Here is a 57,671-nt window from a genome sequence, read left to right as displayed (position 1 = left end):
TTATCAGGTGTTTTTATAATTTGGACATCATATTATTTAATGTGCAACCAGTACCATTGTGTGATATTTATTACTGAATTTTCTCGTATGCCTAGCCCTCAAAATGGAGGGCTTTTTTATTAGAATTATTGAATAGTTACTACATGTTTATTCGATTTGACTCACTAGTCGAGAACTACTTAATTATATAGTAGTCTTGGATACTACGGAATCAGCGGATCCACATAAGCCCATATACGCCCAATATGCAATTTCCCCTTTTTATAACTTATTGATTTTATAATAAGGTAAAGGGTTTTCCAAATCCGCGTGTTGGGGGTTCGAATCCCTCCACCCCTGCCATTACAAATTGCATATTTATGCAAAACGAAACCCGCTCAATGAGCGGGTTTTTTGTGTCTTAAATAGCACTAATCGACACAAACAATGTGTCACGAAGAATTCTGTTACTCCAGAATAGCCTCATACAATACGCCTATCTTATCGATAATTTATATGAGTTAAGAGCAGTGTCGGGCTATGTCAATAATATGATTACATGTTATAAGCAGGAGGGAATCCTGAATAAAAAAGGAGGCTACCAAATTAAACTGGATCATTTAGATGCTTTTTATCTGCTTCCACATAAGGCTTAAACTCATCATGAGTAAGAACAGTTTTATCTAGCTCTTTCTTTGCTCTCCACTGAGTATTTTCTCTTAAATAATTTCTATTTTCTTTTGACTTTGATTTATTAACCAATTCTAGATGATAATTCATCTCATGCTCTTCACTGAAATTAACATGATTGTGATCTTTCATATAAATAATACCTATATCAATTAATATGCTATGCAATATTGTATTACTAGATATAGAGCTATCGTGGAATTTTTCAAGGTGTCTTTTTATCTCAGGTGCAGACTGTTGGGGAATTATGTGAAAAGAAACCCATAATTTTTATTATATATTGAGTTGCTACATGCTTAATCATTGAGTGGCCAACTGAATCTCTCGCTCAATCGTTGTACCGATATAATCATTGAAAGCGTTCGGTCATTGCTTCAATTCATCTCTCAGTCGCTCCGATACACCATCTAAGCAGGGAAATCATGTTCATTTGGGAGAGCACTGACAGTTAAATATCCCTCATGCTCTCAACAGCTTTGGGGAAAAATGATATCATCTCCTGAAAAAGAGGAAGTCAGTATGCCCCATTTTCGATTTCGTGCGGTGGAACCGCAAACCGTTCAACACCTTTCTAAAACATTGGTGGATGAGCTACAGTCCCCGATGAATGCTCCCCGTGAAGATTTTACATTCGAATACATCTACACCACTTTTTTCCAAGAGGGTGAGGTTGCTCCAGCTTATCCGTTTGTTGAAGTCTTGTGGTTTGATCGAGGCCAAGAGACTCAAGATCGGGTCGCGCAAATTATTACGCGACAGGTTCGAGGGGTGATAGGAGAAGAAGTGGATGTCGCTGTGATTTTTACTGCACTCTCCCAGAAAGATTATTATGATAATGCTCAACATTATTGATTGATACAATGGAGACAAGTTTAAAATGAATCCAGTTATTGAAACGATTCGGGGACATCGCTCGATTCGTTCCTTTGAAGAGAGACCGCTGACAACAGAGCAGATGGATACCATTATTGCTTCTGGGATTGCTGCGTCGTCTTCAAGTTTGTTACAAACCGTCTCTATCATTCGAGTTACGGATCAGGAGAAGCGGCGAGTCTTAGCTGAACTTGCGGGTAACCAACCTTATGTGGCAAGTGCGGCAGAATTTTTAGTGTTTTGCATCGATTATCAACGTCATGCTTCGCTGAATCCAGATGTTCAGTTAGAACATACTGAGCTCACCTTGATTGGTGCGATTGATGCCGGGATTATGGCGCAGAACTGCTTACTGGCAGCAGAATCGATGGGCTTGGGTGGTGTTTATATTGGTGGATTGCGCAATGCACCGAAAGAAGTCGATGAATTGCTGGGGTTACCACAATATACCGCAATTTTGTTTGGTATGTGTTTGGGATATCCGGCTCAGGATCCGGAACTGAAACCACGTTTGAGTCCCGAAGTGATTGTGCATGAGAACAGCTATCAGCCACTAGATCTGGCGATGATTACTGAATATGACCAGCAGATGGAAAAGTATTATCAGCAGCGTTCATCCAATACGAAGCAGCAAGCATGGTCCGATCAAGTCACAACCAAACTCAGTAAAGAGCAACGACCTTATATTCGGGATTACCTGAACAGTAAGGGATTAGCAAAAAAATAGCGGTCAACCTATCTTAGGACAGGACAAACAATAAAAAAGCCCAATTTTAAAATTGGGCTTTTTCGTGAACAAGCTGATATGGCTGTCATTTCACACCAAGATAGTGGACTGGATTATCAGGTCAGCCCTTGAATAATGACAAATTTTTCCAGCAGTTCATCTTCTGTTTCAATATGATTCGGATCGGTGATGATGCAATTGCTGATCGGACAAACCGACTGACAAGTCGGCTGATCATAATGGCCCTTACACTCGGTACACAGATCCGGATTGATTTCATAAAGATGTTCACCAAATGAAATTGCATGATTCGGACACTCAGGTTCGCACATATCGCAATTGGTACATTTACTGGTGATCAAAAGTGCCATATTACTTGCCTGTCGGGTTACGGGTATCCTGACCAACGTTCAGATTGCGCATCAGTAATGCATAATCGAGTTTGACGTCTTCAGGTACAGGAATATAGACGAAATGACCATTTCCTTTCGCGTCATCAATGGTTTCACCTTTACGGTTTTCCATCGCTTCGAGCGTGAACACAACATTCCCTTGTGGTGTCATCAGTTCCAGACTATCACCCAGACAGAACTTGTTTTTCACCTCAACCTCGACCAAATCGCCACGACGTTTATCGGTAAACTCACCAACAAACTGCTGACTATCCGATACTGAATATCCATAGTCATAATTCTGGTAAGCATCATGCGTATGGCGACGCAAGAAACCTTCGGTATAGCCCCGGTGTGCCAGACTTTCCAGTGTCCCCATGAGTGTCTCATCAAAAGGCTTGCCTGCGACAGCGTCATCGATCGCTTTACGATACACCTGCGCGGTCCGGGCACAATAATAGAATGACTTTGTCCGGCCCTCGATCTTCAGGGAATGAACGCCCATTTTGGTGAGGCGCTCAACATGCTGGACGGCCCGCAGATCTTTTGAGTTCATGATATAGGTGCCGTGCTCATCTTCAAAAGCCGCCATTTTCTCATCCGGGCGGTGGCTCTCAGACAGTAACACCACATCGTCAGTCGGTTTGCCCGCACCGATGGTGGTCTCAGGGCGTTCACTATGCACTTCTATTGCTTGCGGTGCATTGGGATCAAATTGCTCGACGATCTGACCGGCTTCGTTTTCTGTGCCTTTTTCGACTTTGTATTCCCAACGGCAAGCATTGGTACATGTTCCCTGATTCGGATCGCGTTTGTTGATGTATCCGGACAGGAGGCAACGGCCGGAATAGGCCATACAAAGTGCGCCGTGAACAAAGATCTCGATCTCAGTATCCGGACATTTTTCCCGGATTTCTTCGATCTCTTCCAGAGAAAGTTCGCGGGAGAGAATCACCCGGGTGACACCGTGCATTGACCAGAACTTAACGGTTGCCCAGTTGACGGCATTTGCCTGAACCGATAAGTGGATTGGCATTTCAGGAAAGGCTTCCCGAACCATCATGATCAGGCCCGGGTCAGACATAATCAGCGCGTCCGGCCCCATATCGATGACGGGTTTCAAGTCGCGGATAAATGTCTTCAGCTTTGAGTTATGCGGCTGAATATTACACACCACATAAAACTGCTTGCCCTGAGCATGGGCTTCATCGATGCCGATTTTCAGGTTTTCATGATTAAATTCATTGTTACGAACCCGCAGACTGTATCGTGGTTGCCCTGCATAGACCGCATCGGCACCATATGCAAACGCGTAGCGCATATTCTTGAGGCTGCCAGCCGGGGAAAGGAGTTCTGGTACGAATGTTTTTTCTGTTGTCATTGCTTCTATTCCAAATCTGATCACAAGTCAGGCCGATACCACCTGATGGTATCGGAGGGGGCGAATTTTACGTCAAAACAGGTTGTGATCCTAGCTTTGTTTCAGGGATTTCGCGGTAAATTCCGAGGAACGCGAGGTGATTGAAAATGGTGAAATGGCCGTGTGGATTGTGTCGGAAAAATCAAAGCCAGAAGTTGGTTCCCTCGACTTCTGGCTTTTCAATCATGAAGTGTGAATCGAATCAGCGTTACTCGGCTTCAGGCAAGCCACCTAATGCTTCAAACAGATTCGGCAGAAAAGCACTGAGTTCACCGCACATCAATGAGAAATCCGCATCGAAGCGAGCGGCACGATCTTCGCGGGGAATATCTTCGTTATGATCTTTCAAGTCATCGCTGTATTGGACTCTTTTCAGGCTTGCATCGTCGGCCAGTACGAACGTGATTCGTTCTTGCCAGCTGAGTGCCAGCTTGGTCACCACTTTGTTGGCAGTGATGTGACTCATAATTTCGTCACTGGTCAGGTCCTGTTTCTTACAGCGTACGACGGCACCATCTTCCAGCAAGGATTTTAGCTCGGCTTCATCTTGCAGTTGAAAACCGGCCGGTAATTGTCCGCTCTGAACCCATTCGGTGAGCGTGGTTTCGACAGCATTTTGTGGAATTGCCGGAATCACAGGCAGGCTGCCCATGGTTTTACGCAGTAAGGCGATCACCTCTTCTGCTTTTTTATAACTTCCCGCATCGACCACTATTAACCCCAGTGAAGGCATGATAAGCAAATAGGTATATTGGCTTTTGCTAAACGCACGTGGGAGGAGATCAATGATAATATCTTCTTTGAGCGTATCTTTTTCTTTCTTTTTGATGGGGCGGCCTTCTTCCGCTTCAAGCGTTTCTACTTTACTCGCAAGAGAATCTTGAATCACAGATGCCGGCAAGAGCTTTTCTTCTTTTCTGGCACACACAAGGATGCGGTCTTCAGAAACGTGGGTCAGCATATCACCATCTTTTCCCATCACACTCGTCCAGCCGAATTTCTGTTTATCCTGACTGCCGCATGGTGTAAAGCGGAATTCATGAAGTTGTTTTTCCAGTTGTTCGGCATTGAAGCGGATATCGCGGTTTACACGATAAACCATACAGTTTTTAAACCACATAAAGTCTCTCTTGTCCCATAATCAAGGGCGAATATCATAGGCTAAAAGCCGATAAATGTCTCAGCCGATTTGCAATCTCTGGAGCCGGTTAACTTCCTGAATGTTGTTGAAGCCCGACCTGAAAATGCAGAGCGATCCGGTAAATATTTATGATTGCAGGATGTTGTGGCAAAGCACTTATCTGTGAATTTGCGACGAAGGTTATGTGAAAATTTGTTTTCAAAGGTCACAAAAGTGTCATAATTATTTTTAATAATGCAGAGCGTTGATAGAAAAACAAACAAAGGCTAATCGGATATGTCCAGAAGGATTCTTGTGGTTGAGGACGAAGCACCCATTCGCGAAATGTTGTGCTTTGTGCTTGAACAAAAAGGTTATCAGGCGGTTGAAGCTGAAGATTATGAGACCGCAATTAACAAACTCGCAGAACCTTTTCCTGATCTTGTTTTACTTGATTGGATGCTTCCCGGAGGAAGTGGCATTAATTTTATCAAGCACATGAAACGAGAAGAGTTGACCCGAAATATTCCGGTCGTGATGTTGACGGCTCGCGGTGAAGAAGAAGATAAAGTTCGGGGACTTGAAGTCGGTGCTGATGATTACATTACCAAACCGTTTTCTCCGAAAGAGTTGGTTGCCCGGCTTAAAGCGGTGATTCGCCGCGTCACCCCGACAGCATTGGAAGATGTGATTGATGTGCAGGGGCTCAAACTTGATCCGGTTTCTCATCGGGTGACGGCTAATGATAAAGCGTTGGACATGGGGCCGACAGAATTTAAGTTACTGCATTTCTTTATGACACATCAAGAGCGGGTCTATAGCCGTGAACAGTTACTGAATAATGTCTGGGGAACGAATGTTTATGTCGAAGACCGGACTGTAGATGTTCATATTCGTCGCTTGAGAAAAGCACTGGAAGATGCTGAGCACGACAAATTGGTTCAGACGGTCCGTGGTGCCGGATATCGTTTTTCAACGAAAGCATAACTGATGTTAGTTATTTGGTTGAAAAATCGTAGAGGAGTGAGATGGTCGAACGTCTAACTTGGAAAAGGCTGGCTTGGGGGCTGGCTTTTTTTTACTGTCCTTGGTTGCTTGTCGGTTGGATCTTTGGCTACATGCCTTGGTTGCTGCTGATCGCAACAGCCATTCAATTACTCTGGCATCTGGGAAATCAAGTCCGTCTTTCTGCCTGGCTGTGGGATGAGCGCCGTTTAGGGCCGCCATCCGGCAAAGGACAGTGGGAGTATCTGTTTAATGGCATCTACCACCTGCAACAACATCAGCGTAAAAAACGCAAAGAGCTGACCAATCTGATCCGCCGTTTCCGCAACGGCGCTGAATCGTTGCCTGATGGTGTGGTGGTATTTCGTGATGAAGGGAATATTGTCTGGTGTAACCGTCTGGCTCAGAATCTGCTGGGATTTCGATGGCCGGAAGATGAAGGTCAGCCGATATCCAATCTTTTGCGGGCTCCCGATTTTATTAAATATCTCGAAAAGAATGATTTTACCGAACCGCTGGAAATTCACTCACCGCTGAATGTTGATCGCATGCTGGAGTTGCGTATTGTTCCTTACACCAAAGGTGAACACTTGTTGGTGGTTCGTGATGTGACCCAGTTAAAGCAGTTGGAAGGAATGCGGCGCAACTTCTTTGCCAATGTCTCTCATGAATTACGGACGCCAATGACCGTTTTACAGGGCTATCTAGAGATGACAGAAGATCCGGATATGCTGGGAGGGCCGATGTGGGAGAAGGCGCATCAGGTCATGACCGAGCAGCTGAGTCGGATGAATAGTCTGGTCAATCAGTTACTGACTCTATCGAAGATTGAAGCCGCACCGATGCACGAGTTGGATGAGATTGTCGATATTCCCGCGATGCTCAAGGTGTTAGAGAAAGAAGCAATAAGCCTCAGTGGCGACAATCAACATCAATTGCATTTTGACGTTGACGCCACCCTGAAAGTGTTGGGCGATGAAGATCAGCTCAGAAGTGCGGTCTCTAATCTTGTTTATAATGCGGTGAAATATACGCCGCCCAAGGCAGAGATTCATGTGCGTTGGTATGCCAGTTATCAGGGCGCATGTCTGGAAGTTGAAGATTCAGGAGAAGGGATTGCACCGCAGCACTTACACCGTCTGACGGAAAGGTTTTATCGGGTCGATAAAGCGCGTTCCCGCGATACCGGTGGCAGTGGCCTTGGGCTGGCAATTGTGAAACATGCACTCTCTCACCATGACTCACATCTTGATATTCACAGTGAAGTTGGTGTCGGCAGTCGGTTTTCTTTTGTATTACCCAAACGTCTGGTTGTGCAGCCATGAGTCGGTTCAAGCGCTGGCTATGGGGTATTATGGTCTGTTGGTGGAGTGGTTGGTCGCTTCAAGCCGCTACATTACCTGACACTACATCACCTGAATCGTTACCTGCATATCACAAACAGATTGGTGTCTCCGGCAGTCTCTTGTCGGTGGGATCCGATACTCTGGCTGGTGTCATGTCTTTGTGGGTGGAATCTTTTCAGGCTTATTATCCGAATATCAATATTCAAGTTCAGGCTTCCGGCTCTTCGACGGCACCGCCGGCATTGATACAAGGGACGGCACAACTGGGGCCGATGAGCCGTGTGATGAGACACCGTGAGGTCGGAGCGTTTGAACAAACATATGGTTATAAACCAACAGCCTTACGAGTGGCAATTGATGCCATCGGTATTTTCGTTCAGCAGGACAATCCGATTCAGGGGCTCAGTTTCCAGCAGATCGATGCCATGTTTTCAACGACACTGCGATGTGGTGAGACTCAGCGTCTGACAAGTTGGTCGCAGCTGGGCATACAGGCACGTTGGGCGCTGCGGGCGATCCAGCTATTTGGTCGTAATTCTGTATCAGGGACTTACGGCTACTTTAAAAATCACGCATTGTGTGGTGGTGATTTCAGCCCCAAAGTCAATGAACAGCCCGGTTCGGCTTCTGTGGTTCAGTCAGTTGCATCGTCGATGAATGCTATTGGCTATTCTGGCATTGGCTATTCGGTTTCCGGGGTTCGGTTGGTGCCGATATCCCGTCAGGGAAGCGATTATATTTTTCCGAGCCGGGATAATATTTTATCCGGAGACTATCCGTTATCACGCTATCTCTATATTTATATCAATAAGAGTCCGGAACGGTCACTGTCACCTGTGGAGGAAGCCTTTATTCGCTTTATTTTTTCCCGGGAAGGGCAGGCGCTGGTTGCCAAAGACGGGTATGTCCCGGTTTCGCCAAAAATTGCCAAACAAGAGTTGGCGAAAGTCGGGTTAAATTGAGGTTCAAAAGGCGATGACGCTGCAACATGCATGGTTACCGTCTTTCACACCCCGAAGTCTTTTAAAAGTTCAATGTCCAACCGATATTTTCCCAGTATTGCTGTTCGTTGAGTAAATCGGCATGAAGCAGTTTGTTGTTTTCTAACCATTCGGCGTCATGGCTGGAGAGCGTCCAGACGTTGTTCTCTGCCGTCAGAAATATCTCCGGGAGTAACTCATCACTTCTTTGTCCGTTGAGCACAATCGCCAGCCGGAGAATGCGGATCAGCCGGATGATCTGTTTTTTCTTGTAGAGTGTGAAGTCCGGCATTTCGTTGAGCTTTAAAGCCTTTCTCTGGAAGCGGACTAATGTTGAGAGCACCAGTTGTTGCTCGCTGTTAAACCCCGGCATATTGGTATAGCGAAGGATATACTCTGAATGACGGTGGTATCCTTGCAGGCTAATACTCAAACCAACTTCGTGTAACAGTGCGCTCCATTCCAGCAAATCGACCAGTTCATCATCCTGAGCCGAAATATTGGCTCCGTGATTGATTTGCTCAAAAAACTGCCGTGCTAATCCTTTGATTTTGGCTGCGTGTTCTAAGTCTACCCGATGTTTCTGGGCGAGGCTCTCGGTTGTTCTCAGACGAATATCCGAGCATTTAAAGCGCTCTTCCATCTCATACAACAGACCCTCTCTGAGGGCACCTTGTGAAAAATGCATCTCTTTGATATTCAGATCTTTTAAAATGGCGTAAAGAATGGCAACGCCTGCGGCAAATACCGGTTTCCTTTCGTCACTGAGTCCCTTGATATCCAATTCTTCAATCTGTGTTTTTTCACAGAGTTTGTCGATGAGCGTCTCTAACCGCTCGGTGGTCATAATGCCATCGTCATAGCCAATGCCGATCAACACTTCCCGAACTGCTTTGATTGTGCCTGATGAGCCAAATGCACTTTGCCAGCCTTTCTTGCGATACTGCCGGGCGACAGATTCTAGCTTTTGCTGTGCGGCCACAAAGGCTTGGGCAAAGCTCTTTTTAGAGAGCTTGCCTTGTGGGAAGAAACGCTGATTATAACTGACACATCCCATTTGGAGGCTGTTGACAAGCTGTGCTTCGAATCCCTGACCAATCACCATTTCCGTACTTCCCCCGCCAATATCAACGACAAGCATTGAGTCCGATTGCGGCTGAGTATGGGCAACGCCCAGGTAAATGAGTCGACCTTCTTCCATGCCCGGAATGATCTCTATCGGGTAGGGCAGAATTGCCCGGGCATGTTCAATGAATTTCTGAGCATTCACTGCTTGCCGTAAGGTATGGGTTGCCGCAATACGGACATTTTCAGGCGCGAACCCCTGAATGCGTTCAGCAAACATCGCAAGGCAATCCAGCCCGCGGGTCATCGCTTCGGCATTGAGTTTTTTATTGTCATCTAATCCTGATGCCAGCCGGACACGCTGTTTATGGCGGCTGACCAGTTGAAGATCCTGATCGATGACTTGTGCGACAACCATGTGGAAACTGTTTGAACCTAAATCAATTGCTGCGATATGCCGGGGTTCACTGGGTGTTTTCATGAGATTTTACTTCTATTGCTTTTTGCTTGCGTGTTTGTTTTTCGACATTTTTCAGATAATCGTAAATCGCTATCTGAGAACGTATTTTCTTTCGGTTACCACGGTTAACATATCGGTTACTCATCTCTTTGTCTATCCAACGCGCTTTAACCGTATCGGTAAAGTGAATGTTGATGAGGTCAATGATGCGTTTTTTCAGTCGCTCGTCACGAATTGGTGTGGCAACTTCAATCCGGTGATCGATATTGCGTGTCATCCAGTCCGCAGAAGAAATATAAACCAGCGGATCCCCGTCATTGTGGGTAATGATGACGCGAGGATGCTCCAAAAACCGATCAACGATACTAATGATCTGGATATTGTCACTGACGCCTTCTATTCCCGGTACCAGCGAACACATGCCTCGAATGATCATTTTGATCTGAACACCGGCAGAACTGGCTTCATAAAGTTTGTTACTCAGCTCTCGATCAACCAGATTATTCACTTTCAAGGTAATAGCGGCTTTCTTATTGGCTCTGGCATTGGCAATTTCATTATCCAACAATTCATTGAGACGGACGCGGGAGTTTCGGGGCGATACAATCAGGTGACGGAATTTGACCGGGCGGTATGGATTCTCAATGTAGCCAAACACGCTGCGTACTTCATTGGTAATTTCCGGATCTGCGGTTAACAGTGAAAAATCGGTATAAATTCTGGCGGTTCTTTCATGAAAGTTACCGGTTCCGATATGTGCATAGCGGATGATTTCTTCTTCCTCTTTACGACTGATCAAGAGCAGTTTTGAGTGGATTTTGAGTCCCGGGGCCCCAAAAATGACATGCACACCTGCTTCAGTCAGGATTCTGGACCATTCGATATTCGCCTCTTCATCGAAGCGGGCTTGTAGTTCGACCACAACCGTCACCTGTTTACCATTCATGACGGCATGGATCAGGGAATGCATCAATTTCGAATCTTTAGCGACGCGATAAATATTAATTTTGATACTGAGAACTTTGGGATCAAATGACGCTTGTCTGACCAGCTCGGTAATATGTTCGAAAGTGTGGTAGGGGTAATAAAGCAGAATATCTTGCTCTCTGATCGCATCAAAACTGTTGGCGAAACCGAAAAAATCAGCACACTTGATCGGTGGCATCGGTTTGTTTTCCAAGTAGTCCCGCCCGACATTTGGAAATGAGATAAAGTCTTTGAAATTATGATACCGGCCACCGGGGAGCAGGCTATCATAATTGGAAATTTTGAGTTTATCGCACAGAAACTGCAACATCTCTTTCGGCATGCTATTTTCGTAGACAAAGCGTACCGGCATGGCCGTTAAACGTTGACTGAGGCCTTCCGACATCTGTTCCAGCAAACTGTGTTCCACTTCATGGCTGAGATCATATTCGGCATCCCGGGTCATCTTAATCGCGTAACCATTGAGTTGATCATACTCGAAGAATCCTCTGAAAATATCGTCCAGACAATAGCGGATAATATTATCCAGTAACATGATCGTTTTGCGTTGCTTACCTTTTTGCTCCGGTACCATGATAAACCGAGGCAGGTGATTGGTCGGAATCTCAATCAGTGCATAGTGAGAACGTTCGTTGGTGTTCAGTTCTACGGCAATGTAAGCATATTCATCTTTGAGAAATTGCAGCATGTCGGCTTCTTCATTGAGTAGCCACGGTGTGATGTGCTGAATCACTTCATTTTTGAAATATTTTCTGACCCATCTCCCTTGAAATTCGTCCAACTGAGTTTCATTGACTAAAAAGATTCTCCGGCGAGCCATTTCCTTAATGAGATCGTTATACAGTTCTTCGAATTCCAGATTGAGCTTGAGCGCTTTACTTTGCATTTTGGAGAGCAGGTGTTTGTATGTACTGTTGCCGCCATGCTCCCGGTCAATCAGGATTCGCCGTTTTACATCGGCAAAACGGACTTTGTAAAACTCATCTAAGTTGTTAGAAAAAATTCCCAGAAAACGTATCCGTTCAATGAGTGGTACTGACTTATCCGCTGCTTCTTGGAGAACCCGTTCATTAAAAGACAACCAGCTTAATTCTTTTTCGATATATAACTTCTCAACACTCATACAATCAGACCTTTCATGCAACTCGGGGCGATACATTCAGCGACAGTTCGTCAGCCATGGCGACCAATTCTCTGTGAAATAATAATCAGTGAGAAATTGCCAGTGAGTCATGGCGTTTGTATTTGTAGCCCACATGATACAAAGCAAATATAACTATCAGTAATAAAAAAGAAAGTTAGGTGTTTTGTGTTACATTTTTATTTCAAAGTATATAAGACATTAGAAGATTCGTGGTGTTATCAAGGGATATTTGTTTATTCGGACGAGAAGAACGAACAGAAAAAATGCCGATGAATCAATCATAAAATCAGACTCGTGTGTTACTTGTTATTTCAGGTGGTTAGCGCTTGTTGTAATATAAATGTCACGTCATTGACATATGCTTATGGGCCGGAGATGTTGAAGCTTGGAGTCTCGTGAGTCTGTTGCAGGCCGGGGGACGGGTGTTATTCTCTGTCTGTGTTATTGGTATATCGGTCAGATTCGTTAGGACAAACATGTCATACCCTCAGTTTTCTCTCAAAGCAGCGGATAAAAAGCGTCTTGTTAAAGATCGGCTGATTCGTTTTACCGTTCGTGCTGGTGGTGTCAGTGTACTTGGGGCTCTGATCTTAATTTTTGTATATCTGATTTGGGTGGCGTTACCGCTGTTTTCCAGTGCTGAAATCAAGATGTCTCCCGTACATCTCAGTGTCTCAACCTCTGAACAGATCCCAATCCAACTCGCTGTTGATGAATATGGTCAGTATGTCTTTATGCTTGACCGGCTTGGGGAAATGACTTTCTGGTCTACTCAAAAAACAGCGCAGTCGCCCCTCTGGCAGCAGCAACTTGATTTCGTACCCAGGCAGAGTACGGTCGTTGGACATTGGTTTGCAGCATTAGGTGCCGACAAACAGCTGGTTATCGGCCGACCTCAATTCACTCATCGGCTCCGCGCAGGAGAGACAATCTTTGTTCCGGATTTTGAACGATTACCATTACCTTCATCACTCAGTGCCGATATCCCGGATCATGTACAGCGCTTGACGTTTGCTGTGTCTGCACAGGCCGTAACGCTCGCATTTGCCACGCAAGATGGCATGCTGACGGTTTTGTCTTTTGCCCCGCATTCAGAGCAAGTGAGCGTCTTTCGTTTTCCTGAAACGGTTGTTGCGGATGCGTTATTATTTGCACCGGATGGTCATACGCTGTATATCCGCGAAGGCGGTCATCTTGTGATTGCTATTCGCAACGGTCATACATATCGAGTCAGAGAAGTGGTCGATCTGACCCGAGGTGATACCCACCGAACAATCGTCCAGATGGCGTTACTACCGGGTGGCGACTCACTGTTAGTGCGTGACCAACAAGGCGTTGTCACCCAATGGTTTGACGTCATTCGGGATCAAAAAAGACAATTTATGCCAATCCGTGCATTCAACACCGGTGAGCAAACCAGTCTGATCGTGACGGATGCTTATCATCAGGGATTTTTCTCATTACATCACGACGGTCAAGTCCGCAATTATCAGGCAACGAATCATAAGCTTGTTCTGAGCCAAAAGGTGTTTAAACAATCGCCAGACCGGGTGGCGTTGTCTGACAATGAAAAATATCTGGTGGCTTATCATCAGGGGCGTCTGAATCTGGCTCGCATCGATCTCGGATATCCCGAGATATCATTTTCTGCTCTTTGGCAAAAGTTATGGTATGAAAATTACCCGGAGCCGGACTATGTCTGGCAAACGACCTCGGCTTCAGATAGCTTCGAACCCAAGTTTAGTTTGGTTCCGATCGCTTTTGGCACCATCAAAGCTGCTTTGTATGGGATGATTTTTGCTGTACCGATGGCAATTTTAGCCGCGATTTATACCGCTTATTTTATGTCTGCCCGGATGAGACGTAAGGTAAAACCGACAATCGAACTGATGGAAGCATTACCAACCGTCATTATCGGTTTTCTGGCCGGGTTGTGGCTGGCACCGATTTTAGAGCGACATCTGGTCGCTGCGGTGGTCATGATCATCTTGTTACCGTTATCGACAATTGTGTTTGGTCTGATTTGGCATTTTTCACCGGATCGATGGCGCAGAACGGTGCAGCGTGGTTGGCATGCTGCGCTTTTAGTTCCGGTCTTGGCTGGTGTGATGGTCCTGATGTTGCCTGTTGGCTTTCACCTTGAAACTTGGTTATTTGATGGTGATATCCGGGTGTTTCTGGCGCAATACGGGATCGACTTCAATCAGCGCAATGCCTTGGTGGTTGGAATTGCGATGGGATTTGCGGTGATTCCGACTATTTTTACCATCGCTGAAGATGCGATTTTCTCTGTGCCGAAACATCTTTCTGATGGGTCACTGGCATTGGGAGCGACGACTTGGCAGACCTTGACTCATGTTGTATTGCTGACGGCAAGCCCGGGCATATTTTCGGCGATCATGATGGGGCTTGGACGTGCGGTCGGTGAAACCATGATTGTATTGATGGCCACCGGCAATACGCCGATTATGGACTGGAATATTTTTGAAGGAATGCGAACGCTGGCGGCAACCATTGCGGTGGAACTACCGGAAGCAGAAGTGGGAAGTAGTCAGTATCGATTATTGTTTTTGGGCGCATTGCTTCTGTTTGTCTTCACGTTTTTAGTGAATGCATTGGCGGAATGGATTCGATTGCGCCTGCGAGAAAAGTATCGGGCATTGTAATGTTAGGACGAATTAAATGGTGAATTGGATAAAGTCCGGCTCTCCGTGGATATGGTTGACAGGCGGTGCGGTGAGTTTCAGTTTACTTGCCGTATTAGGGCTATTGCTATTGATTGGCTGGAAAGGATTGACCTATTTCTGGCCGACACCGCTGTTATCATGGCAGACGTCGTCAGGTGAGCGTTTGATTGGTCAGTTGTATGACCAAGATAAAGTGCTGGCCTCTCATTTGTCCTCGCCAGAAAACGCCAAAACAGAACAACAAGGGGATTCGATTACTCGTTTGCATATTAAAATTGCAAATCGGGATATTTATCCGTCAGATTTTATATCGGTCCTTAAAAGTCAGCTCTCTGAACCCTCGATGCCACAAGGGTGGGCTGTAATTGAGCGGGTTCGGGACGGGCAGTTTTTTGGCAAACCAATCGGCTATCGGCTGGCTGACGGTGGGATGGCGGATAACACTGACGCAGCCCTACAAGCCGGATTACGTGAGTCTGAGCAGCTTCATCAACAGATTCAAACCCTCACGTATGACAAAGTGCAGGCTTGGAGCCAACAGATTGAAAAACTCCGTTTGGACAAACGCAAGCGGGAACTGAACCACCAGATCGACGCGGCTTATCTGGCACAATATGAACGGCAGAAATCAGCATTGGAACAAAAGTTAACCGCGGTTTCTCAGACCTTGGATGCGTTGCGGGAGCAACTCAGGATGCAAGCGCTGGTGGCGGTGGATATGCGAGGGGATACCATTCACATTCCGGTGAGTCAGATCTTGAATATATGGTATCCCAACGATATGTCCTTGCCGGAAAAAGTGGTTCACTGGGGAAAACAGGTATGGCATTTTGTTTCGGACAATCCAAGAGAGTCCAATTCGGAAGGTGGGGTTTTCCCTGCAATCTTCGGCACCATCTTGTTGGTGATTATTATGTCTGTCATTGTCATGCCGCTGGGTGTGGTTGCTGCGATTTATTTACATGAATATGCCGGTGAAAATACCTTAACCCATCTGATCCGCGTCGCGGTGATGAATTTGGCTGGTGTGCCTTCAATTGTTTATGGTGTTTTCGGACTCGGTTTTTTTGTTTATACCATCGGTGGGACGATCGATTCGCTCTTTTATGCCGAGCGTTTACCAGCCCCGACTTTCGGTACTCCCGGTCTGTTATGGTCGGCGTTGACGCTGGCTGTGCTCACCTTACCGGTTGTGATTGTTGCGACAGAGGAAGGGCTAAGTCGAATTCCACTTGCTGTACGCCATGGCTCGTTGGCACTGGGAGCCACCCAGTTTGAAACTATTTGGCGGGTGGTTTTGCCGATGGCAACACCTGCTATGATTACAGGGTTGATTCTGGCTGTTGCCAGAGCTGCCGGTGAAGTGGCACCCTTGATGCTGGTTGGTGTGGTCAAAATGGCATCTCGCCTGCCGGTCGATAATGAGTTTCCATTTATTCATTTAGAACGAAAATTTATGCATTTGGGATTTCATATTTATGATGTCGGTTTTCAGACCAGCAATATTGAAGCTGCACGTCCGCTGGTATTCGCGACATCATTCTTACTAGTGGCCGTGATTGTTGCGCTGAATCTGACAGCAATTAGTATCCGGAATAATCTGCGGGAGAAATACAGAACAATGGGACAGGATTAATCATGTTGCCGCTGAATCATACGCAGCCATCAATTGATGTAAATCATCTCAGTGATAAACAGACAGCGATCGAGATTGATGATCTCAGCCTGTTTTATCAGGGAACCGTCGCGCTCAGCCATATTTCAATGCGGATACCCAAAGGGCAAGTCACTGCGTTTATCGGGCCTTCCGGCTGTGGTAAGTCAACGTTATTGCGTTGTATGAACCGGATGAATGATTTGGTTGAAGGGTGTCGGGTTGAAGGAAAAGTTACATTGCATGGTCAGGATATTTATGCGCCATCCGTAGATGTAGCAACGCTACGCCGGCGAGTGGGGATGGTGTTTCAGCGTCCGAACCCGTTTCCGAAGTCAATCTATGAAAATGTGATTTATGGGCTTCGCTTGCAAGGTGTGCGGAATGCCCGGATATTGGATGATGCTGTAGAGCGTTCGTTGCGGGCGGCTGCGCTGTGGGAAGAAGTGAAACATCGCTTACATGAGAACGCATTCGGCTTGTCCGGTGGGCAGCAACAGCGTTTGGTGATAGCCCGGGCCATTGCGATCGAACCGGAAATTATCTTATTGGATGAGCCGACGTCAGCGCTTGACCCGATTTCAACCCTGACGATAGAAGAGCTGATCAATGATCTGAAAACCAAATATACGGTGGTGATTGTCACGCATAACATGCAACAGGCAGCGCGAGTCAGTGATCATACGGCCTTCATTCATATGGGAAAGTTGGTTGAATATGCTGATACGGATACCATTTTTACATCGCCAGTGAAAAAACAGACCGAAGATTATATTACCGGGCGTTACGGATAAACGTTTGTCGTTACGACGATACAATTTAAGAGAGGCATTATGCAGTTTGGTCGCCACATATCCGGACAGTTCAACGCTGAGCTTGAAGCGATCCGGACTCATGTCCTGACAATGGGCGGATTGGTCGAGCAGCAGTTATCCTATGCAATGCAGGCATTACATAAACAAGATTTGGAACTGGCTCGTCAGGTGATCCGCGATGATCACAAAGTCAATGCAATGGAAGTATCTATTGATGATGCCTGTACCCGGATTATTGCCAAGAGACAGCCGACCGCGAAAGATTTACGCTTGATTATTGCCATTATCAAGACCATCACTGATCTGGAGCGAATTGGCGATGTTGCGACCAAAATGGCTCACGTTGCTATCGAGAGTCCTGCTTCGAAAGAGCGTCGGTTTCAAGTGTCTCTGGAACCGTTGTGTCGCCAAGCCATTGCAATGCTGCATCAAGTGCTGGATGCATTTGCTCGTATGGATGTGGAGGCTGCGGCTCAGGTTCACAAACTCGATGATCGGCTCGATTCAGAATACGAAGCGGTGATTCGCCAGTTGATGACCTATATGATGGAAGATACCAAAAATATTCCACATATCCTGCAAGTGATGTGGTCTGCTCGAGCCATTGAACGCGTCGGTGACCGTTGTCAGAATATCTGTGAATACATTATCTATTTTGTGAAAGGCAAAGATGTCCGCCATCTGGGCGATCAATCGTTGGATGATGTGTTAAAAACTGATTCCGACACATAAAAAAACCGGAGCTCTGCTCCGGTTTGGTATATCGACTTTACTTTTCATGATTGGGGTAAGTGATTGTTTATTTATTATCCAACCATTGACCAGTGTTGAGAACTGGCAAGCCTATGTTATTTTTTATCTAAATCTGAAGTGTGCTCAGATAAGTAAGCGGCAACACCGTCAGGTGATTCTTTCATGCCTGCTTTACCTTCTTCCCACTGTGCCGGACAAACTTCACCGTGTTTTTGGTGGAAGTTTAGTGCATCAACCATACGCAGCATTTCATCAATGTTACGGCCCAGAGGCAGATCATTGACGACTTGATGACGAACAACACCTTCTTCGTCAATCAGGAAAGAACCACGGAAAGCAACACCAGCGTCTGGGTGCTCAACATCGTATGCTTTAACGATTTCATGTTTTACATCAGCAACGAGTGGATATTTTACTTCACCGATACCGCCTTTATCTACCGGTGTATTACGCCATGCGTTGTGTGAGAATTGAGAGTCGATTGACACGCCGATAACTTCAACGCCTTTCGCTTGGAAGTCTTCGAAGCGTTTGTCAAATGCGATTAACTCAGATGGGCAAACGAATGTAAAGTCTAGTGGATAGAAGAAAACAACCGCTTTTTTACCCTTGGTAAACTCTGCAAAGTTAAATGCATCAACAATTTCACCGTTACCCAAAACAGCAGCAGCAGTAAAATCAGGGGCTTTACGACCAACTAGTACCATTTTTTTTGCTCCTAATAATATGAAAATTCCAGACTGTTGAAAACGGCCCGGTCCATGTTTGTTTCCGATCAACTATAGACAAATCCTAGTATAGGAAAAAGCGAAATAAATAGATTAAGTTTATCGAAAAAAACGATGAACTAGGATATGCTAGCCTTTATACAGATTTAACCCGTATATTAATGATTTTATGAATAAATGGCCGAGTTTAAAGCAAATTCATTACTTGGTAACCCTGTATGAAACACGCCATTTCAGCGAAGCGGCTGAACGCTGTTTTGTCAGTCAGTCAACACTGAGTAAAGGCATTCAGACGCTGGAAGCGCTCATCGGTTGTCCTTTATATGAGAAAAAAGACAAGAAGAGCCCGTTAGTCTTTACGCACGCCGGAGAACAGGTCGTTCTTCAGGGCAGAGAGTTACTCGCGAAAGGACAAGACTTGATTGAAATGGGAAAACTCTGTCAGGGCGATCTCATGGAAGGCCAGCTCAGAGTCGGTTGTATCCCGACGATTGCTCCGTTCCTATTGGGGGATCTGGTTCAAGAAGTCAATATGCGCTTCCCTAAGCTTCATTTATTGTTACGAGAAGATACCACGACCAATTTGCTGCAAGGTTTGCGTCACGGTGAACTGGATGTGCTGGTTTTAGCTTTACCGGTTGATATCGGTAATATGGAAAGTCGAATTGTCGGTAAAGATCCCTTCCGAATGATTATCAGTAAAAGTCAGGCTGATCGTATTCCTGTGCCGATTCGTTATGATGACTTGCCCGATGAATCTGTATTTCTGTTAGAGAATGAGCATTGTTTGACCGAGCATGCGGTGTCAGCCTGTCAGTTAACGGAAAAAGAAAAAATTAATCCCTTCATGGCAACAAGCTTGCACACGCTGGTGCAAATGGTGGCGAATGGGTTGGGTACGACGTTTATTCCGCAGATGGCGATTAAACACGGTTTGCTGGATAACCAAAATCTGGTGGTGGTTGAACCGCCGGGTCAAAGTGCATTTCGTCTGATTGGTTTAGTCTGGCGGCCGAGTTCCTCTCGCAGTCAGGTCTTTCACCAGTTATCTGAGGTCGTTTCAGAACTCCTTTAGCAGTTGGTCTTAACCAGATGTTCATACGGCATTAATGTGCTTTCTTAGTTTTTTATATTGATAGGTTGCAGTTTTTTGTAAAATTTTACAGCACTTATCGATTGAAGCTTTCATAAAATCAAAAATATTCACAATGTCAATTTTACACAACTCGGTGAGCCAGTTGTTGCTGACGTGTTGGATGAATTTGAATGAAATCAATCACTCACTAATCTCCCCTGAAAAGATAGTCTTTTATTACACAGTTTCGTTGTGAATTATTTGGTAATTTAATTACGAAATTAAATTACTTTTTGCGCTTATCTCTCCCACAGTATGAAACTTCAAATTTTGTTTTTTGCTGCTTAACGGTCTTTTCATTTATCTGTTTATTTCCTAGAGTTTATCTAGCTTAAATAAGACTTATGTCTAGTATGAGAACGGTTGAAAAATTGATCATTCTGGAACATGGTAGATAACATCAAAGTAAAAATATTGGGTTTGAGTTGTATTTAAATGTTGTTTTAAATTTACAAATGAAATTGATGTGTGATTGGATGATTTTGACGAAAAAAGAGGGAAGCAATGATGGAACCACTCGCTGATGAACAAACGCTCTCTTGTGAGCAACAAAAAGTGCTTGAACGACTCAACATTCACGGCAGCGTGCCTGAAGCGCAGTCTTATATTATCTCATCGGCAGCACAGCTCTTTTTGGCTGAACTTTGTGCTCGTTTTGCGCCTCATGTCGAAACCTTATTGCAGCGTCGTATTGACCGTCAGGAAAGCATTGATCAGGGGACATTACCTCACTTCTTGCCGGAAACTCAGTCGATTCGCAACGGGCAGTGGAAAATTTTAGGCATTCCACAAGATTTGCAGGATCGACGGGTTGAAATTACCGGGCCGACCGAACGGAAGATGGTGATTAATGCGCTGAATGCGAATGTAAAAGTGTTTATGGCTGACTTTGAAGACTCAATGTCTCCGGTGTGGTCAAAGATGCTGGAAGGACAGATTAACCTTCAGGATGCGGTGAATGGCACCATCAGTTATGTACAACCGGAAACCGGTAAGTCTTATCAGTTGTGTGATGATCCTGCGGTGCTGATATGCCGGGTGCGTGGTCTGCATCTGCGGGAAAAACATGTCACGTTTGAACAACAGCCGATTCCCGGTGCATTATTCGATTTTGCACTCTATTTTTTCAACAATTATCAGGCGTTACTGAAAAAAGGCAGCGGTCCTTATTTCTATATCCCTAAACTGCAAAGCCATCAAGAAGCGAAGTGGTGGAGCGATGTCTTTCATTTCACCGAAGATTATTTCGGGCTCAATACCGGTACGATCAAAGCGACCGTCTTGATTGAAACACTACCGGCAGTGTTTGAAATGGATGAAATCCTGTTTGCCATGAAAGAGCATATTGTCGGCCTGAACTGTGGCCGTTGGGATTATATTTTCAGCTACATCAAAACGTTGAAAAACTATCCGGATCGCGTGCTGCCTGATCGTCAGGTCGTGACAATGGATAAATCCTTCCTCAGTGCTTATTCCCGCCTGCTGATTCGCACTTGTCACCGACGCGGTGCTTTTGCGATGGGTGGAATGGCTGCTTTCATTCCTGCCAAAGATGCGGCACAGAATCGTCAGGTTCAGGAAAAAATTCACCAAGACAAGCGACTGGAAGCAACCAACGGACATGATGGAACCTGGGTTGCCCACCCAGGCCTCGCGGATACCGCCATGGCTGTGTTTGATGAGGTGCTTGGCAGCAAACCCAATCAATTGGACGTCACGCGTGAGCATGACGCGCCGATCTCCGCCGAAGAATTACTCCAACCTTGTGAGGGGGAGCGAACCGAACAGGGAATGCGGCATAACATTCGGGTCGCACTGCAATACATCGAGGCCTGGATTTCCGGCAATGGTTGTGTACCGATTTACGGGTTGATGGAAGATGCCGCAACGGCAGAGATTTCCAGAACCTCTATCTGGCAATGGATTCGACATCATAAGACGTTGGATAACGGGGAGGTTGTCACAAAAGCTTTATTCGAGCGGTATCTCGCTGAAGAAGTTGACGTGGTACGCACAGAAATCGGAGCAGAACGGTTTGAGCAAGGGCGTTTCAGTGAAGCCGCACAACTGATGAAACGTCTGACGACCAGTGATGCGTTAACGGCATTTTTAACGGTGCCGGGATATGACTATCTGGCGTGACCCGTGAGGAGCGCGTTCAGTGTGGGGAGCATCTCGACTCAGGCTCGGTGGTAGTAAACGAAGCCGTGACGGGAATAACAATAAAATGGATCAAAATGTGAAACAAGCTTTTCAGTATCAACTGTTTAAAACGGTCTGGTAAAGGAAAGGGAGAAGGATTACCGATATCATTCGGGATAACATGAGGGATAAAACTATGACTCTGACTCGTCGTCAACAAATTGAAGCGCTGGAAAAAGACTGGGCAACCAATCCTCGCTGGCAGCATGTGAAACGGACTTATACCGCTGAAGAAGTCGTCGCACTCCGGGGATCGGTCATACCGGAATATACCCTGTCACAGCGCGGTGCCGACAAACTTTGGTCTTTGGTTAATGGACAGGCGAAAAAAGGCTACGTGAACTGTCTGGGCGCACTGACCGGCGGACAGGCGGTTCAACAAGCCAAAGCTGGTATTGAGGCCATTTATTTGTCGGGCTGGCAAGTCGCCGCAGATAATAATACGGCTTCAGCGATGTATCCGGATCAATCCCTCTACCCGGTCGATTCTGTGCCGGCAGTGGTCAAAAGAATCAACAGTGCATTCCGCCGTGCCGATCAAATCCAGTGGTCGAATGGCATTACCCCGGAAGATGAAGGGGGAATCGACTATTTTCTGCCGATTGTTGCCGATGCAGAGGCTGGTTTTGGCGGGGTGCTCAACGCCTATGAACTGATGAAACATATGATCGAAGCCGGTGCGGCTGGTGTCCATTTTGAAGATCAACTGGCATCGGTGAAAAAATGTGGTCACATGGGCGGTAAAGTATTAGTCCCCACTCAAGAAGCAGTGCAAAAACTGATTGCAGCCCGTCTTGCTGCTGATGTTGCGGGGACAACGACATTAGTGATTGCGCGGACCGATGCCAACGCAGCCGATTTGTTGACCTCCGATTGCGATCCTTATGATCAGGATTTCATTATCGGAGAGCGGACGGCTGAAGGGTTCTATCGGGTAAAAGCGGGGATTGAACAGGCGATCTCGCGCGGTCTGGCCTATGCACCTTATGCTGATTTGGTCTGGTGCGAAACTGCCAAACCTGATTTGGAGGAAGCACGGCGTTTCGCCGAGGCGATTCATGAGCAGTATCCGGATCAGCTACTGGCATATAACTGTTCTCCTTCTTTTAACTGGGAGAAAAATCTCGACGCAGAAACCATTCGGCACTTCCAACAGTCACTCGCTGACATGGGATATCGCTATCAATTCATCACGTTAGCGGGGATTCATAACATGTGGTACAACATGTTCGATTTAGCCCATGCTTACGCGCAGGGAGAAGGGATGCGTCACTACGTTGAAAAAGTTCAGCGGCCTGAGTTTGAAGCAGCAGAGCGAGGATATACCTTCGTTGCACACCAACAGGAAGTCGGAACCGGTTATTTTGACCGCGTGACCAATACGATTCAGGGCGGGCAATCTTCTGTGACAGCACTGACGGGGTCAACCGAAGAAGATCAGTTCTGAATCTCGCGAAGGTTTTTTACAATTCATCTTGCCACTTTACTTTGCAATTCATCTTGTGAGATTGCAAAGAGAGCAGCTTAGGCTGCTCTTCTTTTTTGTAATCATTCATCGATTGGAGTTCACCCATCAAGTTTGGCTATCGCCATTCTCGTTAAAGGGAATCAAGATCTTCATCTTCGCCCCCGAACTCATCCGGTTCGGCTTCTTCTTGTAGTTCAAGCAGGTTAATCGCAATCGCAACAAAGTCGTTGTCGGTGATGATTCCGACCAGACGTTCGTGTTCGATCACCGGGAGGCAACCGACCTTGTGTTTTTGCATAAATAAGGCACTCTCTTTCAGTCCCGCATCGGGAGAAACCGTGATCATATGTGTATGCATGATTTCTGAGAGCGGGTGGGAGAGTAAGATTGTCGAAGGCGAAATATCACGATTCAGACAGGAGTGCTGGGCCTGTAAGATGTCTCTTTGGGAAACGATACCCAAGATTTTCTGGTGTTGATCGACAATCGGAATATGGTGAATTTCGTATTTTTCCATAAATGCCCGGGCATCTTCTATGGTATGTGTGGGGGTGAGCGTATGTGGATGGCGAGTCATCATGTCTTCAATTTTGATCATAGCGAACTCCTTACTGAAGCGGCAATCATCGAGTGTTGTGAATCCAAGAAGGTGGATACCCTGACTATAGTTTTTTCTGCTGAACCGAGATGAGAGATCGCGACCGATTTCTGGCTTTTGTTAAAAAAATTATTCCAGATTTAGCCTGAATCAATGGAATACGCTGCCGTCCTCGCTGATTTCCGTATATACTACCGCGCTGCGAATGACTAGACAGAAAAGAGTTATGCAAGTTTCCGATTTTCATTTTGACTTACCTGATGAGCTGATAGCCCGATACCCCAAAGCTGAACGGACATCAAGTCGTCTGTTGCAGCTCGATGGTGAGACAGGTGCCGTTGTTGACGGAACCTTTACCGATGTGCTGGACCTGGTGCGGCCGGGTGATTTACTGGTGTTTAACAACACGCGAGTTATCCCGGCTAGAATGTTTGGTCGCAAAGCCTCCGGTGGTAAGATTGAAGTGTTGGTTGAGCGAGTTCTGAATGAGCACAGTATATTGGCTCACGTCCGCTCTTCAAAAGCCCCGCGTGCCGGCAGTGCATTATTGCTGGGAGAAAATGACGATTATCCAGCCACGATGGTTGCTCGTCATGATGCCTTGTTTGAGATTCGTCTGGAAACTGAAGTCGCAGTCCTGGATGTCTTGAACGCAATCGGGCATATGCCTTTACCGCCTTATATTGACCGGCCAGACGAAGACGCTGATAAAGAGCGTTATCAGACCGTCTATAACGAAAAACCGGGTGCGGTTGCCGCACCGACCGCAGGGTTACATTTTGATACTGATTTGCTTGAACAAATTGCGGCAAAAGGTGTCGAAATGGCTTATGTTACGCTTCATGTCGGTGCCGGCACATTTCAGCCTGTACGGGTTGAAAATATCAATGATCATCATATGCACGCGGAATACGTTGAAGTGCCTGCCGCTGTTGTTGATGCCATTGCCGCGACTCGTCAACGTGGTGGCCGGGTTATTGCTGTCGGAACCACTTCGGTTCGTTCATTAGAGAGTGCTGCACATCAGGCGTTGAAAAATGGCCAAGCGTTGGCCCCTTTCTTTGGCGATACCGATATTTTCATTTATCCGGGGTATGAGTATCAGGTTGTCGATTGTCTGATTACCAATTTTCACCTGCCGGAGTCAACCTTGATCATGTTGGTGAGTGCTTTTGCCGGCTATGACAATGTGATGGCAGCGTATCGTCATGCCGTCGAACAAAAATATCGCTTCTTCAGTTATGGGGATGCGATGTTTATTGCAAAGCGTCAGCATGAAAGAACATGCGCTTAGCGCACGCAAGCGCTAAGCGAGGGATGTTTGCGAAACATCCGAGAGAAAATTTCTCGTAGACCGTCAGATTGTTTCTCTGGCACTTTGGAGGCATTGTGAAGTTAAAATTTGAACTGAAAAAGAAGCAAGGAAATGCCCGGCGTGGGCAGATTACTTTTGAACGTGGGACTGTACAGACTCCTGTATTTATGCCGGTCGGTACTTACGGTACGGTAAAAGGTATGACCCCTGAAGAGGTCAAAGAAACCGGTGCTGAAATCTTACTGGGTAATACCTTCCACCTCTGGCTGCGTCCCGGGCAGGAAGTGATGAAAATGCACGGTGATTTACATGATTTCATGAATTGGCAAGGGCCGATTCTGACGGACTCCGGTGGTTTTCAGGTCTTCAGTCTGGGAGATATTCGTAAAATCACTGAAGAAGGTGTTCATTTCCGTAATCCGGTTAATGGTGAGAAAATCTTTATGGATGCGGAAAAGTCGATGGAAATCCAGAAGGATCTCGGCTCTGACATCGTGATGATCTTCGACGAGTGTACACCGTATCCGGCGACGCATACGGAAGCCAAACAGTCGATGGAAATGTCATTACGTTGGGCAAAGCGTTCGCGAAACCATTTTGACCAGCTGGAAAATCCCAACTCACTGTTCGGTATCGTGCAGGGTGGGGTGTATGAAGACTTACGCGATGTGTCGGTTGCCGGTCTGACTGAGATTGGTTTTGACGGCTATGCTGTCGGCGGTCTGGCTGTCGGTGAACCGAAAGAAGACATGCATCGTATTCTGGAGCATACGTGTCCACAATTACCTGAAGATAAACCTCGTTATCTGATGGGCGTCGGAAAACCGGAAGATCTGGTCGAAGGGGTTCGTCGCGGGATCGATATGTTTGATTGTGTGATGCCGACGCGTAATGCCAGAAATGGTCATTTGTTTGTGACTGGTGGTGTGATAAAAATTCGCAATGCAAAACACAAAACGGATACGACACCGTTAGATCCACATTGTGATTGCTATACATGTAAACATTATTCTAAGTCTTACTTACACCATCTGGATCGTTGTAATGAGATTTTGGGTGCTCGTTTGAATACTATCCATAATCTTCGCTATTATCAGAGACTGATGGCAAGTATCCGTGAAGCGATTGAAGCTGATCGATTTGACGCGTTTGTCGAGGAGTTTTACGCACGTAGAGAGCGTGCTGTTCCGCCACTGGCAAAAGCCTGAATGGATTGCACCGGAAGATAATCACCAAGTGGTTGAAATTCCAATGGCGCAACCCAACATAAGATAAATATGATTTAACAACAATAACCCGAGAGGACGTTTCTCAATGAGTTTAATTTCTGTTGCCCATGCGGCGGGCGAAGGCGCACCCCAAGGTGGTGGTTTTGAAATGCTGATCATGCTGGCTGTGTTTGCTGTCATCTTCTATTTCATGATCTATCGACCACAAGCCAAACGTGCCAAAGAGCATAAAAACCTGATGTCTTCGATGACAAAAGGTGATGAAGTATTAACCAGTGGTGGTTTGATTGGTAAAATTACCAAAATTGCTGATGACAATGATTTCATCACGATCGAACTGAACCCGAATAATCCAGTTGTGATTAAAAAAGACTTCGTTACTGCAGTGTTGCCAAAAGGTACGCTTAAATCTCTATAACAGCTAGAGGATCCTCGCTGTGCTGAACCGTTACCCATTATGGAAGTATCTGATGGTGGCATTGATTATCGCCATCTCTGCATTGTATGCACTTCCGAACATTTACGGTGAAGACCCAGCTGTTCAAATAACAGGGGCGCGTGGCGCCTCTGTTGATATGGCAACGCTGGATACTGTCACCCAGTCGCTTGACAAAGCGCACCTTTCATACAAATCAGCCGCTTTAGAAAACGGCTCAATTCTTGTCCGGTTCAATAATACCGATACTCAACTGAGTGCCCGAGATACGATTCGGGAAGCGCTTGATCGTAATATGATCGTGGCATTGAACCTTGCACCATTGACACCGCATTGGCTGGAGTCTATTGGTGCGACACCGATGAAGCTGGGGCTTGATTTACGCGGTGGTGTGCATTTCCTGATGGAAGTGGATATGGATGCCGCCATGGACAAATTACTGACTCAGGAAGAAGATGCCTTCCGAACCGAGCTTCGGGAAGCTAAGATTCGTTATCGTGCCGTTCATACTGCTGACAACAAGCGTTTGGAAGTCGTACTGCGTAACGAAGAACAGGCTAATGAGGCAGTAAACATTCTTCAGCCAAAACACCGGGATATGACTATCTCAGCGGCAGAAACACAAGGCCGCTATGTTGTGACGGCGGTGTATAACGAAACGCGTCTGCAAGAAATCCGCAATTATGCTGTTGAACAAAACATCACGATCTTAAGAAACCGGGTCAATGAACTTGGGGTTGCGGAGCCATTGGTACAGCGTCAGGGAGCCAACCGTATTGTGGTTGAACTACCCGGTGTCCAAGACACTGCGCGTGCCAAAGAGATTCTGGGTGCGACGGCAACACTGGAATTCCGTGAAGTTGATACCAGTGTCGATTTGGCAGCCGCTGCTGCCGGACGTGTTCCACCGGGAACGGAGGTCAAACTTGACCGTCAAGGTCGTCCGGTCGTGCTGAAAAAACGCGTTATCCTCAGTGGTGCCAGTATCACCGATGCGAGTTCGAGCGCCGATGAATATGGCCGGCCTCAGGTCAATATTTCTCTCGATAGTGAAGGCGGTAATAAAATGTCCGCATTCTCCGAGAAAAATATCGGTAAGTTGATGGCAACTGTTTTTGCTGAGTATAAAGACAGTGGTCGTAAAACACCGCAGGGGAAAATCATCCTGACGAAGCACGAAGAAGTGATTAACCAAGCGACCATTCAGTCGGCTTTGGGACGTAGTTTCCGGATTACGGGGATCGATTCTTCCGCAGAAGCTCATAATCTGGCATTGCTGCTCCGTGCCGGTGCTTTGATCGCTCCGATTTCTATTGTTGAAGAGCGGACAATCGGTCCGTCTATGGGACAACAGAATATCGATATGGGGGTTCAGGCATGTGTCTGGGGGATGCTCGCAGTGATGCTGTTTACCGCACTTTACTATCGTAAGTTCGGTTTGATTGCGAATTTGGCACTGGTGGCAAACTTGATATTGATTGTCGGGGTGATGTCTATGATCCCCGGGGCAACGATGACATTACCGGGAATTGCAGGGATTGTATTGACTGTCGGTATGGCGGTGGATGCCAACGTGTTGATCTTTGAGCGGATCCGGGAAGAACTTGTTGAAGGGCGTAATCCGCAACAGGCGATTCATCAGGGATATGCCAATGCATTTAGCACCATTGCTGATGCAAATATTACAACGTTAATCACTGCGATTATCTTGTTTGCGGTCGGAACGGGTGCAATCAAAGGATTTGCTGTGACGTTGTCCATTGGTATTCTGACTTCAATGTTTACTGCCATTATTGGGACACGTTGTGTGGTGAACTTGCTTTATGGCGGCAAGCGGATTAAGAAATTGTCGATCTAATCGTCGTCATGATTAAAAGCTGGGAATAGATATGTTTCAAATTCTAAAAGCAAAGCAAGCGATCAACTTTATGGGTTGGTCGAAGTTTGCCTTCCTCCTTTCAGCGTTAGTGATTGTGGCGTCTATCGTGACAATCTCTACGAAGGGGTTTAACTGGGGGCTTGATTTTACCGGTGGCACACTGATTGAAGTGAGTTTTGAGCAACCTGCTGATCTTGAACAGGTCAGGAGTGCGCTTGAAGCGAAAGGTTTTGGCGATGCGACTGTGCAAAACTTTGGTTCGGCCAAAGATGTGCTGGTTCGTCTTCGCCCGCGTGATAATGTTGCCGGTGAAGCGCTGGGTAACCAAATCATCAGCGCAATCAATGCTGGTACAGGACAGCATGTTGAAATGCGTCGTATCGAGTTTGTCGGCCCCAACGTCGGTGATGAATTAACTGAAGCGGGCGGGATGGCAATCCTGATATCGCTCCTTTGTATCCTGATGTATGTGTCGATGCGTTTTGAATGGCGTTTATCTGCCGGGGCTGTTTTGTCTCTGGCGCATGACGTGACCATTACGCTCGGTGTGTTTTCGTTCTTACAGATCGAAGTTGATCTGACTATCGTAGCTGCATTGCTGACGGTGGTGGGGTACTCACTGAACGATACTATCGTTGTCTTTGACCGGATTCGTGAGAATTTCCGTAAAATGCGGAAAGGAGAATCTGCCGAAGTCATGAATAATTCAATTACACAGACGCTGAGCCGGACTTTAATTACCTCAGGTACGACGTTATTTGTGGTGATAGCTTTGTTCGTTGAAGGCGGGGCGATGATTCACGGATTTGCCCTGGCATTGTTACTCGGTATTACCGTCGGGACATACTCTTCAATCTACGTTGCTTCTGCTCTGGCCTTAAAACTAGGGATCAAACGTGAGCACTTACTTCAACCGCAAGTCGAGAAGGAAGGTGCGGAGTTTGATGAACTCCCTTAATCATTCGCACTGAGCTTAATAATAAAAAAAACCGCTGATATCAGCGGTTTTTTTATGTTCAGACCATTCAAGCAATGATTATTTTAGAATCGCATCATTACCTTGTTCGCGGATATGCTTCAGGATTGCTTTGGTTCCTTTGGCGCTTGATGCCACGATATTACCTGACTTGATGTAATCTGTCCCACCTGCGAAATCCGTGACGATAGCACCGGCTTCACGGGCGATGAGATCACCTGCTGCCATATCCCATGGTTTCAATCCCAGTTCAAAGAAACCATCGACACGATTAGCAGCAACGTAGCATAAATCCAGTGCCGCAGAGCCTGTTCTGCGGAAATCAGCACATTCAGTAAAGAGAGCTGATACGATTTTTAGGTAAGACTCAGCGTGCTGTTTTTGTTTAAAAGGAAAGCCAGTTGCCAGCACGGTACCCTGTAAATCTTTGAGCGCATTGACGCGAATGCGGGAACTGTTCAATTGTGCTCCCGATCCACGTTGTGCGGTAAACAGTTCATTCATCATTGGGTCGTAAACACAGGCGACTTCAGTTTTGCCTTTGATGCGTACCGCGATAGATACGGAGAAGTGAGGTATTCCTCTGAGGAAATTGGTGGTGCCATCCAGTGGGTCGATGATCCATTGTACGTCTTGATCTTTTCCTTCAATCACGCCATTTTCTTCAGCAATAATGACATGTTCCGGATAAGCGTTTTTGATAACGTCAACAATAATAGACTCTGCTTCTTTATCTACATTAGTAACGAAATCGTTCGTACCTTTTTGAGTTGACTGAATTTTTTCAGAATTTTCTAGTGATTTAGCAATATGGTTGCCAGCTTTTCGTGCGGCACGAATAGCAATATTAAGCATTGGATGCATACGGGTTTCCCAACGGATGTTAAAGAACGAAAAAAGCGGGCTAAAGTATACCAGAGATCCTCAGAAAAGGAAGTGGTTAAATTATGTTCTATAGGGGGATTATTTCACTCAGAACCTGACCATTTTTATCTGCTTTATGGTAACATCGGCAGCTATTCAATGATGTCGTCATCCCATAATCAATAAAGTAGAATCACCCATGCTCAGTCAAGTGAAAATCGTGCTGGTCGGCACTTCTCATTCAGGTAATATCGGTTCAGCGGCTCGGGCAATGAAAGTGATGGGATTCAGCCAGATGGTTTTGGTTACTCCTCAATGTGAGATTGATGCACAGGCCATTGCAATGGCAGCCGGTGCCAGCGAAATTGCGTTAAATGCAACGATTGTTGATTCCCTTGAAGCCGCGGTTGAAGATTGTCAGTTAGTGGTTGGCAGTAGTGCTCGTTCGAGAACACTGTCTTGGCCTATGTTGACCCCGAGAGCGTGTGGCGAGCGCTTTGTTCAGGAAGGAGAGCAATCCCCGGTTGCATTAGTGTTTGGCCGGGAGAGAACGGGGCTGACGAATGAAGAGCTACAGAAGTGCCATTATCATGTCGCGATTCCGGCTAATCCTGAATACAGTTCTTTGAATTTGGCGATGGCGGTACAGACGCTTTGCTATGAGATTCGTGTCGCCTATCTGGAGCGGCAAGCGCAGGCTTTTCCTCAAGACCTGCAACCAGAGTATCCGCGTCATGATGAGTTAGAACGATTCTATCAGCATTTGGAGAAAGTGCTGTTTCAGACCCAGTTTATTACCGAAGAACAACCGAATCTGGTGATGAATAAATTACGACGTTTATTTAGTCGTGCTCGTCCGGAATCTCAGGAAATCAATATATTAAGAGGTATTTTGACGTCGATCGAACGACGCGGAAAATAACCGCTTTTATTGAAGGGATAAATACCTGACTAAATAGGTCAATTAAATACTTGACCTATTTAGTCAGGTATGACAAACTGTGATCCACATAAACGGTGTGGATAAAAGTGATTATGAGATTAACATCAAAAGGAAGATATGCAGTGACCGCCATGCTTGATGTGGCTCTGCATTCGCAACAAAATCCAGTGCCGCTGGCTGATATCTCCGAGCGCCAGGGTATTTCTTTGTCCTATCTGGAGCAGTTATTTGCAAAACTGCGTAAAGCCGGATTGGTTGCAAGTGTTCGGGGTCCGGGTGGCGGCTACCGTTTGGGAGCTGAAGCTTATGCGATTTCTGTCGGACATGTCATCGGTGCCGTTGATGAATCCGTCGATGCAACCAAATGTTCAGGGAAAGGTGACTGTCAGAGCGGAACCCGTTGTCTGACACATACACTTTGGTGCGATTTAAGTTCTCGTATTAGTGATTTTCTCAATAATATTACACTGGGCGATCTGATGAATGATAACGAAGTAATAGAAATTTCAGATCGACAGAATGTAGACCTTGCAATCAATCAGGGACGCACGCAGCAGAAACCGCTTTCGGTGTCAGCCGAACCTGTGTCTCTTAGAGCGAATGCTCGGTCATAATTGCTAGTTTTACATTGGAGTAGAAAATGAAACTGCCTATTTATTTTGATTATTCAGCAACATGTCCGGTTGATCATCGTGTTGCTGAAAAAATGGTTCAGTACATGACGGTTGATGGTATTTACGGTAATCCGGCGTCTCGTTCTCACCGTTATGGCTGGCAGGCAGAAGAAGCTGTAGATACGGCCCGTGAGCAGATTGCAGCATTGCTGAATGCCGATTCAAGAGAAATTGTGTTCACCTCGGGTGCGACCGAATCTGATAATCTTGCGATTAAAGGTGCTGCTCATTTTTACGGTAAAAAAGGCAAGCATGTCATTACCTGTAAGACTGAGCATAAAGCGGTGCTGGATACCTGTCGTCAGCTGGAACGTGAAGGTTTTGAAGTCACATATATTGAGCCAGAGTCAAATGGCTTAATTGATCTCAATAAGCTGAAAGCAGCAATGCGTGATGAAACGGTGCTTGTCTCGATCATGCATGTCAACAATGAAATTGGTGTGATTCAGGATATCGAAGCCATCGGTGAGTTGTGCCGTGAGCATAAGATTGTATTCCATGTGGATGCGGCTCAATCGGCCGGAAAACTGCCGATTGACGTTCAACAAATAAAAGTCGATCTGATTTCTTTATCCGGACATAAGATTTACGGCCCGAAAGGGATTGGTGCTTTATATATTCGTCGTAAGCCGCGTATTCGTCTTGAAGCACAAATGCATGGTGGCGGACATGAGCGCGGATTCCGTTCAGGAACGCTGCCCACGCATCAAATCGTTGGTATGGGAGAAGCTTGCCGAATTGCCAGAGAAGAGATGCAGCAAGACTATGATCATGCGAAAAAGTTACGTGATCGGATGTTGGCCGGCCTAGAAGGAATGGAAGCAGTCACGGTTAACGGTGATCTTGAACAGCGTTTGCCGAACAACCTGAACATTAGTTTTGCTTATGTTGAAGGTGAATCGTTACTGATGTCTTTAAAAGACCTTGCAGTCTCGTCTGGTAGTGCATGTACTTCTGCCAGCTTGGAGCCATCTTATGTATTGCGCGCTCTGGGGATGGACGATGAACTGGCTCATAGCTCAATTCGTTTTTCATTTGGTCGTTTTACGACGGAAGAAGAGGTAGACTACGCGGTCGAGCAAATCCGTGTAGCTGTAGATAAATTACGCGACATGTCTCCTCTATGGGATATGTACAAGGAAGGCGTTGATTTGAGTTCCGTTGAGTGGGCTCATCATTAATTTCTTCCCAGCGATAGAGGATATGAGGTAATCATCATGGCATATAGTGATAAAGTAATCGACCACTATGAGAATCCACGAAATGTTGGTTCTTTTGACAAAGAAGACCCGAGTGTCGGAAGTGGTATGGTAGGTGCGCCTGCGTGCGGTGACGTTATGAAACTGCAAATCAAAGTCTCACCGGAAGGCATCATTGAAGATGCGAAATTTAAAACTTATGGGTGTGGTAGTGCGATTGCTTCCAGCTCACTAGTCACCGAGTGGGTGAAAGGCAAGTCGATTGATGAAGCGGCAGCGATAAAAAATGCTGAAATCGCTGAAGAGCTTGAACTGCCACCAGTGAAAATTCATTGTTCGATTCTTGCAGAAGATGCGATTAAAGCAGCTGTTGCGGATTATAAGAAAAAACACGAGTATTGATAATTGATCGAGGGAGTCTGACAGTCTGACGGACTCCCTCTGAAACCCACTAGATTTAAGGTTAGAGTTGTATGTCCATCACCTTAACTGAAACAGCAGCAGATCGAGTTCGTTCTTTTTTAGACAATCGCGGGAAAGGAATCGGCTTGCGTTTAGGTGTTAAAACAACAGGTTGTTCCGGCATGGCTTACGTGCTGGAGTTTGTTGATGATCTCAATGAAGAAGACCAAGTTTTTGAAAATCATGGTGTTAAAATTATTATTGACGCCAAGAGTCTCGTTTATCTTGACGGTACTCAGTTAGATTATGTCAAGCAAGGATTAAACGAAGGCTTTGAGTTCAACAACCCGAATGTCAAAAGTGAATGTGGTTGTGGTGAAAGCTTTAACGTTTAAGACGACAGCTGTTGTGAATCCGACCACATCGATTCATATCGCTGTCTATTATCAAGAACATTCACATCAAGATGCGTACCACAATAGCGAAAATGACGACATCGAGAGTCAGGATTGATGAATGTTGAATTGGATAGCCGATGAATCAGGACTGATATTAACATGAATTATTTTGAATTATTTGGGCTACCAACTCAGTTTGATCTGGATGGTAGCCTTCTTTCTTCTCAGTTCCGAGAGTTGCAAAAGAATTTTCACCCAGATAACTTTGCCATCGCTTCAGAGCGTGAGCGTTTGATCGCGGTGCAGAAAGCTTCAGAAATCAATGATGCTTACCAGACGTTGAAAAATGATATCCGTCGGGCGGAGTATCTTTTAATGCTCCATGGGATTGATCTTCGGAGTGAACAACAGACCATGCAGGATCCTGAATTCTTGATGGAACAGATGTTGTTACGTGAAGAGCTGGAAACGCTTGAAAGTGCGGCAGATGCTCAGGAGCAGCTGATCGATTTTGAAGGGAAAGTCAGCAAAATGTACAAAATACAATTGACTGCCCTGAAAGAACAACTGGCGCAATCCCATTGGGAATCGGCGGCAAATACAGTCCGAAAACTCAAATTTATTGCCAAATTAAGAAATGAAATCGAACGTGCCGAAGAGAAACTTCTCGGCTAGTTCAGAACAAAGGAAAGTCCTATGGCATTACTGCAAATCGCTGAGCCTGGTCAGAGCGCGACACCTCATCAACACAAGCTGGCAGCAGGCATTGATTTAGGTACAACAAACTCACTGGTGGCTTCGGTCCGAAGTGGTACTGCTGAAACGCTACCCGATCAAAATGGATGGTCCATTGTCCCTTCGGTTGTCAATTATGCCCGAGATGCGGTGTGGGTTGGTGTTGATGCGAGAAAAAAAGCTCAGCAAGACCCAGAAAATACAATTATTTCTGTCAAACGACTGATTGGTCGTTCTTTGCATGACGTACAACAACGTTATCCCCATATGCCCTATCGGTTTAAATCAAGCCAAAACGGTTTACCTGTGATTCAAACAGCGCAGGGCGATAAAAACCCAATTCAGGTGTCTGCCGATATTCTCAGAACTCTGGCACATCGTGCGGAGCAATCACTTGGTGGCGAATTGGCTGGCGTAGTGATTACTGTGCCTGCTTATTTTGATGATGCCCAGCGTGCCGGTACGAAAGAGGCCGCCCAGTTAGCCGGACTCCATGTGTTACGTTTATTGAATGAACCGACTGCTGCCGCTATTGCTTATGGCCTTGATTCTGGACGTGAAGGGGTGATTGCGGTTTATGACCTCGGTGGCGGGACATTTGATATCTCTATTCTGCGCCTGTCAAAAGGCGTCTTTGAAGTACTGTCGACCGGCGGTGATTCTGCACTTGGTGGGGATGATTTTGATAACCTCATCGCAGAGCATCTCAAAGAATGCATTGGCATTGAACATAAGCTCAGTGCTGAAGAGTATCGCACGTTGTTAGATGCCGCATCGCAGGCAAAAATTGATTTATCGGACGCTGAATCGGCGGATATCTCAGTGCTTGGCTGGCATGGACAACTGAGCCGTGAACAGTTTGAAGTACTGATTCAACCATTAGTGAAAAAGACGCTGATGTCATGTCGCCGCGCATTGAAAGATGCCGAGGTTGATGCAGACGAAGTGATCGAAGTGGTGATGGTTGGTGGTTCGACCCGAACCCCATTCGTCCGGGAAATGGTTGGTGAATTCTTTGGTCGCGAGCCGCTGACCAGTATTAATCCCGATGAAGTCGTGGCGATTGGTGCTGCCACGCAAGCTGATATTCTGGCCGGGAATAAACCGGATTCGGAAATGTTGTTGTTAGATGTGATTCCACTGTCACTGGGCATTGAAACCATGGGTGGATTAGTGGAAAAAATTATTCCGCGTAATACAACGATTCCGGTTGCCCGGGCACAAGAGTTCACGACGTTTAAAGATGGCCAGACAGCGATGGTGGTCCATACGGTGCAGGGTGAGCGGGAGATGGTTGCCGATTGTCGCTCTTTGGCGCGTTTCTCGTTAAAGGGGATCCCACCGATGACCGCCGGTGCTGCACATATCCGGGTTACTTATCAAGTTGATGCCGATGGCCTGCTTTCTGTCACCGCTATGGAAAAAAGTACCGGTGTTCAGGCTGAAATTCAGGTGAAACCGTCTTATGGTTTAAGTGAAGACGAAGTTGCCTCAATGCTCAAAGATTCCATGGCTTATGCCGCCGAAGACATGCAGGTCCGGGCGTTGGTGGAACAGCGCGTCGAAGCTGACCGTGTGATTGAAGGGTTAATTGCAGCAATGCAGGCTGATGGTGATGAACTATTGGATGCGCAAGAAAGAGCCGAGCTCCTGAAAGCGATTGAAACGCTGATTGCTTTGAGAAATGGTGATGATGCCAATGCGATTGAACAGGGAATCAAAGATATTGATAAAGTGAGTCAGCCATTTGCTTCGCGCCGTATGGATAAATCGATTCGCGAAGCACTAGCGGGTCAGTCTGTAGATGATATTGAGTAGTTGAGATACAAACATGCCAAAGATTATTGTGTTACCTCATGAAGAGTTGTGTCCTGAAGGTGCTGTCCTTGAGGCTGAAACCGGAGAAACGGTTCTTGATGTGGCATTGAAAAATGGGATTGAGATTGAGCATGCGTGTGAGAAATCATGTGCGTGTACCACCTGCCATGTTATCGTTCGGGAAGGGTTTGACTCACTGGATGAAAGTGATGAACTGGAAGACGATATGCTGGATAAGGCATGGGGGCTTGAGCCTGAGTCTCGGCTGGGTTGCCAGGCTAAAGTGACCGATGAAGATTTGGTGATTGAAATCCCTAAATATACATTGAACCATGCAGCGGAAGAGCATTGATTTTTTCTGTTGCAAGTATCTGATAGGAACGAATGATGAAGTGGATTGATTCACGGGATATTGCTATCGAACTATGCGAACTTTATCCTGATGTTGACCCGAAAAATGTACGTTTTACCGATTTACATCAATGGGTCATGGATTTGGATGATTTTGATGATGATCCAAATCATTCGAATGAAAAAATTCTGGAAGCAATTATTCTGTGTTGGATGGACGAAATCGATTAATGTTGTCATCTTTCTTGCGTCAAGAGTGCTTGTAAAATAAATCTCGTCAAAAGCGGATCTTTACAGGTCCGCTTTTTATCAATTTGACATGTTTGCCAGATATAATGGTAAATTGTCTGAGTGAACCAGAAAATAAGTGGCAAAAAGTGAAGAAAGACAAGGAGAGGCCATGTCTGTAAATATGTCAGTATCTATTAGCCAAGAAAAAGCCCCTGAACAGTGGGGGGAAAATGCGACAATTTCTTATTCCGAATCCGGTGTGATCATTCATATCGATCCACTATCTACCCCTCTGGTCACGATTCAGAAAGCAGCCCGAAAAATGGATGGGCAAAGCTTGCGCAATATTTCATTAGTTGGCAGTGATTGGGATTTGGAGCGGATTTGGGCTTTTTATCAAGGATATCGTGATCCGAAAAAATTAAACACGTTGACATGGGAAGAGCTTGCTGAAGACGATCAGCGAGAACTTGAGGCCCGGATCAAAACATCTGACTGGGCAAGAGATGTCATTAATAAGAGTGCAGAAGAGGTTGCCCCCCGACAGTTGGCAACGATGGCCGCTGAGTTTGTGAAATCTCTCGCACCTGAATTGGTTTCTTATCGTATTGTGAAAGATAAAGATTTACTTTCTGATGGTTGGGAAGGAATTTTTGCCGTCGGGCGCGGGTCTGAACGGACTTCTGCAATGCTGCAATTGGATTTCAATCCGACGGGGGATGAGAATGCCCCGGTGTATGCCTGTCTGGTCGGCAAAGGGATTACGTTTGATTCGGGTGGCTATAGCCTGAAGTCTTCGAACTTAATGACATCAATGAAGTCAGATATGGGTGGTGCTGCGCTTGCCACCAGTGGGTTAGGACTAGCGATTTTGCGCGGTCTGAATAAACGGGTGAAACTGATTCTGTGTTGTGCGGAAAACATGGTGTCCGGACGTGCACTGAAATTGGGCGATATCATTACCTATAAGAATGGTAAAACGGTTGAGATCATGAACACGGATGCGGAAGGTCGTTTAGTGTTGGCCGATGGTCTGATCTATGCCAGTGAACAAAATCCAGAGATGATCATTGATTGTGCAACACTAACAGGAGCTGCGAAGGCTGCATTGGGTGTTGACTATCATGCATTGATGAGTTTTGACGAAACTTTAAGTCATCAAGCGCTTTCCGTTGCAAAAATGGAAGGCGAACGGTTATGGCCACTGCCGCTGGAGTCATTCCATCGTGACATGTTGCCTTCCAGTTTTGCCGATCTATCGAATATCAGCTCTTCTGACTATACGCCGGGAGCCAGTACCGCTGCGGCATTTTTGTCGCACTTTGTTGAAGATTATCGCAAAGGTTGGTTACATTTAGATTGTGCCGCGACTTACCGTAAATCAGCCACGGATAAGTGGGCTGCCGGTGCGACAGGGATTGGTATTCGTACTTTGGCTCGTTTATTGATTGACTAAAATAAAATTCAGATCGTGATATCTGAATAACGATAGAGAAAGAAAGGACAATTTTATGGCGTTAGAGAGAACGTTTTCTATCATAAAGCCAGATGCTGTAGAGCGTAATCTGATTGGTGAAATTTATCATCGTATTGAAAAAGCCGGATTGCAGATTATTGCAGCGAAGATGGTGCATTTGACTGAAGAGCAGGCGAGTGGTTTTTACGCAGAGCATCAAGGCAAACCATTTTTTGAGCCACTCAGAGAGTTTATGACTTCCGGGCCGATTATGGTGCAGGTGCTTGAAGGTGAAAATGCCATTGCCCGTTACCGTGAGCTGATGGGAAAAACCAATCCTGAAGAAGCTGCTTGTGGCACACTTCGCGCTGATTACGCACTGAATATGCGTTTGAACTCAGTTCATGGCAGTGATAGTGAAGATTCTGCCGCCCGGGAAATCGCTTTTTTCTTCCCTGATTCAGAAATCTGTCCAAGAGTATCTCAGTCATAATTGAATGTAATTCATGACTGAAATATGCAATTGAAAACCCCGTTTAAAACGGGGTTTTGTTGCTTATTCACAGGGCTTGTTGTCAGTGCTCAAAGGCTGTACAATTCGCGCCCTGAATTTGATGTACGGCTTTTCTGAGAGGCGCCATGACCACACAAAAAATTAATCTGCTCGATTTTGATCGTACAGCTTTACGTCAGTTTTTTACTGAAGAGCTGAACGAAAAAGCATTTCGTGCTGATCAAATTATGAAGTGGATTTACCACTTTGGTTGTGATGACTTTGAACAGATGACCAACATTAATAAAAAGCTGAGAGAAAAGCTGAAAAACCGCTGTGAGATTAAAGCGCCACTGGTTTCAGCTGCTCAACATTCATCGGATGGTACGATCAAATGGGCGATGCGGGTTGGTGACCAAGATGTCGAAACCGTCTATATCCCGGAAGATGATCGGGCCACATTATGTGTGTCATCTCAGGTTGGTTGTGCGCTGGAATGTAAATTCTGCTCTACCGCGCAACAAGGGTTCAACCGTAACTTACGGGTTGCCGAAATTATCGGTCAAGTCTGGCGTGCTGCACGTGAAATTGGCATGGAAAAAGAGACTGGCCGACGTCCTATCACTAACATCGTGATGATGGGAATGGGTGAACCACTGCTCAATATGAAAAACCTTCTTCCTGCGTTGGAGATCATGCTGGACGATTTAGGATTCGGATTATCTAAGCGTCGCGTGACGGTTTCTACCTCTGGTGTCGTATCCGGACTGGAACAAATGACCGGACGGATTGATGTCGCGCTGGCGATTTCTCTCCATGCTCCGAATGATAAGCTGCGTAGTGAAATTATGCCGATCAATGATCGATGGGATATTCAGGATTTTCTGGCATCGGTGCGTCGTTATATTGCCTCGTCAAATGCCAACCGTGGTAAAGTGACGGTAGAATATATTTTGCTGGATCATGTTAATGATGGTACTGAGCACGCGCATGAACTGGCAGAATTAATGAAAGATACGCCATGTAAGATCAACCTGATTCCGTTCAATCCATATCCGGGATCTCCGTACCGGAAACCAAGTAACTCCCGGATTGATCGGTTCATGAAAACTCTGATGGCGCACGAATACACAGTAACCGTGCGTAAAACTCGGGGAGATGACATCGATGCCGCCTGCGGTCAGCTGGTTGGTGATGTGATTGACCGGACTAAACGAACCCGATTGTTGACTGAGCAGGGAAATGCAATTCCGATTAAAGCGGTTAATTGATTGCCGTTGCACATGTTTATCTGACGTGAGACATTTATTTTTATACTTGAAACTGTTTCGCGTTGAAATCCTTTTCGTTTAGTATGACTGACGGACGGCCTTTATTGGAGCTTTCTGAACGTATATTTTATCTCTACTCAGAAGTGCGATGAGTTGATAAAAGTCGCCTTCTCACCGGTTTCACCCAGAATTTGGCTCTGTTTTGTGTCAATTTTCCGAAAAACTTAGATTTGGCCGAGTCTTCTTCCTTAATTCATTGTTGTTTCAGTTTTAATATCCTTTAGAATGACCGCTTGTGTGTATCAAAATTATTTGAATTATTGATAATTTTGACGCTAATATGAACTTTATTTTGTGCTGGAACGGAAATAAGCTATCCCAAAAGAACGAAAATCAATAAAGCGCTATGCTTATTATAGGGTTACAGCAAAGAGACAGAGATAGACGCTACGTGATGACAGAATCAGAAATAGTAAAAGAAGAAGAAGATAACCAGATAGGCCCCGGTACACTTCTGAAACAGAAGCGAGAATCACTTGGGTTGACTCAAAAGCAGATCGCGGACAGGCTTCGGCTACGTCTGACGATTATACAGTCGCTAGAGGAAAATAATTTTGATATCGATAAGGTATCAACATTTACAAGAGGTTATGTTCGTTCTTATGCCAAACTGGTTGGGATTGATGAGCCGGAGATCCTCGCTGCGTATGATCATTATTGTGGCGCGACTGCTCCTGACTTATTGATGACCAGCTTTTCAAGAAAAACGACCCGGGAGCAGCATAACAGCCGGATTAATCTGATTACGGTCGGTATTGTTGCCATTGTGATCGGTATTTCATCTGTCTGGTGGTATCAGAATCAAAAACAGGACACGCTGATCCCGCCTCAGTCCCAGACATCATCAGAACAGAAGCAAGTCGCGGGTTCGTCGGGGGATGAGAAAACAGATGATTTTACGACGGTGCGTGATCTGACTCAGTCATCCCAAGAACAAGCGTCATCTGATGCTGAGAATGTCGCTTCACCAGAAGAGCCTGAAGCAAATGTCGCCGACGACACTGCATCCGAATCTAAACCGACACAACCACCTCAAGACGAGCAGGAAGCGGCCACTGATGAAACCGAAGTGGCATCAGCAGAGCCCGTTACTTCCAATGTAACCGCAACCCCGGCAGATGAACCGCAATTTTCTGTTGCATTGACGGCTTTGAGCATGAATTTTAAGGATGATTGCTGGGTTCGTGTCATTGATGCAAACGGTAAAACGCTATTGATTGGATTAAAAAAAGCAAATCAGTCCGTTCAGCTTCAGGGGGAAGCCCCATTTAAGGTTATTTTAGGTGCGCCAGAAGGTGTTTCTATGACATTTGCAGGTGAACCTGTAGACCTTTCTGGGTATACTTCAGGCAAAGTAGCCAGATTTAGCTTACCTTAGACAAAAATATGCAATATGAGTCTCCAATAAAGCGTCGCCGTTCGACACGTATCTACGTCGGTGATGTTCCTATCGGCGATGGTGCTCCCATCGCAGTTCAGTCGATGACAAATACGAGAACGACCGATGTCGAGGCAACGGTTGCTCAAATCCAATCACTGGAAAAAGTCGGTGCAGATATTGTTCGGGTTTCAGTTCCGACCATGGATGCAGCGGAAGCATTCCGAGAAATTAAGAAACGCGTATCGATTCCTTTGGTGGCCGATATCCATTTTGATTACCGTATTGCACTTCAGGTTGCTGAATACGGTGTCGATTGTTTACGGATCAATCCGGGCAATATCGGACGTGAAGAGCGAATTCGCGCAGTTGTAGATTGTGCTCGAGATAAAGGCATTCCCATCCGAATTGGTGTCAATGGCGGATCGTTAGAAAAAGATATTCAGCAGAAATATGGCGAGCCAACAGCCGAAGCGCTGGTGGAATCGGCAATGCGTCATGTTGATATTCTTGATCGACTTAATTTTGACCAGTTTAAAGTGAGTGTCAAAGCCTCCGATGTTTTTCTGGCCGTTGATTCTTATCGTTTGTTGGCTCAAAAAATTGATCAACCATTACACTTAGGGATCACCGAAGCCGGTGGTGCTCGTGCTGGTGCAGTTAAGTCATCCGTTGGACTGGGTATGTTGCTTGCCGAGGGGATTGGCGACACATTGCGTATTTCACTGGCTGCAAATCCAGTTGAAGAAATTAAAGTCGGATTTGATATCCTCAAATCTTTGCGGATTCGTTCCCGGGGGATCAATTTTATTGCTTGCCCCAGCTGTTCCCGTCAGGAATTTGATGTTATCGGCACCGTTAATGCGTTGGAAGAGCGTCTTGAAGATATTCTCACACCAATGGATGTCTCGATTATTGGTTGCGTCGTCAATGGCCCCGGAGAAGCCGAAGCTTCACATCTGGGAATTGCCGGTAGCAATCGCAAAAGTGCATTTTATGAAGATGGTGTCCGCCAGAAAGAACGATTCGACAATGATGATTTAATTCATCAACTTGAAGCAAAAATCCGGGCAAAAGCATCAATGCTCGACCAGCAAAATCGTATTCAGGTCACGCAAGTCGAAGACAACAATTAATATCATGATGAATTTACGGTAATCCTTGTGGCAAAAATAATTCAAGCAATTCGAGGCATGAACGACTGCCTCCCGACACAATCACCGCTCTGGCAAAAGGTTGAGGGCAAGGTAAAACAAGTGATTAATGCATACGGCTATAGTGAAATCCGTATGCCGATCATTGAAATGACGCATCTGTTTAGCCGAGCAATCGGTGAAGTCACCGATGTGGTTGAAAAAGAGATGTACACTTTTGAAGATCGTAATGGCGACAGTTTAACCTTACGTCCTGAAGGAACGGCAGGTTGTGTCCGTGCCGGTATTCAGAATGGTCTGCTCTACAATCAGGAACAGCGCTTGTGGTACATGGGGCCGATGTTCCGCCACGAGCGACCTCAGAAGGGGCGATATCGCCAATTCCACCAATGCGGCGTTGAGGTGTTTGGTCTTGACGGACCGGATATTGATGCGGAGCTGATCATGATGACTGCCCGGATATGGCGGGAATTGGGGATTGCGCCATATGTGCGACTCGAGCTGAACTCTATCGGATCACCGGAGGCGCGTGCCGAATACCGGACTGCGTTGGTTGCTTTCCTGGAGCAGCATGAATCAGTGCTGGATGAAGACAGTAAACGTCGGATGTATACCAATCCATTACGCGTTCTCGATACCAAAAATCCTGAAATACAGGCAATTTTGGGTGAGGCGCCTAAGCTGTCAGAGTATCTTGATAATGATTCGCGCGCTCATTTTGCCGGTTTATGTGAACTTCTTGATGATGCAGGTATCGAATACACCGTCAATGAACGTTTGGTTCGCGGACTGGATTACTACAACCGTACCGTTTTCGAATGGGTAACCGAAAGTCTCGGTGCTCAGGGGACTGTCTGTGGTGGCGGTCGCTATGATGGTCTTGTCGAGCAAATGGGTGGTAAAGCAACCACTGCAGTTGGTTTCGCAATGGGATTGGAGCGTCTGGTTCTGATGGTTGAAGCGCTGGAACTGACCGATGACGTTGCGCGCCAGGTCGATGTTTATATCGTGACTGCTGGCGAGGGAACATTATCGGCAGGCATGAAACTGGCAGAGTCTGTGCGGGAATCACTGCCGAAGCTGCGTATCATGAACCACTTTGGTGGTGGTAATTTCAAGAAACAGTTTAAGCGGGCCGATAAAGTCGGTGCCTCTGTTGCATTAGTTCTGGGAGAGGACGAAATGGCACAACAGATGGTCGTCTTTAAAGATCTGAACGGTGGGACTCAGGAAACGGTACGACAGTCAGATGTCATTGAAAAACTGGCTTATTTTTTCAAGTGCTGATGGTTGGAAAGTTCAGCTGAGAAGCTTAATTAAAGAGGGAAAAACGTGGAACTCTACGATACCGAAGAACAACAAGTTGAAGCGATTAAGAGTTGGTGGAAAGAAAATGGCAGAGCCGTTATTGTCGGCACTGTGGTTGGGTTAGCTGCGATTCTGGGTTGGAATTATTATCAGTCATCAATGAAAGCAGCTCAGGTGGCAGCCTCTCATCAGTATTCTGATGTGATCGCTTCACTTTCTCAGCAAGGACTCGACGCAGAAAAAACAGTCCAGAGTTTCATTGAACAGCATTCAGACAGTAACTATGCCGTGCTGGCAGCCATGCAGTTAGCGAAATCTCAGATTGATGCCAAGCATCTGGATGAAGGACTTGCTCAGCTTGAGTGGGCGAAAGCGCATACTGATGATAAAGCGCTGGATACGTTGATTGATTACCGAATTGCCCGGATTCAGGCAGAAAAAGGCAATTACGAGAGTGCTGAAGCGGCTTTAAAACAGATTACGGATTCTGGTTGGGTTGGCCGTGTTGCTGAACTAAAAGGTGATATCGCACTGCGTCAGGGCGACAAGAAAGCGGCTTATGTTGCTTATACAGAAGCTCAGCAGGCTGAAGATGCCAGCCAGACATTACAAATGAAGTTAGATGATCTGGCCAAATAAAGGGCGTGCGTGAATGAAAAAGTGGTTTGGCAACTTATTTTTAATGGCTGCAGTGACGAGTGGATTGGTTGGATGTTCCGGAGAAGAGGATTCGGTCGTCATGGCGCCTGTTCCTGTCGTCAATAGTCAGTTTACGCCTCATGAGGATTGGCGGGCTTCGGTCGGCAGTGGCGTTGGTCACTATTTTTCGAAACTTAAGCCGAAATATGCCTATGACACCATTTTTGTTGCAGACCGGGATGGTTTAGTTAAAGCGCTGGATCTGAAAAATGGTAAAGAGCTTTGGCATCATGATCTTGAAGTTGATGATCCCATCCGTCTGGCTGGAGGAATTGACGCTGGATTTAACCAGATTTATGTTGGCAGTGAAAATGGGATTGTTTACGCGCTGGATGCTAAAACCGGTGAACTAAACTGGAAGCAGAGTATCGGTGGTGAAGTTCTGGCATCACCGACAACGGACAGTAATCTATTGCTCATCAATACCAGTAATGGCAATTTGACCGCACTGGATCAAAAAAGCGGCAAAGAACAGTGGGTGATCAGCACCGAAGTGCCAAATCTGACGTTGCGCGGCGTGAGTGAACCTGTTGCTGTATCTGGTGGTGTGTTTTGGGGAACGGCTGGCGGACGACTAGCGGCAGCGATTACGTCCCGGGGGCAGATGATTTGGCAACAACCAATCGGTATACCAAAAGGGGCAACAGAAATTGATCGACTCGTGGATGTAGATTCATCACCGCTGGTCATCGGTGATTCGCTCTATACCATTGGCTATAACGGTCAACTGGTTGATATTGATCTCCGTTCCGGAAAACCAGTCTGGAAACGCACTTATTCTTCAGCAAAAGATATGGCGACAGATGGTGGTCGTATTTTCCTCGTGACGGATGAAGATCATATTGTTGCAGTTGATGCGCGCAGCGGAACTGAGCTGTGGACTAACAGTAAACTCGAACATCGTTTGGTAACCGCACCGGTTGTGATCAGTCACTATGTCGTCGTGGGAGATAGTGAAGGTTACCTATACTGGATTGATCGTAGTAGTGGCGAATTTGTTGCACAACAGTTTGTCAACAGTAGCGGATTTGCTGTTGCTCCCATCGCTTTACCAGACAATAGTTATCTGTTGACTACTCGAAACGGCGATCTGAAGAAACTGACGATCCGCTAAGAATTCGTGATATAATTTTTATAATCGGCTCCTGGCTGGCAACAGTTAGGAGCCATTTTATTGTGGTTTTGAACGGCTGCTTGTTCTAAGTAGTCGTGCTTTGTGTCACATCGACCGGACTGATGAAATGAATAAATGCAGTCATATGGTGGTACACATCGCATTGAACAATTTAGAGGGTGTTATGGTTCCTGTGGTTGCGCTGGTTGGGCGTCCGAATGTCGGTAAATCTACATTATTCAACCGATTAACCCGTACTCGCGATGCATTGGTGGCAGACTTTCCCGGTCTGACCCGAGACCGTAAGTATGGTCATGCCAAAGTAGGCGAGCAAGAATTCATCGTCATTGATACCGGTGGTATTGATGGCGGTGAAGAAGGTGTAGAAAGCAAAATGGCACAACAGTCTCTGGCTGCAATTGAAGAAGCTGATGTCGTGCTATTTATGGTCGATGGCCGTGCCGGATTGACACCAGCCGATGAAGGGATTGCATCGTATTTACGGAAAATTGAGAAGACTTCGTTTCTGGTCGTGAATAAAGTCGATGGCATTGATGCTGATGCAGCCAGCGCTGAGTTTTGGCAGTTGGGGATGACGCAGATGTTCCAAATTGCAGCTGCCCACGGACGAGGTGTCAGTGCACTGATTGAACGGGTGATGACGCCAACGATTCAATCGTTAAAAGCACAGGCTGAGGCTGAAATCGAAGACCTGACCGAAATCGAGACCGTTGAACAACCTGCAATACAGGATTATACCGAAGAAGAGGCGGAAGCTGAGTATCAGCGTCTGCAAGAGCAACCGATCAAGCTGGCAATTATTGGTCGCCCCAATGTGGGTAAGTCAACCCTCACCAACCGTATTCTGGGTGAAGAACGTGTTGTCGTTTATGACATGCCCGGAACCACTCGCGATTCGATCTACATTCCAATGCAACGTCACGAGCGTGAATATGTCTTGATCGATACAGCAGGAGTACGGCGTCGTAAGCGCATTCATGAGACCGTAGAAAAATTCTCTGTTGTTAAGACACTTAAAGCGATTGAAGATGCCAACGTAGTGTTGTTGTTGATCGATGCACGGGAAAATATCTCAGATCAGGATTTGAGCTTACTTGGTTTTGCTTTGAATGCCGGGCGTTCTATTGTTCTTGCTGTGAACAAGTGGGATGGATTGGACATAGATGTGAAAGAACGGGTGAAAAAAGAGCTTGACCGTCGCTTGGGATTTGTTGATTTTGCCCGTATTCACTTTATTTCTGCACTACATGGTACAGGCGTTGGTCATTTGTTTGAATCTGTTGAAGAGGCCTACAAATCAGCGACAACACGAGTCAGTACATCGATATTGACTCGTATTATGAAAATGGCAACGGAAGATCATCAGGCACCCATGGTTCGGGGTCGGCGCGTTAAATTAAAATATGCGCATGCGGGGGGATATAACCCGCCGATTATTGTCATTCATGGAAACTTGGTCAATGAGCTGCCGGACTCCTATAAGCGGTACTTGATGAATTATTATCGGAAGTCTTTAGAGATCATGGGAACACCGATTCGGATTCAGTTCCAGAACAGTGAAAACCCGTATGAGAATAAGTCTTCTAAGTTAACGTTGTCTCAAGAGAGACAGAAAAAACGCTTAATGTCGATGATGAAGCATCGCAAGAAATAGCATTTTGTTGTTCAAGACGCATGAAGAACCCGGCAGACAAGCTGGGTTTTTTTATGTCCGATGATTGGACTCTGTAACCGACTATCTTTTACAAACAACAGATAATGTAAGGTGTATGATCCTTTTATGAAATGCTTTATGTGAGCTTTTAATACGTAAATATATTTATAATATATCGTTTAAAATTCAAAAACAGAACATGTAACTTATGCTTTCGGTGTGTGGTTATATAAATGTTCTTTTTGGCATTGATCGCTGATCAGGGTGAATAAAGCATGAGATCAAGCAAAGATCTTATCCTGTGTTATCCGGATCGACTTTATCATCTTTTTTACCAATAAAGGCAAATACTTACATGTGTCCGTTTGACTTAGTATACAATCAACCGATTGATTTAGGATCCGATCCTTTGCCATATACAGATCAGAAATGTGGATCCGATCGACGATGAGTTAAATCGTTCTATCCTAAAAGGTAAGAAAGGAAGGAGAAAGAATGAGCCAGAATCAATGTCCAGCATGTCATGGGGAACTTGAATGGGATGGGCAGTACTATTGTTCTGAATGTGCCACGCATTACCGCAAAGTGGCGTATTGCCCTGATTGCCAGACCGAATTAGAACGACTGCAAGCTTGTGGGGCGGTGAGCTATTTTTGTCCGCAGTGCAGCGAACAGAAGTCAAAACGACACCCTGAATTACGGTTGGTATTTCAGCCGGTAGAAGATCACTCGAGTTGAGTGGGTATTAGTCTGACTGAATCACGGTTGAGTGAATCGTCCCATCGGTGAGGCGAGTTGTAATGCATTCTCCGGGTTTGACGTCGCACAGACGCCGAATGATCTGACCGGCCTGATTCTGAGTGACGGAGTATCCCCGTCTTAATGTCGAAAGTGGGCTCACTGCTTCTAATGTCTCAGCAGCAAGAGCCAGTTGATGGCGTGAGTTGAGTAATTTCCTTTCTATCGCATCAATATAGCGCTGTTCATATTTTGTCAGCAGATAATGCTGTTGCCGGATCTGTTGCTCCGGAGAGTGATACCTGAGCTGGTAGGCTGTCCGTTCCACCATCTGCGAATGTTTGTCTAAGTAGCGCTGTATTGCTTGTTGCAAACGAATACTCAACTCATCCATTTGCTGAATTTGTCGCTCCAGACGGTAAGTCGGATGCTGTTTTTCTAAAGCATACTGGTGTGTCTGACTTTTTTGGCGTTGCGCTGCCAGATAGTAACGGATTGCCTGACTCAGACGGTGATGATAATTGAGCAGACCTGTGCGTTTGTAACTACTGTCCCGACTGACGAGCTCCGCTGCAGCCGAAGGTGTCGGAGCGCGAACGTCGGCAACAAAATCTGCGATTGTAATATCAATCTCGTGACCGACCGCACTGACAATCGGAATCTGGCTGGCAGCAATCGTCCGGGCGACAATTTCATGGTTAAAGCACCACAAGTCTTCCAGCGAACCGCCTCCGCGTCCGACGATTAACACATCACATTCCTGACGGGTATTGGCCCGGCCAATCGCTTGGGCAATTCGAATCGCTGCATCTTCCCCCTGTACGATCGTTGGGTAAATAATCACGGGAAGTGTTGGGTCACGACGTTTTAAGACATCGAGAATATCAAACAGTGCAGCACCGGTTTTGGAGGTAATGATACCGATACATTGTGGGTGCTCAGGCAGAGGTTTTTTATTATCGGGAGCAAAAAGCCCTTCAGCGGTGAGCTTTTGTTTCAGTTGTTCAAATTCTTGCTGTAGCCGTCCGTCACCTTCAGCTTGCATACTTTCAATGATTAACTGATAGTCGCCGCGCGGTTCGTATAATGAAAGACGAGCTCTGACCAAAACCTGTTGCCCGTTTTGGGGCTTAAAAGAGACAAAACGATTGTTGCCTTTAAACATCGCACATTTGACCTGTGCCCGGGCGTCTTTCAGCGATAAGTACCAATGCCCTGAAACAGGCATAGAAAAGTTGGAAACTTCACCGAGCAGCCAGATGATGCCCATCTCATTTTCGAGGAGCAGACGAACTTCTGCATTCAGGCGGGATACCGTGTAAATGTTTTGATTGTTTGCAGATAGCACAGGCGAATGTCGTGGCCGTAGGAATGGAAATTAGCCGCAATATAATACATATCAAGGGGGTAATTGCAAATAAAAATTGAATAAATGTGTAGTAAAACGATTAATCGCTCGGTATAATCCCTCCGCAATATCAAATCCAATTCACTTTGATGAAAAATGCTTAAGGGATTGGGTTCTTTCTTTTAACACCCAAGCTGTGAGATATTGCAAATGCTACGAATCGCCAAAGAAGCCCTGACTTTTGATGACGTATTGCTCGTCCCCGCCCATTCAACTATTCTCCCGAATACTGCTGACTTGAAAACTCGGCTGACCAAAAATATCACGTTAAACATTCCGATGATTTCTGCGTCCATGGATACAGTCACTGAGGCTCGTCTCGCAATTGCTCTGGCTCAGGAAGGTGGGATTGGCTTTATTCATAAGAATATGTCGATCGAGCAACAAGCGGCTCAGGTTCGTCAGGTAAAAATCTACGAAGCCGGGGTTGTTACTTCTCCTGTGACCGTTCAGCCGGATCAAACCATCGCTGATGTGATGGCGCTGACTGAAAAACATGGCTTTGCCGGATTCCCTGTTGTGACAGAAAGTAACGAGCTGGTTGGAATTATCACCGGTCGTGATGTCCGTTTCGTCACAGATTTGACGAAAAAAGTCTCAGCGGTGATGACGCCAAAAGAACGCTTGGCAGCGGTAAAAGAAGGTGCCTCTCGTGCAGAAGTGCAGGAAAAAATGCACCAAGCACGTGTTGAAAAAGTTCTGGTCGTCAATGATGAATTCCAGCTGACCGGGATGATTACCGCGAAAGATTTTCATAAAGCAGAAGTTGCTCCGAATTCTTGTAAAGATGAGCAGGGTCGTTTACGTGTCGGTGCTGCTGTCGGTGCCGGTGCGGGAAATGAAGAGCGTGTCAAAGCCTTGGTTGAAGCTGGTGTCGATGTGCTGTTGATTGACTCTTCTCACGGTCACTCTGAAGGGGTTTTACAACGGATTCGTGAAACGCGGGCCGCTTTCCCTGATTTAGATATTATCGGCGGGAACGTCGCAACCGCTGAAGGTGCTCGTGCGCTGATTGAAGCGGGTGTGAGTGCGGTAAAAGTCGGGATTGGCCCGGGTTCTATCTGTACCACTCGCATTGTAACCGGTGTTGGTGTACCACAAATTTCAGCCATCGGTGATGCAGCATCCATTGCCAACGAATACGACATTCCAGTGATTGGTGACGGTGGTATCCGTTTCTCCGGTGATATCTGTAAAGCCATCGCAGCCGGTGCATCTTGTGTCATGGTTGGGTCGATGTTTGCCGGTACAGAAGAATCTCCGGGAGAAGTCATTCTTTATCAAGGTCGTTCTTATAAAGCCTATCGTGGTATGGGTTCACTGGGCGCGATGTCCAAAGGCTCTTCTGACCGTTACTTCCAGTCAGATAATGCGGCTGATAAGTTAGTACCTGAAGGCATTGAAGGACGTATTGCATACAAAGGCCTGTTAAAAGAAATCGTTCACCAGCAAATGGGTGGCCTGCGTTCTTGCATGGGACTGACCGGTTCTGCAACCATTGAAGATCTGCGTACCAAAGCTGAGTTTGTTAGGATTTCCGGTGCTGGTATTCAAGAATCCCATGTCCATGATGTTCAAATTACCAAAGAAGCACCAAACTATCGTTTAGGGTCATAATCCCGCGACGAAAACGTTTGCTTTTTGCTTGATGCTGACATGAGAGGCGAGTAAACTCGCCTCCGTTCCATAAACTTTTCTTTGAAGACGACTCAACATGACCAAAAACATTCATGACCAACGGATCCTTATCCTAGACTTTGGTTCACAATACACGCAGCTTGTTGCACGCCGTGTCCGTGAAATTGGCGTATATTGCGAACTATGGAGCTGGGATGTCGATGAAGCCGACATTCGAGAATTTAATCCGAATGGCATCATATTATCAGGTGGCCCTGAAAGTGTGACGGAGGAAAACTCTCCTCGCGCACCACAATATGTCTTTGATTGTGGCGTCCCTGTCCTGGGGGTTTGCTACGGTATGCAGACCATGGCAGAACAATTGGGCGGAAAAGTCTCCGGTTCGACTGAGCGTGAATTTGGCTACGCTCAGGTTAAAGTGGTTCAAGAGTCGAAGCTGTTTGAGGGGTTACGTGATAGTTTGACCGAAGACAACAGCGCTTTATTAGATGTCTGGATGAGCCACGGTGATAAAGTTGTCGAAATCCCAATGGGATTCACTCAAGTTGCGCAAACGGATACATGTCCATACGCAGCCATGGCCAATGAAGAGAAAAAATACTATGGCGTACAGTTCCATCCAGAAGTCACCCATACCAAGCAAGGGCTGAAAATGCTGGAAAACTTCGTCATGGGAGCTTGTGGTTGTGAACGCTTATGGACACCGACTTCAATCATTGAAGATGCCGTTGCACGAATCAAAGAAACTGTTGGCGACGATGAGGTGATTCTGGCGCTATCCGGCGGTGTTGACTCATCGGTTGTTGCGATGCTGGTTCAGCGGGCCATCGGTGACAAACTGACCTGTGTCTTTGTCGATAACGGCTTATTACGCCTGAATGAAGGTCAGCAGGTGATGGAAATGTTCGGTGACCATTTCGGGCTGAATATTATCAAAGTCGAAGCAGAAGAACGCTTCCTCAAGGCATTGACCGGCAAATCTGATCCGGAAGAAAAACGGAAAGTGATCGGGCACGAGTTTATTGAAGTTTTTGATGAAGAAGCCAGCAAACTGAAGAATGCCAAATGGCTGGCTCAGGGAACCATCTATCCGGATGTGATTGAGTCTGCGGCGTCTAAAACAGGTAAAGCACATGTGATCAAATCGCACCACAATGTGGGCGGATTACCGGAAGATATGGAAATGGGCTTGGTTGAACCGTTACGTGAATTGTTTAAAGATGAAGTGCGTAAAATTGGTTTAGAACTTGGTCTGCCATACGACATGCTTTACCGTCATCCATTCCCGGGGCCGGGTCTGGGAGTGCGGGTTTTAGGCGAAATCAAGAAAGAATATTGTGATTTACTGCGTCGCGCTGATGCAATCTTCATTGAAGAGCTCCGCGCTGCGGACTTGTACAACCAAGTCTCACAAGCATTCACCGTATTCCTTCCGGTTCGTTCTGTGGGCGTGATGGGCGATGGCCGTAAGTACGATTGGGTCGTATCGCTACGTGCTGTAGAAACCATCGACTTTATGACCGCACACTGGGCACACCTGCCTTATGAATTCTTAGGCCGGGTATCAAACCGCATCATTAATGAGGTCGATGGGATCTCACGCGTGGTTTACGATATCTCAGGCAAGCCACCGGCAACGATTGAGTGGGAATAATTTTCCATCCGGAAACGTCTGGCATTAACAAGCACTAAATCATACTTAAGTCCGCGTAATTGCGGACTTTTTTTGTTTTTGGCTTAGTCATTTTTGGCAATGTCTGGCAACGCCAAGCACGGTTTGACCGTGGTATTTTGATGGGTATGATTCCATCCGTGTAACCCTCCCTGAAAAAAAGGCCGCATGGCCTAACTAGATAAGGATTACTGATGATGGAGTTTAACTTTCCACCCCAAAACCTTGCGGAGGTATTTGGTTTCTTCGCAGTGATGTGCATTGTGATGCTGGCCTTCTATTTTTTGGGGCAGTGGTTGCACAACACCGGACACGGCCCGAAGATGAAAATCATTTCCGACAAAATGGAGGTATTCCAAAACAGGTTGGCAGGGCGTGCTTACAAGGACATGACGAGATGATCGGTCGATCAAATCGACAAAATTAGGCATACTTGGCCGTTTGGCTTACGCAAGTAGTTAGAAAACAGGGGCCGGTGCTCTGGCCCCTGTGCCAAAATACCACTACATGGCTAGCTTTTGCTTTGAAGGTGAATCTAGCACGCTAGAATCCATTTTGTCTTGATGGAAAGCCGTGATGTTTTGCCAAAATTATTGTTACAAGTGTGGCAATCATTAGTACCAGTAGAACAGGTGTGAACGACTCGACGCCAAAACTATCAAGCAATATCCCGCCGATGAGCCCACCACCTGTAATTGCCGTATTCCAAGATGTTACCAACATCGATTGTGCAATGTCTCCGGCCTCCCCAGCAGCCTTAGCAATGGCTGTCTGCAAAAGAGTTGCTAAACCGCCAAAAGCGAGTCCCCACATAGCAGCAGCGAGAAAAACAAAAATAGGTCTACTGACTGCAGTATCAATCAATAATACGGCCGAAATAAATAACACCGCACTGGTCATAATCAACACTCGTAAGTGTCGGTCAATCAATACACCAACGCCCCAGATCCCCAGTAATGATAAAGCTCCAAAGACCAACAGGACCATATCCGTTTGCTCTAGCATCCCAACGGACATAAGAAAAGGTGCGATGTACGTGTAAAGAATGTTATGGGCAAGGACAAAAGCAAGTACAACAAATAATACTGGACGAACACCCGCTATAATGAATACACATTGTATATGTATGCGTCCTCTAATCGGCTGACCGTCGAAGTCTGGAACCGTGAAGCGAATCCAAAACATAAGTGCCAATGCCAGTAAGCTCATTAAGCCAAAACTAACCTGCCAGCCCATGAAATTTCCGAGAAAAGTTCCCGCGGGAACCCCAAGTGAAAGAGCTAAAGGTGTACCAACCATCGCGATAGCTATTGCTTGCCCTTTTTGCTCACTAGGTACCATACGTGAAGCATAGCCTGCTAGTAATGCCCACAATACTCCAGCTGATACGCCAGCTAAAAAACGCGCCACCATTGTAAGCACATAACTTATGGAAAATGTTGTGACAGTATTGGCGACCAAAAAGCCAGCGATAGCCAGCAACAGTAGAGGACGGCGACGCATTCCTTGTGTGGCCGCGGTCACAGGGATAGCAGCGACGAGTGACCCAATAGCATAAATAGTGACCGTTTGACCAACTAGAGCCTCCGAGACATCAAGACTTTTCGCCATTAGATGCATCACACCTGCTGGCAATGCTTCAGTTAGAATTGTGATAAATGCTGCTGTAGCTAGTGCTAATAGCGAAGATAGAGGTAGTGCTGGCTGCTGAGAGACGCTCATTTTCCACCTACCACTGAACTATATACTGCATCACGAATGTCGGTAACGAAGCGTCCAGACATCCCCTCATACATCGTATTAGTAAACGCTATGACACTTAGTTCATTCGATCGGTCAACAAACCATGAATGTCCATAGGCACCGCCCCAGCGCCAAGTACCTATAGATTCAGGTGATGCTGCAAGTTGAGGATCGCGCAGCACTGAAAAGCCTAGCCCAAAACCAAATCCCGGAGCATTGGGGAGTAACAAACCACCGGTTTGATCTCGCCCCATTTCATCAATAAGTGAAGGAGGTAACAATTGTCCGCCATCTTGTCGTAAGGTTTCCAGTAACAACATAAAATCTTGGGCGGTACTTGCCATTCCAGCACCACCGGAAGGGAAAGCCTTTGCATCAAATATGCGATCAGGGCTGTAAACAATACCTACTGCGCCATCAAACGGTGGAACGATTTCTCCTTCCTCAAGTCGATGCGGTAGTGGTTCATCATTCACATAAACAGTAGCTACTCGTTGGGGGTCGTTTACCCAAAAGTTTGTATTTGACATTCCTAATGGACCCGCGACTAATTGGTGTACAGCTTGATCTAGTGGCATATCGAGAACCCGCTCTAGCAAAGCCCCCAACACATCAGTAGCCAAAGAATATCCCCAAGAAGAACCGGGCGTGTACATTAGTGGCACCTTGGCGATACGCTGCAGATTTTCCTGAAGAGTTATTCCTGAGGCATCCATCCCATCGGAAACTCGCGCAACTGCATATGCGCCGTCGGTATCGTTTTCTAAGAAACGATACCCCAATCCCGCCGTATGGCTAAGTATTTGCCTTACCGTGATGATGGCTTCTGAGCCATCTTGTAATAGCGGCCGAAATTCAGGCATCCAACAAGTGATGTTTTTATCTAAATCCAACAATCCTCTGGCAACGAGTACCAGTGCAGCGACTGACACAATAGGTTTACTCACTGATGCTAAGCGGAAGATTGTGTCAAGCTTCATCGGACATTTAGACTCTCTATCTGCCCAGCCTGCTGCTGTCTGATAGATCAGTTGCCCACGATGAGACACGAGGACAACTGTACCGACTACTCGGTGCGAGTTGATGGCTTGTTTAATGACATTTTTCATATTTTTTGACAACTGAGATGCCGAATCTTCGGTACTGAAAGGAAATTTAACTGCAGTCATGTTGGTTCCTATTCTCTATGATTGTTAAATCAGGTATGCCAAAACAATAGAGAACTTGTTACTCAAGAAAAAGATGGCTACATTTCCTTGTTATGAGGACTAAATTGTCCGCAATAGGAGAGGGAATGGATAGTCTTAATGCCATTGTTGTGTTCGTAAAGGTTGCAGAAACAGGTAGTTTTGCCGCTTCGGGACGTCTACTTGGTGTATCCGCATCAGCCATCGGAAAAAGTATCGCACGGCTTGAAGATAAGTTAGGTGTACAGTTGTTCCATCGTAGTACTCGCAGTATCAAGCTAACCATCGAAGGCGAGATGTTTCTTGAACGGTGTAGGCGTATTTTGACTGAGATTGAAGCAGCAGAGCAGGAACTGTCTCAAGTCAATGCCGCTCCATGTGGGCGCCTGCGAGTTAGTCTTCCCCTTGTTAGTTCATTAGTGTTGCCAGTCTTAGGTGAGTTTATGCGAACTTATCCAGAAGTAGAATTGGATTTAGATTTTACGGACCAAGTAGTTGATGTGATTAAAGATGGGTTTGATGCAGTGGTACGAACAGGTGTCCCAAACGATTCTCGTCTAACTGCACGCCGTTTAGGTATGTTTCGTTCTCTATTGGTGGCTTCCCCTGAATACCTAAAAACTTATGGTACACCGGCACATCCAAGCGATCTCGAACAACATCGTTGCCTGCATTACCGCTTCCCTCATAGTGGTAAACTGGAGCCATGGGCGCTGAAAATGCTTCAAGGAGACCCTCCACTACAGTTGCCAACATCAATGATCTGCAACAACATCGAAACCCGCGTATGCTTCGCAATGCAAGGACTGGGCATTGCCTATTTACCGGATTTCGCTATACGTAAACAATTAGCAACAGGCCAACTGCAATCAGTGTTACCTGATTATGTGGAGCGGACAGGGGTGTTCCATATTCTGTGGCCAGCAGGCAAACATCCAATTCCAAAGGTACGAGCGTTCGTTGATTTTTTATGCAATCACGTGTTTTCAGAAACATATA

At 46.1% G+C, this 57,671-nt stretch carries 52 protein-coding genes; 40 read left to right on the top strand and 12 right to left on the bottom strand.

The genetic code is table 11. The features are described 5' to 3' along the window. Nucleotides 1–585 precede the first annotated feature (585 nt). Nucleotides 586–801: a hypothetical protein gene (locus tag AC55NX_RS14510; RefSeq protein ID WP_496996392.1), complete on the bottom strand. Its 216-nt coding sequence runs from the start codon at nucleotides 799–801 to the stop codon at nucleotides 586–588. A 387-nt stretch (nucleotides 802–1,188) separates the two neighbouring features. On the opposite strand from AC55NX_RS14510, the gene AC55NX_RS14505 reads away from it, so the two are divergent. Together AC55NX_RS14505 and nfsA are read left to right on the top strand one after the other, a co-directional pair. Beyond that, complete coding sequence (locus AC55NX_RS14505; RefSeq protein ID WP_059122617.1) at nucleotides 1,189–1,521, top strand: DUF1904 domain-containing protein; 333 nt, start codon at nucleotides 1,189–1,191, stop codon at nucleotides 1,519–1,521. Nucleotides 1,522–1,546: 25 nt separating this feature from the next. Continuing rightward, nucleotides 1,547–2,269 (top strand): oxygen-insensitive NADPH nitroreductase, encoded by a 723-nt coding sequence (nfsA, locus tag AC55NX_RS14500; protein WP_496996391.1) that lies wholly within the window; start codon nucleotides 1,547–1,549, stop codon nucleotides 2,267–2,269. A gap of 116 nt (nucleotides 2,270–2,385) precedes the next feature. Here the strand turns inward: nfsA and AC55NX_RS14495 are convergent, their stop codons facing one another. The 3 genes from AC55NX_RS14495 to rdgC all read right to left on the bottom strand — a co-directional run bounded on the left by AC55NX_RS14495 (nucleotide 2,386) and on the right by rdgC (nucleotide 5,201). After that, a complete protein-coding gene (locus tag AC55NX_RS14495; protein ID WP_496996390.1) occupies nucleotides 2,386–2,640 on the bottom strand; it encodes a YfhL family 4Fe-4S dicluster ferredoxin in 255 nt (84 codons plus the stop codon). 1 nt (nucleotide 2,641) lies between these two features. After that, nucleotides 2,642–4,042, bottom strand: a complete 1,401-nt coding sequence (gene trhP, locus AC55NX_RS14490) for a prephenate-dependent tRNA uridine(34) hydroxylase TrhP (protein WP_496996389.1) — start codon at nucleotides 4,040–4,042, stop codon at nucleotides 2,642–2,644. 247 nt (nucleotides 4,043–4,289) lie between these two features. Then, nucleotides 4,290–5,201, bottom strand: a complete 912-nt coding sequence (rdgC, locus tag AC55NX_RS14485; RefSeq protein WP_496996388.1) for a recombination-associated protein RdgC — start codon at nucleotides 5,199–5,201, stop codon at nucleotides 4,290–4,292. Nucleotides 5,202–5,498: 297 nt separating this feature from the next. Here rdgC and phoB point away from each other — a divergent pair, with 297 nt between their 5' ends. From phoB to AC55NX_RS14470, 3 genes are read left to right on the top strand one after another with little or no spacing between them, the layout of a single operon-like run. After that, nucleotides 5,499–6,188: a phosphate regulon transcriptional regulator PhoB gene (gene phoB / locus AC55NX_RS14480; protein WP_059120065.1), complete on the top strand. Its 690-nt coding sequence runs from the start codon at nucleotides 5,499–5,501 to the stop codon at nucleotides 6,186–6,188. Between the two features lie 41 nt (nucleotides 6,189–6,229). Beyond that, on the top strand, nucleotides 6,230–7,531 hold the full coding sequence (phoR, locus tag AC55NX_RS14475) for a phosphate regulon sensor histidine kinase PhoR (protein WP_496996387.1): 1,302 nt from the start codon (nucleotides 6,230–6,232) through the stop codon (nucleotides 7,529–7,531). Further along, the gene (locus AC55NX_RS14470; protein WP_496996386.1) at nucleotides 7,528–8,514 is read left to right on the top strand and encodes a PstS family phosphate ABC transporter substrate-binding protein; all 987 of its coding nucleotides are present in this window, start codon (nucleotides 7,528–7,530) and stop codon (nucleotides 8,512–8,514) included. The genes phoR and AC55NX_RS14470 overlap by 4 nt, the downstream gene beginning before the upstream one ends. A gap of 61 nt (nucleotides 8,515–8,575) precedes the next feature. On the opposite strand, the gene ppx is transcribed toward AC55NX_RS14470, so the two are convergent. Together ppx and ppk1 are read right to left on the bottom strand one after the other, a co-directional pair. After that, entirely contained in the window at nucleotides 8,576–10,078 is a 1,503-nt protein-coding gene (gene ppx / locus AC55NX_RS14465) for an exopolyphosphatase (RefSeq protein WP_496996385.1), read from the bottom strand. After that, entirely contained in the window at nucleotides 10,062–12,167 is a 2,106-nt protein-coding gene (ppk1, locus tag AC55NX_RS14460) for a polyphosphate kinase 1 (protein ID WP_496996384.1), read from the bottom strand. The genes ppx and ppk1 overlap by 17 nt, the downstream gene beginning before the upstream one ends. 497 nt (nucleotides 12,168–12,664) lie before the next feature. Here ppk1 and AC55NX_RS14455 point away from each other — a divergent pair, with 497 nt between their 5' ends. The 4 genes from AC55NX_RS14455 to phoU are packed head-to-tail and all read left to right on the top strand — an operon-like array spanning nucleotide 12,665 to nucleotide 18,076. After that, nucleotides 12,665–14,854, top strand: a complete 2,190-nt coding sequence (locus AC55NX_RS14455) for an ABC transporter permease subunit (RefSeq protein WP_496996383.1) — start codon at nucleotides 12,665–12,667, stop codon at nucleotides 14,852–14,854. 16 nt (nucleotides 14,855–14,870) lie between these two features. Continuing rightward, nucleotides 14,871–16,511: a phosphate ABC transporter permease PstA gene (pstA, locus tag AC55NX_RS14450; RefSeq protein WP_496996382.1), complete on the top strand. Its 1,641-nt coding sequence runs from the start codon at nucleotides 14,871–14,873 to the stop codon at nucleotides 16,509–16,511. A 2-nt stretch (nucleotides 16,512–16,513) separates the two neighbouring features. Further along, on the top strand, nucleotides 16,514–17,323 hold the full coding sequence (pstB, locus tag AC55NX_RS14445) for a phosphate ABC transporter ATP-binding protein PstB (RefSeq protein ID WP_496996381.1): 810 nt from the start codon (nucleotides 16,514–16,516) through the stop codon (nucleotides 17,321–17,323). Nucleotides 17,324–17,362: 39 nt separating this feature from the next. Then, entirely contained in the window at nucleotides 17,363–18,076 is a 714-nt protein-coding gene (gene phoU, locus AC55NX_RS14440; protein WP_496996380.1) for a phosphate signaling complex protein PhoU, read from the top strand. A gap of 116 nt (nucleotides 18,077–18,192) precedes the next feature. Here the strand turns inward: phoU and AC55NX_RS14435 are convergent, their stop codons facing one another. Then, nucleotides 18,193–18,804, bottom strand: a complete 612-nt coding sequence (locus AC55NX_RS14435) for a peroxiredoxin C (protein ID WP_059122619.1) — start codon at nucleotides 18,802–18,804, stop codon at nucleotides 18,193–18,195. Between the two features lie 190 nt (nucleotides 18,805–18,994). Between AC55NX_RS14435 and AC55NX_RS14430 the strand changes: the two genes are divergently transcribed. From AC55NX_RS14430 to aceA, 3 genes are all read left to right on the top strand, one after another. Then, a complete protein-coding gene (locus AC55NX_RS14430; RefSeq protein WP_496996379.1) occupies nucleotides 18,995–19,900 on the top strand; it encodes a hydrogen peroxide-inducible genes activator in 906 nt (301 codons plus the stop codon). 564 nt (nucleotides 19,901–20,464) lie between these two features. Then, on the top strand, nucleotides 20,465–22,102 hold the full coding sequence (gene aceB / locus AC55NX_RS14425; RefSeq protein ID WP_496996378.1) for a malate synthase A: 1,638 nt from the start codon (nucleotides 20,465–20,467) through the stop codon (nucleotides 22,100–22,102). A 196-nt stretch (nucleotides 22,103–22,298) separates the two neighbouring features. Continuing rightward, nucleotides 22,299–23,609 carry an isocitrate lyase gene (gene aceA / locus AC55NX_RS14420; RefSeq protein ID WP_059122620.1) on the top strand — a complete coding sequence of 437 codons (1,311 nt, stop codon included), beginning with the start codon at nucleotides 22,299–22,301 and terminating at the stop codon, nucleotides 23,607–23,609. 151 nt (nucleotides 23,610–23,760) lie between these two features. Here the strand turns inward: aceA and AC55NX_RS14415 are convergent, their stop codons facing one another. Next, nucleotides 23,761–24,228 (bottom strand): CBS domain-containing protein, encoded by a 468-nt coding sequence (locus tag AC55NX_RS14415; RefSeq protein WP_496996377.1) that lies wholly within the window; start codon nucleotides 24,226–24,228, stop codon nucleotides 23,761–23,763. Nucleotides 24,229–24,454: 226 nt separating this feature from the next. Here AC55NX_RS14415 and queA point away from each other — a divergent pair, with 226 nt between their 5' ends. The 5 genes from queA (at nucleotide 24,455) to secF (ending at nucleotide 30,045) form a co-directional block, all read left to right on the top strand. Continuing rightward, nucleotides 24,455–25,522: a tRNA preQ1(34) S-adenosylmethionine ribosyltransferase-isomerase QueA gene (gene queA, locus AC55NX_RS14410; RefSeq protein WP_496996376.1), complete on the top strand. Its 1,068-nt coding sequence runs from the start codon at nucleotides 24,455–24,457 to the stop codon at nucleotides 25,520–25,522. A gap of 95 nt (nucleotides 25,523–25,617) precedes the next feature. Then, on the top strand, nucleotides 25,618–26,751 hold the full coding sequence (gene tgt, locus AC55NX_RS14405) for a tRNA guanosine(34) transglycosylase Tgt (protein ID WP_496996375.1): 1,134 nt from the start codon (nucleotides 25,618–25,620) through the stop codon (nucleotides 26,749–26,751). 106 nt (nucleotides 26,752–26,857) lie between these two features. Next, nucleotides 26,858–27,190 carry a preprotein translocase subunit YajC gene (yajC, locus tag AC55NX_RS14400; protein ID WP_021020758.1) on the top strand — a complete coding sequence of 111 codons (333 nt, stop codon included), beginning with the start codon at nucleotides 26,858–26,860 and terminating at the stop codon, nucleotides 27,188–27,190. 19 nt (nucleotides 27,191–27,209) lie between these two features. After that, complete coding sequence (secD, locus tag AC55NX_RS14395) at nucleotides 27,210–29,066, top strand: protein translocase subunit SecD (protein ID WP_496996374.1); 1,857 nt, start codon at nucleotides 27,210–27,212, stop codon at nucleotides 29,064–29,066. A 31-nt stretch (nucleotides 29,067–29,097) separates the two neighbouring features. Beyond that, entirely contained in the window at nucleotides 29,098–30,045 is a 948-nt protein-coding gene (gene secF, locus AC55NX_RS14390) for a protein translocase subunit SecF (protein WP_496996373.1), read from the top strand. 78 nt (nucleotides 30,046–30,123) lie between these two features. On the opposite strand, the gene suhB is transcribed toward secF, so the two are convergent. Next, nucleotides 30,124–30,927, bottom strand: a complete 804-nt coding sequence (suhB, locus tag AC55NX_RS14385) for an inositol-1-monophosphatase (protein WP_496996372.1) — start codon at nucleotides 30,925–30,927, stop codon at nucleotides 30,124–30,126. Nucleotides 30,928–31,126: 199 nt separating this feature from the next. Here suhB and trmJ point away from each other — a divergent pair, with 199 nt between their 5' ends. The 19 genes from trmJ (at nucleotide 31,127) to AC55NX_RS14290 (ending at nucleotide 49,024) form a co-directional block, all read left to right on the top strand. Beyond that, nucleotides 31,127–31,849 carry a tRNA (cytosine(32)/uridine(32)-2'-O)-methyltransferase TrmJ gene (gene trmJ / locus AC55NX_RS14380; RefSeq protein WP_496996371.1) on the top strand — a complete coding sequence of 241 codons (723 nt, stop codon included), beginning with the start codon at nucleotides 31,127–31,129 and terminating at the stop codon, nucleotides 31,847–31,849. Nucleotides 31,850–31,962: 113 nt separating this feature from the next. Continuing rightward, nucleotides 31,963–32,484, top strand: coding sequence for a Fe-S cluster assembly transcriptional regulator IscR (gene iscR / locus AC55NX_RS14375; RefSeq protein WP_311845752.1), 522 nt, complete (start codon nucleotides 31,963–31,965; stop codon nucleotides 32,482–32,484). Between the two features lie 26 nt (nucleotides 32,485–32,510). Beyond that, the gene (locus tag AC55NX_RS14370; RefSeq protein WP_496996370.1) at nucleotides 32,511–33,725 is read left to right on the top strand and encodes an IscS subfamily cysteine desulfurase; all 1,215 of its coding nucleotides are present in this window, start codon (nucleotides 32,511–32,513) and stop codon (nucleotides 33,723–33,725) included. Between the two features lie 36 nt (nucleotides 33,726–33,761). Beyond that, nucleotides 33,762–34,145, top strand: a complete 384-nt coding sequence (gene iscU, locus AC55NX_RS14365) for a Fe-S cluster assembly scaffold IscU (RefSeq protein ID WP_496996369.1) — start codon at nucleotides 33,762–33,764, stop codon at nucleotides 34,143–34,145. A gap of 71 nt (nucleotides 34,146–34,216) precedes the next feature. Continuing rightward, complete coding sequence (iscA, locus tag AC55NX_RS14360; RefSeq protein WP_021020766.1) at nucleotides 34,217–34,540, top strand: iron-sulfur cluster assembly protein IscA; 324 nt, start codon at nucleotides 34,217–34,219, stop codon at nucleotides 34,538–34,540. A 162-nt stretch (nucleotides 34,541–34,702) separates the two neighbouring features. Then, the gene (gene hscB, locus AC55NX_RS14355) at nucleotides 34,703–35,218 is read left to right on the top strand and encodes a co-chaperone HscB (RefSeq protein ID WP_496996368.1); all 516 of its coding nucleotides are present in this window, start codon (nucleotides 34,703–34,705) and stop codon (nucleotides 35,216–35,218) included. Nucleotides 35,219–35,239: 21 nt separating this feature from the next. Further along, nucleotides 35,240–37,096, top strand: coding sequence for a Fe-S protein assembly chaperone HscA (gene hscA / locus AC55NX_RS14350; protein ID WP_496996367.1), 1,857 nt, complete (start codon nucleotides 35,240–35,242; stop codon nucleotides 37,094–37,096). Nucleotides 37,097–37,109: 13 nt separating this feature from the next. Continuing rightward, nucleotides 37,110–37,448, top strand: a complete 339-nt coding sequence (gene fdx, locus AC55NX_RS14345; protein WP_496996366.1) for an ISC system 2Fe-2S type ferredoxin — start codon at nucleotides 37,110–37,112, stop codon at nucleotides 37,446–37,448. Nucleotides 37,449–37,483: 35 nt separating this feature from the next. Next, a complete protein-coding gene (gene iscX / locus AC55NX_RS14340) occupies nucleotides 37,484–37,678 on the top strand; it encodes a Fe-S cluster assembly protein IscX (protein WP_059120088.1) in 195 nt (64 codons plus the stop codon). Between the two features lie 169 nt (nucleotides 37,679–37,847). Continuing rightward, the gene (gene pepB / locus AC55NX_RS14335) at nucleotides 37,848–39,134 is read left to right on the top strand and encodes an aminopeptidase PepB (protein ID WP_496996365.1); all 1,287 of its coding nucleotides are present in this window, start codon (nucleotides 37,848–37,850) and stop codon (nucleotides 39,132–39,134) included. 55 nt (nucleotides 39,135–39,189) lie between these two features. After that, entirely contained in the window at nucleotides 39,190–39,627 is a 438-nt protein-coding gene (gene ndk, locus AC55NX_RS14330; RefSeq protein ID WP_496996364.1) for a nucleoside-diphosphate kinase, read from the top strand. A 146-nt stretch (nucleotides 39,628–39,773) separates the two neighbouring features. Next, nucleotides 39,774–40,898 carry a dual-specificity RNA methyltransferase RlmN gene (gene rlmN / locus AC55NX_RS14325; protein WP_496996363.1) on the top strand — a complete coding sequence of 375 codons (1,125 nt, stop codon included), beginning with the start codon at nucleotides 39,774–39,776 and terminating at the stop codon, nucleotides 40,896–40,898. A gap of 454 nt (nucleotides 40,899–41,352) precedes the next feature. Further along, nucleotides 41,353–42,336: a cytoskeleton protein RodZ gene (rodZ, locus tag AC55NX_RS14320; RefSeq protein ID WP_496996406.1), complete on the top strand. Its 984-nt coding sequence runs from the start codon at nucleotides 41,353–41,355 to the stop codon at nucleotides 42,334–42,336. Nucleotides 42,337–42,344: 8 nt separating this feature from the next. After that, nucleotides 42,345–43,472 carry a flavodoxin-dependent (E)-4-hydroxy-3-methylbut-2-enyl-diphosphate synthase gene (gene ispG / locus AC55NX_RS14315; RefSeq protein ID WP_496996362.1) on the top strand — a complete coding sequence of 376 codons (1,128 nt, stop codon included), beginning with the start codon at nucleotides 42,345–42,347 and terminating at the stop codon, nucleotides 43,470–43,472. Between the two features lie 27 nt (nucleotides 43,473–43,499). Further along, nucleotides 43,500–44,777 (top strand): histidine--tRNA ligase, encoded by a 1,278-nt coding sequence (gene hisS / locus AC55NX_RS14310; RefSeq protein ID WP_496996361.1) that lies wholly within the window; start codon nucleotides 43,500–43,502, stop codon nucleotides 44,775–44,777. Nucleotides 44,778–44,822: 45 nt separating this feature from the next. Beyond that, nucleotides 44,823–45,437 (top strand): YfgM family protein, encoded by a 615-nt coding sequence (locus AC55NX_RS14305; protein ID WP_496996360.1) that lies wholly within the window; start codon nucleotides 44,823–44,825, stop codon nucleotides 45,435–45,437. A 13-nt stretch (nucleotides 45,438–45,450) separates the two neighbouring features. Further along, the gene (bamB, locus tag AC55NX_RS14300) at nucleotides 45,451–46,611 is read left to right on the top strand and encodes an outer membrane protein assembly factor BamB (RefSeq protein WP_496996359.1); all 1,161 of its coding nucleotides are present in this window, start codon (nucleotides 45,451–45,453) and stop codon (nucleotides 46,609–46,611) included. Nucleotides 46,612–46,795: 184 nt separating this feature from the next. Further along, entirely contained in the window at nucleotides 46,796–48,286 is a 1,491-nt protein-coding gene (gene der, locus AC55NX_RS14295; RefSeq protein ID WP_496996405.1) for a ribosome biogenesis GTPase Der, read from the top strand. Nucleotides 48,287–48,781: 495 nt separating this feature from the next. After that, complete coding sequence (locus AC55NX_RS14290; protein ID WP_496996358.1) at nucleotides 48,782–49,024, top strand: zinc ribbon domain-containing protein; 243 nt, start codon at nucleotides 48,782–48,784, stop codon at nucleotides 49,022–49,024. A 7-nt stretch (nucleotides 49,025–49,031) separates the two neighbouring features. Here the strand turns inward: AC55NX_RS14290 and xseA are convergent, their stop codons facing one another. Continuing rightward, nucleotides 49,032–50,372: an exodeoxyribonuclease VII large subunit gene (gene xseA / locus AC55NX_RS14285; protein ID WP_496996357.1), complete on the bottom strand. Its 1,341-nt coding sequence runs from the start codon at nucleotides 50,370–50,372 to the stop codon at nucleotides 49,032–49,034. Between the two features lie 210 nt (nucleotides 50,373–50,582). Here xseA and guaB point away from each other — a divergent pair, with 210 nt between their 5' ends. The 3 genes from guaB (at nucleotide 50,583) to AC55NX_RS14270 (ending at nucleotide 54,143) form a co-directional block, all read left to right on the top strand. Further along, entirely contained in the window at nucleotides 50,583–52,049 is a 1,467-nt protein-coding gene (guaB, locus tag AC55NX_RS14280; protein ID WP_496996356.1) for an IMP dehydrogenase, read from the top strand. A gap of 97 nt (nucleotides 52,050–52,146) precedes the next feature. Continuing rightward, entirely contained in the window at nucleotides 52,147–53,724 is a 1,578-nt protein-coding gene (gene guaA / locus AC55NX_RS14275; RefSeq protein ID WP_496996355.1) for a glutamine-hydrolyzing GMP synthase, read from the top strand. A gap of 215 nt (nucleotides 53,725–53,939) precedes the next feature. Then, nucleotides 53,940–54,143, top strand: coding sequence for a hypothetical protein (locus tag AC55NX_RS14270; protein ID WP_496996404.1), 204 nt, complete (start codon nucleotides 53,940–53,942; stop codon nucleotides 54,141–54,143). Between the two features lie 142 nt (nucleotides 54,144–54,285). On the opposite strand, the gene AC55NX_RS14265 is transcribed toward AC55NX_RS14270, so the two are convergent. Both AC55NX_RS14265 and AC55NX_RS14260 read right to left on the bottom strand, forming a co-directional pair. Beyond that, a complete protein-coding gene (locus AC55NX_RS14265; RefSeq protein WP_496996354.1) occupies nucleotides 54,286–55,464 on the bottom strand; it encodes an MFS transporter in 1,179 nt (392 codons plus the stop codon). Continuing rightward, the gene (locus tag AC55NX_RS14260; protein WP_496996353.1) at nucleotides 55,461–56,654 is read right to left on the bottom strand and encodes a serine hydrolase domain-containing protein; all 1,194 of its coding nucleotides are present in this window, start codon (nucleotides 56,652–56,654) and stop codon (nucleotides 55,461–55,463) included. Before AC55NX_RS14260 ends, AC55NX_RS14265 begins: the two co-directional genes overlap by 4 nt. Nucleotides 56,655–56,779: 125 nt before the next feature. Here AC55NX_RS14260 and AC55NX_RS14255 point away from each other — a divergent pair. Beyond that, nucleotides 56,780–57,671: LysR family transcriptional regulator (locus tag AC55NX_RS14255; RefSeq protein WP_496996352.1), on the top strand; the 892-nt coding region annotated here is incomplete at its 3' end.

The sequence above is a fragment of the Vibrio rubrogenes genome, assembly GCF_059641415.1.
The sequence above is the reverse complement of the archived record's forward strand: the minus strand, read 5'-3'. Positions and strand labels throughout refer to the sequence as shown.

Excerpts from the sequence above, each read along its gene's own strand:
- AC55NX_RS14510 (WP_496996392.1), bottom strand. The coding sequence starts at position 801 with ATGAAAGATCACAATCATGTTAATTTCAGTGAAGAGCATGAGATGAAT.
- AC55NX_RS14505 (WP_059122617.1), top strand. The coding sequence starts at position 1,189 with ATGCCCCATTTTCGATTTCGTGCGGTGGAACCGCAAACCGTTCAACAC.
- nfsA (WP_496996391.1), top strand. The coding sequence starts at position 1,547 with ATGAATCCAGTTATTGAAACGATTCGGGGACATCGCTCGATTCGTTCC.
- AC55NX_RS14495 (WP_496996390.1), bottom strand. The coding sequence starts at position 2,640 with ATGGCACTTTTGATCACCAGTAAATGTACCAATTGCGATATGTGCGAA.
- trhP (WP_496996389.1), bottom strand. The coding sequence starts at position 4,042 with ATGACAACAGAAAAAACATTCGTACCAGAACTCCTTTCCCCGGCTGGC.
- rdgC (WP_496996388.1), bottom strand. The coding sequence starts at position 5,201 with ATGTGGTTTAAAAACTGTATGGTTTATCGTGTAAACCGCGATATCCGC.
- phoB (WP_059120065.1), top strand. The coding sequence starts at position 5,499 with ATGTCCAGAAGGATTCTTGTGGTTGAGGACGAAGCACCCATTCGCGAA.
- phoR (WP_496996387.1), top strand. The coding sequence starts at position 6,230 with ATGGTCGAACGTCTAACTTGGAAAAGGCTGGCTTGGGGGCTGGCTTTT.
- AC55NX_RS14470 (WP_496996386.1), top strand. The coding sequence starts at position 7,528 with ATGAGTCGGTTCAAGCGCTGGCTATGGGGTATTATGGTCTGTTGGTGG.
- ppx (WP_496996385.1), bottom strand. The coding sequence starts at position 10,078 with ATGAAAACACCCAGTGAACCCCGGCATATCGCAGCAATTGATTTAGGT.
- ppk1 (WP_496996384.1), bottom strand. The coding sequence starts at position 12,167 with ATGAGTGTTGAGAAGTTATATATCGAAAAAGAATTAAGCTGGTTGTCT.
- AC55NX_RS14455 (WP_496996383.1), top strand. The coding sequence starts at position 12,665 with ATGTCATACCCTCAGTTTTCTCTCAAAGCAGCGGATAAAAAGCGTCTT.
- pstA (WP_496996382.1), top strand. The coding sequence starts at position 14,871 with ATGGTGAATTGGATAAAGTCCGGCTCTCCGTGGATATGGTTGACAGGC.
- pstB (WP_496996381.1), top strand. The coding sequence starts at position 16,514 with ATGTTGCCGCTGAATCATACGCAGCCATCAATTGATGTAAATCATCTC.
- phoU (WP_496996380.1), top strand. The coding sequence starts at position 17,363 with ATGCAGTTTGGTCGCCACATATCCGGACAGTTCAACGCTGAGCTTGAA.
- AC55NX_RS14435 (WP_059122619.1), bottom strand. The coding sequence starts at position 18,804 with ATGGTACTAGTTGGTCGTAAAGCCCCTGATTTTACTGCTGCTGCTGTT.
- AC55NX_RS14430 (WP_496996379.1), top strand. The coding sequence starts at position 18,995 with ATGAATAAATGGCCGAGTTTAAAGCAAATTCATTACTTGGTAACCCTG.
- aceB (WP_496996378.1), top strand. The coding sequence starts at position 20,465 with ATGATGGAACCACTCGCTGATGAACAAACGCTCTCTTGTGAGCAACAA.
- aceA (WP_059122620.1), top strand. The coding sequence starts at position 22,299 with ATGACTCTGACTCGTCGTCAACAAATTGAAGCGCTGGAAAAAGACTGG.
- AC55NX_RS14415 (WP_496996377.1), bottom strand. The coding sequence starts at position 24,228 with ATGATCAAAATTGAAGACATGATGACTCGCCATCCACATACGCTCACC.
- queA (WP_496996376.1), top strand. The coding sequence starts at position 24,455 with ATGCAAGTTTCCGATTTTCATTTTGACTTACCTGATGAGCTGATAGCC.
- yajC (WP_021020758.1), top strand. The coding sequence starts at position 26,858 with ATGAGTTTAATTTCTGTTGCCCATGCGGCGGGCGAAGGCGCACCCCAA.
- secF (WP_496996373.1), top strand. The coding sequence starts at position 29,098 with ATGTTTCAAATTCTAAAAGCAAAGCAAGCGATCAACTTTATGGGTTGG.
- suhB (WP_496996372.1), bottom strand. The coding sequence starts at position 30,927 with ATGCATCCAATGCTTAATATTGCTATTCGTGCCGCACGAAAAGCTGGC.
- trmJ (WP_496996371.1), top strand. The coding sequence starts at position 31,127 with ATGCTCAGTCAAGTGAAAATCGTGCTGGTCGGCACTTCTCATTCAGGT.
- iscR (WP_311845752.1), top strand. The coding sequence starts at position 31,963 with ATGAGATTAACATCAAAAGGAAGATATGCAGTGACCGCCATGCTTGAT.
- AC55NX_RS14370 (WP_496996370.1), top strand. The coding sequence starts at position 32,511 with ATGAAACTGCCTATTTATTTTGATTATTCAGCAACATGTCCGGTTGAT.
- iscU (WP_496996369.1), top strand. The coding sequence starts at position 33,762 with ATGGCATATAGTGATAAAGTAATCGACCACTATGAGAATCCACGAAAT.
- iscA (WP_021020766.1), top strand. The coding sequence starts at position 34,217 with ATGTCCATCACCTTAACTGAAACAGCAGCAGATCGAGTTCGTTCTTTT.
- hscB (WP_496996368.1), top strand. The coding sequence starts at position 34,703 with ATGAATTATTTTGAATTATTTGGGCTACCAACTCAGTTTGATCTGGAT.
- hscA (WP_496996367.1), top strand. The coding sequence starts at position 35,240 with ATGGCATTACTGCAAATCGCTGAGCCTGGTCAGAGCGCGACACCTCAT.
- fdx (WP_496996366.1), top strand. The coding sequence starts at position 37,110 with ATGCCAAAGATTATTGTGTTACCTCATGAAGAGTTGTGTCCTGAAGGT.
- iscX (WP_059120088.1), top strand. The coding sequence starts at position 37,484 with ATGAAGTGGATTGATTCACGGGATATTGCTATCGAACTATGCGAACTT.
- pepB (WP_496996365.1), top strand. The coding sequence starts at position 37,848 with ATGTCTGTAAATATGTCAGTATCTATTAGCCAAGAAAAAGCCCCTGAA.
- ndk (WP_496996364.1), top strand. The coding sequence starts at position 39,190 with ATGGCGTTAGAGAGAACGTTTTCTATCATAAAGCCAGATGCTGTAGAG.
- rlmN (WP_496996363.1), top strand. The coding sequence starts at position 39,774 with ATGACCACACAAAAAATTAATCTGCTCGATTTTGATCGTACAGCTTTA.
- rodZ (WP_496996406.1), top strand. The coding sequence starts at position 41,353 with ATGACAGAATCAGAAATAGTAAAAGAAGAAGAAGATAACCAGATAGGC.
- ispG (WP_496996362.1), top strand. The coding sequence starts at position 42,345 with ATGCAATATGAGTCTCCAATAAAGCGTCGCCGTTCGACACGTATCTAC.
- bamB (WP_496996359.1), top strand. The coding sequence starts at position 45,451 with ATGAAAAAGTGGTTTGGCAACTTATTTTTAATGGCTGCAGTGACGAGT.
- der (WP_496996405.1), top strand. The coding sequence starts at position 46,796 with ATGGTTCCTGTGGTTGCGCTGGTTGGGCGTCCGAATGTCGGTAAATCT.
- AC55NX_RS14290 (WP_496996358.1), top strand. The coding sequence starts at position 48,782 with ATGAGCCAGAATCAATGTCCAGCATGTCATGGGGAACTTGAATGGGAT.
- guaB (WP_496996356.1), top strand. The coding sequence starts at position 50,583 with ATGCTACGAATCGCCAAAGAAGCCCTGACTTTTGATGACGTATTGCTC.
- guaA (WP_496996355.1), top strand. The coding sequence starts at position 52,147 with ATGACCAAAAACATTCATGACCAACGGATCCTTATCCTAGACTTTGGT.
- AC55NX_RS14270 (WP_496996404.1), top strand. The coding sequence starts at position 53,940 with ATGGAGTTTAACTTTCCACCCCAAAACCTTGCGGAGGTATTTGGTTTC.
- AC55NX_RS14265 (WP_496996354.1), bottom strand. The coding sequence starts at position 55,464 with ATGAGCGTCTCTCAGCAGCCAGCACTACCTCTATCTTCGCTATTAGCA.
- AC55NX_RS14260 (WP_496996353.1), bottom strand. The coding sequence starts at position 56,654 with ATGACTGCAGTTAAATTTCCTTTCAGTACCGAAGATTCGGCATCTCAG.